This window comes from Achromobacter sp. (assembly GCF_032113835.1).
GTDB lineage: Bacteria > Pseudomonadota > Gammaproteobacteria > Burkholderiales > Burkholderiaceae_B > Achromobacter.
In genome coordinates, this window is record NZ_DAMCTG010000047.1 from 1 (window position 1) to 40,934 (window position 40,934).

Annotated in this window: 32 protein-coding genes, 1 tRNA gene and 1 pseudogene; 19 read left to right on the plus strand and 15 right to left on the minus strand. The window is 65.9% G+C overall.

What is annotated here, in order from left to right; all coding sequences use genetic code 11:
- The 6 genes from RT697_RS16710 to RT697_RS16735 form a co-directional block, all read right to left on the minus strand.
- On the minus strand, positions 1–4,417 hold a 4,417-nt coding region (locus RT697_RS16710), incomplete at its 3' end, for a retention module-containing protein (protein ID WP_313700339.1).
- 84 nt (positions 4,418–4,501) lie between these two features.
- A complete protein-coding gene (locus RT697_RS16715) occupies positions 4,502–5,158 on the minus strand; it encodes a response regulator transcription factor (RefSeq protein WP_313700341.1) in 657 nt (218 codons plus the stop codon).
- 19 nt (positions 5,159–5,177) lie between these two features.
- Positions 5,178–6,599, minus strand: coding sequence for an HlyD family type I secretion periplasmic adaptor subunit (locus tag RT697_RS16720; RefSeq protein WP_313700343.1), 1,422 nt, complete (start codon positions 6,597–6,599; stop codon positions 5,178–5,180).
- Between the two features lie 7 nt (positions 6,600–6,606).
- Positions 6,607–8,772, minus strand: a complete 2,166-nt coding sequence (locus RT697_RS16725) for a type I secretion system permease/ATPase (RefSeq protein WP_409517449.1) — start codon at positions 8,770–8,772, stop codon at positions 6,607–6,609.
- The gene (locus RT697_RS16730) at positions 8,756–8,968 is read right to left on the minus strand and encodes a hypothetical protein (protein WP_105238190.1); all 213 of its coding nucleotides are present in this window, start codon (positions 8,966–8,968) and stop codon (positions 8,756–8,758) included. The genes RT697_RS16725 and RT697_RS16730 overlap by 17 nt, the downstream gene beginning before the upstream one ends.
- Before the next feature lie 24 nt (positions 8,969–8,992).
- Complete coding sequence (locus RT697_RS16735) at positions 8,993–10,498, minus strand: TolC family outer membrane protein (RefSeq protein ID WP_175184984.1); 1,506 nt, start codon at positions 10,496–10,498, stop codon at positions 8,993–8,995.
- A gap of 528 nt (positions 10,499–11,026) precedes the next feature.
- Between RT697_RS16735 and leuC the strand changes: the two genes are divergently transcribed.
- The 11 genes from leuC (at position 11,027) to RT697_RS16790 (ending at position 22,093) form a co-directional block, all read left to right on the plus strand.
- On the plus strand, positions 11,027–12,430 hold the full coding sequence (gene leuC / locus RT697_RS16740) for a 3-isopropylmalate dehydratase large subunit (protein ID WP_313700347.1): 1,404 nt from the start codon (positions 11,027–11,029) through the stop codon (positions 12,428–12,430).
- A gap of 23 nt (positions 12,431–12,453) precedes the next feature.
- Positions 12,454–13,104 carry a 3-isopropylmalate dehydratase small subunit gene (leuD, locus tag RT697_RS16745; protein ID WP_218343324.1) on the plus strand — a complete coding sequence of 217 codons (651 nt, stop codon included), beginning with the start codon at positions 12,454–12,456 and terminating at the stop codon, positions 13,102–13,104.
- Between the two features lie 29 nt (positions 13,105–13,133).
- Positions 13,134–14,210 carry a 3-isopropylmalate dehydrogenase gene (gene leuB, locus RT697_RS16750; RefSeq protein WP_056569572.1) on the plus strand — a complete coding sequence of 359 codons (1,077 nt, stop codon included), beginning with the start codon at positions 13,134–13,136 and terminating at the stop codon, positions 14,208–14,210.
- Between the two features lie 145 nt (positions 14,211–14,355).
- Positions 14,356–15,486: an aspartate-semialdehyde dehydrogenase gene (asd, locus tag RT697_RS16755; protein ID WP_175184985.1), complete on the plus strand. Its 1,131-nt coding sequence runs from the start codon at positions 14,356–14,358 to the stop codon at positions 15,484–15,486.
- Positions 15,487–15,815: 329 nt separating this feature from the next.
- Entirely contained in the window at positions 15,816–17,849 is a 2,034-nt protein-coding gene (locus tag RT697_RS16760) for a FimV/HubP family polar landmark protein (RefSeq protein WP_313700349.1), read from the plus strand.
- A 3-nt stretch (positions 17,850–17,852) separates the two neighbouring features.
- Positions 17,853–18,662 (plus strand): tRNA pseudouridine(38-40) synthase TruA, encoded by an 810-nt coding sequence (truA, locus tag RT697_RS16765; protein WP_313700351.1) that lies wholly within the window; start codon positions 17,853–17,855, stop codon positions 18,660–18,662.
- A 52-nt stretch (positions 18,663–18,714) separates the two neighbouring features.
- The gene (locus RT697_RS16770) at positions 18,715–19,812 is read left to right on the plus strand and encodes an ABC transporter substrate-binding protein (protein ID WP_313700352.1); all 1,098 of its coding nucleotides are present in this window, start codon (positions 18,715–18,717) and stop codon (positions 19,810–19,812) included.
- A gap of 79 nt (positions 19,813–19,891) precedes the next feature.
- The gene (locus RT697_RS16775; protein WP_313700353.1) at positions 19,892–20,557 is read left to right on the plus strand and encodes a phosphoribosylanthranilate isomerase; all 666 of its coding nucleotides are present in this window, start codon (positions 19,892–19,894) and stop codon (positions 20,555–20,557) included.
- 166 nt (positions 20,558–20,723) lie between these two features.
- A tRNA-Val gene (locus tag RT697_RS16780) sits at positions 20,724–20,800 on the plus strand.
- Positions 20,801–20,955: 155 nt separating this feature from the next.
- On the plus strand, positions 20,956–21,669 hold the full coding sequence (locus RT697_RS16785; RefSeq protein WP_313700355.1) for a hypothetical protein: 714 nt from the start codon (positions 20,956–20,958) through the stop codon (positions 21,667–21,669).
- Between the two features lie 43 nt (positions 21,670–21,712).
- Positions 21,713–22,093 carry a YbaN family protein gene (locus RT697_RS16790; RefSeq protein WP_313700356.1) on the plus strand — a complete coding sequence of 127 codons (381 nt, stop codon included), beginning with the start codon at positions 21,713–21,715 and terminating at the stop codon, positions 22,091–22,093.
- Positions 22,094–22,112: 19 nt separating this feature from the next.
- Here RT697_RS16790 and RT697_RS16795 read toward each other — a convergent pair whose 3' ends face one another.
- The 4 genes from RT697_RS16795 to RT697_RS16810 form a co-directional block, all read right to left on the minus strand.
- The gene (locus tag RT697_RS16795; protein ID WP_313700358.1) at positions 22,113–23,894 is read right to left on the minus strand and encodes an IlvD/Edd family dehydratase; all 1,782 of its coding nucleotides are present in this window, start codon (positions 23,892–23,894) and stop codon (positions 22,113–22,115) included.
- A gap of 63 nt (positions 23,895–23,957) precedes the next feature.
- Positions 23,958–24,974 carry a TRAP transporter substrate-binding protein gene (locus RT697_RS16800; protein WP_313700360.1) on the minus strand — a complete coding sequence of 339 codons (1,017 nt, stop codon included), beginning with the start codon at positions 24,972–24,974 and terminating at the stop codon, positions 23,958–23,960.
- Between the two features lie 31 nt (positions 24,975–25,005).
- Entirely contained in the window at positions 25,006–26,286 is a 1,281-nt protein-coding gene (locus RT697_RS16805) for a TRAP transporter large permease subunit (protein WP_313700362.1), read from the minus strand.
- Between the two features lie 43 nt (positions 26,287–26,329).
- Entirely contained in the window at positions 26,330–26,887 is a 558-nt protein-coding gene (locus RT697_RS16810) for a TRAP transporter small permease (protein ID WP_313700364.1), read from the minus strand.
- A 130-nt stretch (positions 26,888–27,017) separates the two neighbouring features.
- On the opposite strand from RT697_RS16810, the gene RT697_RS16815 reads away from it, so the two are divergent.
- Positions 27,018–28,043 (plus strand): LacI family DNA-binding transcriptional regulator, encoded by a 1,026-nt coding sequence (locus RT697_RS16815; RefSeq protein ID WP_313700366.1) that lies wholly within the window; start codon positions 27,018–27,020, stop codon positions 28,041–28,043.
- Here RT697_RS16815 and RT697_RS16820 read toward each other — a convergent pair.
- Complete coding sequence (locus RT697_RS16820; RefSeq protein ID WP_313700368.1) at positions 28,040–28,648, minus strand: TetR/AcrR family transcriptional regulator; 609 nt, start codon at positions 28,646–28,648, stop codon at positions 28,040–28,042. The genes RT697_RS16815 and RT697_RS16820 overlap by 4 nt on opposite strands.
- A 140-nt stretch (positions 28,649–28,788) precedes the next feature.
- Between RT697_RS16820 and RT697_RS16825 the strand changes: the two genes are divergently transcribed.
- The 7 genes from RT697_RS16825 (at position 28,789) to RT697_RS16855 (ending at position 38,337) form a co-directional block, all read left to right on the plus strand.
- The gene (locus RT697_RS16825; protein ID WP_313700370.1) at positions 28,789–30,576 is read left to right on the plus strand and encodes an ABC transporter ATP-binding protein; all 1,788 of its coding nucleotides are present in this window, start codon (positions 28,789–28,791) and stop codon (positions 30,574–30,576) included.
- The gene (locus RT697_RS16830; RefSeq protein ID WP_313700371.1) at positions 30,570–32,324 is read left to right on the plus strand and encodes an ABC transporter ATP-binding protein; all 1,755 of its coding nucleotides are present in this window, start codon (positions 30,570–30,572) and stop codon (positions 32,322–32,324) included. Before RT697_RS16825 ends, RT697_RS16830 begins: the two co-directional genes overlap by 7 nt.
- Positions 32,324–33,265 carry an iron chelate uptake ABC transporter family permease subunit gene (locus tag RT697_RS16835; RefSeq protein WP_313700373.1) on the plus strand — a complete coding sequence of 314 codons (942 nt, stop codon included), beginning with the start codon at positions 32,324–32,326 and terminating at the stop codon, positions 33,263–33,265. Before RT697_RS16830 ends, RT697_RS16835 begins: the two co-directional genes overlap by 1 nt.
- Positions 33,262–34,212 (plus strand): iron chelate uptake ABC transporter family permease subunit, encoded by a 951-nt coding sequence (locus RT697_RS16840; RefSeq protein WP_313700375.1) that lies wholly within the window; start codon positions 33,262–33,264, stop codon positions 34,210–34,212. The genes RT697_RS16835 and RT697_RS16840 overlap by 4 nt, the downstream gene beginning before the upstream one ends.
- Complete coding sequence (locus RT697_RS16845) at positions 34,209–34,985, plus strand: ATP-binding cassette domain-containing protein (RefSeq protein ID WP_313700377.1); 777 nt, start codon at positions 34,209–34,211, stop codon at positions 34,983–34,985. The genes RT697_RS16840 and RT697_RS16845 overlap by 4 nt, the downstream gene beginning before the upstream one ends.
- Positions 34,982–36,022, plus strand: a complete 1,041-nt coding sequence (locus RT697_RS16850) for a siderophore ABC transporter substrate-binding protein (RefSeq protein ID WP_313700378.1) — start codon at positions 34,982–34,984, stop codon at positions 36,020–36,022. Before RT697_RS16845 ends, RT697_RS16850 begins: the two co-directional genes overlap by 4 nt.
- A gap of 98 nt (positions 36,023–36,120) precedes the next feature.
- Entirely contained in the window at positions 36,121–38,337 is a 2,217-nt protein-coding gene (locus RT697_RS16855) for a TonB-dependent siderophore receptor (RefSeq protein ID WP_313700379.1), read from the plus strand.
- On the opposite strand, the gene RT697_RS16860 is transcribed toward RT697_RS16855, so the two are convergent.
- From RT697_RS16860 to RT697_RS16875, 4 genes and pseudogenes are all read right to left on the minus strand, one after another.
- Positions 38,309–39,199 carry a DMT family transporter gene (locus RT697_RS16860; protein ID WP_313700380.1) on the minus strand — a complete coding sequence of 297 codons (891 nt, stop codon included), beginning with the start codon at positions 39,197–39,199 and terminating at the stop codon, positions 38,309–38,311. The two genes, RT697_RS16855 and RT697_RS16860, sit on opposite strands and share 29 nt — an antisense overlap.
- On the minus strand, positions 39,186–40,250 hold the full coding sequence (locus RT697_RS16865; RefSeq protein ID WP_313700382.1) for a histone deacetylase family protein: 1,065 nt from the start codon (positions 40,248–40,250) through the stop codon (positions 39,186–39,188). Before RT697_RS16865 ends, RT697_RS16860 begins: the two co-directional genes overlap by 14 nt.
- 47 nt (positions 40,251–40,297) lie before the next feature.
- Positions 40,298–40,588 (minus strand): cupin domain-containing protein, encoded by a 291-nt coding sequence (locus RT697_RS16870; RefSeq protein WP_313700384.1) that lies wholly within the window; start codon positions 40,586–40,588, stop codon positions 40,298–40,300.
- Positions 40,589–40,624: 36 nt separating this feature from the next.
- A pseudogene (locus RT697_RS16875) lies at positions 40,625–40,934 on the minus strand (ABC transporter ATP-binding protein); the annotation flags it as partial.

Here is a 40,934-nt window from a genome sequence, read left to right on the forward strand (position 1 = left end):
GAACCGAGTCGTCGCCCGCCGAGTGATCGTCGGCGCCGCCGGTTTCCTTGTACGAGTAGGAGATGACACCGGTCGCAGCGTTGTAACCCGTGACGGTCAGCACGCCCTTGTCGGTGGTGATGACGACCGGGTTCGCCGCGGAGGCGCCGGTCACGTCGCGGCCAGCCACGGTGACGGTGGAAATGCCAGCTTCCGCCGACACGCCAACCGAACCGGTAACCGTCGCGCCGGAGCCTTCCACCACGCTGTTGTGCGCGCTGGTGACGTTGCCGTCGGAGTCAACGGGGGTGACCACCGGAGGACCGTCGGTCTGACCCGTGACCGTGACGGTCAGGGTGGCGGTGCTGCTGGCGCCGTCCTTGTCTGTCACGGTGTAGGTGATCGACGTTTCCTTCGTTTCGCCGTTATTCAGCGCCTGGAAGTCGGGGCCAGGATTGAAGGTGTACGAACCGTCGGCGTTCAGCGTGAAGCTGCCGCCGTTGGAGCCGGCGATCGCCGTGCCCACGCCGGCCGCATGGCCATTGACTGCCGAGACGTGCAGTTCGTCGCCGTCGGCATCGCTGTCATTGGACAGCACACCGTCCTTGGCCGTGACGGTCAGCGACGAATCTTCGTCGGTCTTGCCGGCGTCGTCGGCGGCAGTCGGGGCCGGGTTCTTGACGTCCCATTCGAAGGTCTGGCTGACCTTGGCGCCCGACAGGTCAGTCGCGGTAATGACGACGGTATAGACGCCGTTGTTGCCGCCTTGCGAGGCCGAGGAGTCGATCTTGCCGGTGATCAGGCCCGTGACCGGATCCAGCTTCAGGCCAGGGGGCAGGCCATTGGCCGAGAAGGTCAGCTTGTCGCCGGCGTCGACGTCCTTGAACTGCTTGGAGATGTCCAGGTCGACCACGACGTCGCTGTCGTTGCTGGCCTGGTTGTCCAGGGTCACGCCCGGAGTCAGGATCGGGGTGTCGTTGGTGCCGGTGACGGTGACGGTCAGCGTGGCGGTGGAGGTGGCGCCGTCGGCGTCGGTCACGGTGTAGGTGATCGAGGTGGTGGCGGTGGCCTTGTCGCCCAGGTTCTGGAAGTCCGAACCGGGATTGAACGAGTACGAACCGTCGGCGTTCAGCGTGAAGCTGCCGCCGTCGGAGCCGGCAACCGCCGTGCCCACGCCGGCCGCCTGGCCGTTGACGGCCGAGACCTGCAGCTTGTCGCCGTCGGCATCGCTGTCATTGGACAGCACGCCGTCCTTGGCCGTGACGGTCAGCGACGAATCTTCGTCGGTCTTGCCGGCGTCGTCGGCGGCGGTCGGAGCCGGGTTCTTGACGTCCCATTCGAACGTCTGGCTGACCTTGGCGCCCGACAGGTCGGTCGCGGTAATGACGACGGTGTAGACGCCGTTGTTGCCGCCTTGCGAGGCCGAGGAGTCGATCTTGCCCGTGATCACGCCCGTGGCCGGATCCAGCTTCAAGCCGGGCGGCAGGCCGTTAGCCGAGTAGGACAGCTTGTCGCCGGCGTCGACGTCCTTGAACTGCTTGGAGATGTCCAGATCGACCACGACGTCGCTGTCGTTGCTGGCCTGGTTGTCCAGGGTCACGCCCGGAGTCAGGATCGGGGTGTCGTTGGTGCCGGTGACGGTGACGGTCAGCGTGGCGGTGGAGGTGGCGCCGTCGGCGTCGGTCACGGTGTAGGTGATCGAGGTGGTGGCGGTGGCCTTGTCGCCCAGGTTCTGGAAGTCCGAACCGGGATTGAACGAGTACGAACCGTCGGCGTTCAGCGTGAAGCTGCCGCCGTCGGAGCCGGCAACCGCCGTGCCCACGCCGGCCGCCTGGCCGTTGACGGCCGAGACCTGCAGCTTGTCGCCGTCGGCATCGGTGTCGTTGGACAGCACGCCGTTCTGGGCGGTGACGGTCAGCGACGTGTCTTCGTCGGTCGTGCCGGCGTCGTTGGCGGCGGTCGGAGCCGGGTTCTTGACGTCCCACTGGAAGGTCTGGCTGACTGCGGCGCCGTGCGAGTCGGTGGCCGTGATGATTACGGTGTAGACGCCGTTATTGCCGCCTTGCGAGGCCGAGGAGTCGATCTTGCCGGTGATGAGGCCGGTGTCCGGATCCAGCTTCAGGCCGGGGGGCAGGCCGTTAGCCGAGTAGGACAGCTTGTCGCCGGCGTCGACGTCCTTGAATTGCTTGGAGATGTCCAGGTCGACCACGACGTCGCTGTCGTTGCTGGCCTGGTTGTCCAGGGTCACGCCCGGAGTCAGGATCGGGGTGTCGTTGGTGCCGGTGACGGTGATGGTCAGCGTGGCGGTGGAGCTGGCGCCCTGGAAGTCCGAAACCGTGTAGGTGATCGAGGTCGTGGCCGTCTGGCCCGCGCCCAAGTACTGGAAAGCGGTGCCCGGATTGAACGTATAGGTGCCGTCGGCGTTCAGCGTGAACGAGCCGCCGTTCGAACCGGTCACTGCCGATCCCACGCCCGCGGCAACGCCATTGACTTCGGAAACGTGGAGCGGATCGCCGTCCGGATCGGTGTCGTTGCCCAGCACGCCTTCGGTGCGGTGTTCGACCACCAGGATGTTGTCTTCGGTCGTGGCGTTGGTGTCCGCCACGGCGGTCGGCTCGGGGTTGCCCACCTTCCAGAGGAAGGTCTGCGAGACCGAGGCGCCGGACTTGTCGGTGGCCGTGACGGTGATGAGGTACTCGCCCTTGACGCCCGTGTTGGTGTGGTCCGAGGCCCAGTTGGCGAACTTGCCGGTGAACGTGCCCGTGGTTTCGTCGAACGTCAGGCCGCCCGGGATGTGATCGACGGAGTACGTCAGCACATCGCCATTGTCGACATCTTTGAAGAAGCCGGACAGGTTGTACTCGACGGTGTCGCCGTCCATGTTGTTGCGGTTTTCCAGCGTCGTCACCGTGGGCGCGTCGTTGGTGCCGGTGATTTCGACCGTCAGCGTCGTGGTGCTGGAGCCGCCCTGGCCATCGGAAACCGTGTAGGTGATCGCGCTGGACGTGGTCTCGCCTGCCGCCAGGTTCTGGAACGCCGAACCCGGATTGAAGCTGTACGAACCGTCGGCGTTCAGCGTGAACGTGCCGCCGTTGGAGCCGGCCACGGCCGTGCCCACATTGGCCGCATTGCCGTTGACCTGCGAAACGGTCAGCGTGTCGCCGTCCGGATCGGTATCGTTGGACAGCACGCCGTTCTGCGCGTTGACGGTGAGCGACGTGTCTTCGTCGGTCGTGCCGCTATCGGCCAGCGCGGTCGGCGCCGGGTTGGTCACGTCCCACTGGAATTCCTGCGAGGTCGAGGCGCCGGACGGATCCGTCGCGGTCACGACCACGGTGTACACGCCGTTGTTGCCGCCTTGCGAGGCGGAATGATCGATCGTGCCGGTGATGATGCCGGTGTTCGGGTCGATGGTCAGGCCCGGGGGCAGGCCGGTGGCCGAGAAGGTCAGCTTGTCGCTGGTGTCCGTGTCGGAGAACCGGTCCGACACGTCATAGCGCACGTCGGTCTGGGCGTCGACGCCGGACTGGTTGGTCAGCGCGGACGACACCGGGCCATCATTGGTGCCGGTGATGGTCACGACGACGGTCGCCGTGGAGGTCGCACCGCTCGGGTCGGTGATGGTGTACGAAATGGTGCTGGTCGCGGTCTCGCCCGCGGCCAGGTAGTCGTACTGACCGCCCGGGGTGAAGACGTAGCTGCCGTCGGGCTGGACGACGAAGGTGCCGCCGGTGGAGCCCAGCACGGAGACGCCGCCCGGAATCATCGGACGGCCGTTGATCGAGGTGATCGCCAGGGGATCGCCGTCGGGATCGGAGTCGTTGGCGAGCAGGTTGCCGCGCACTTGCGCGCCCTGGTTGCCGGCGCCGGCGTCGTTCAGCGCGTTGGGCGCGTTGTTGGCGGGCGTCGTGGGCGTCGTGGGCGTGGCGGCGGCGTCGCCGTCAGCGCCGGTCAGTCCTGCGCCGGAAACGCGGGGCAGGGTGTCGTCGCCGCGCGCCGGATTCGGGTAGGCCAGGTCCAGCGGGCTGGTGGTTTCCAGGATGCGGGCCAGGCGGACGAAGCTGCTGCCGCCGGCTTCGCCGCCGCCGGCCACGACCGCGGCCGTGGGATCCAACTCATCGAACGGGTCGCGGCCGGCTTGCAGGGCGGCCAACAGACGGTCGGAATCGGTGCCCGAGGGCGGCGCGACCGCGGCTTCCGTCGGATCGGCCAGCGGGCCGGTCATGTCGCCGTTGACCGCGACTTCGCGGCCTTCGCCGATGACGATCGGCATGCCGTTTTCGACCTGAAGCGAAACCGTGGCGCCCGAGGCAGTGACGATGTCGCTGCCGGCGGGGACTTTGCTGCCTTGATGCAGTTCGGTCAGGGAACCGTCGCTATTGCGTATCCACGCGCGACCGGAGATTTCGTTGACGACTGCGGGAGAGGAGTTGGCCATGTTGGTTCCGTTTCAGGGAGTTATCCAAGATGGCCAGATACTACGGGTCGCCGCTGCCGGCGGATATTGTCCTTGAGGACAGGTTTACGCAGTGATTTTGCTGCGCGCGTCGGTGGGTGCGGAAATGCCGTGAACCAGCAGCGCAAGCTGCAGGCGGTCGGTCACGCCAAGCTTGTCGAAAACCGCTGACAGATGCGCCTTGACCGTGCGTTCGGTGATGCCCAGCGAATCGGCGATCTGGGCGTTGGCCTGGCCGCTGGCGGCGTAGCGCGCAACGGTGATTTCGCGCTCGGTCAGCCGGCCGCCGTCCCAGGCGTGGGCGTCCTGCGCACGCTCGGTGACGAGCTTGAGCAGGCGGGACACCAGTGAGCGTCCCATCCAGATGCCGCCGGAGGCGACGACTTCCAGCGCCTGCGCCATCGCGGCGGGTTGCGCATAGCTGTGGCAGTAGCCGTGGGCGCCGGCGCCCAGCGCCTGCGTGCCTTGCTCGTCGTTGGGGCTGGCGCTGGCGACCACGACATGCAGGCCGGCCAGCGTCGGTGTCCAGGCCGGATCGTGCCAGGAGGGGAGCTTGGGCACGTCGGCATCCAGCACCGCCAGCGTACGGCCTTGTTCTCGCCAGCGTTGCAGATCCGCCAGGCCTCGCCCGCGGGCAGCCATCCAGCGCGCCGGGTCAAGCGCGCGCCAGTGCTGCCAGAGCAGGTCGTCGTGCGTAATCAACAAGACGGGAATGGGTTTCATAAGGCCTTGAAGCTCTCCATTAACGTTCGGTGAAGGCGTTCGACTTCGCCCGCAGAATGGGCTTGAGCAGGTATTGGAGCACCGTGCGCTTGCCTGTCAGGATATGAACCTCCGCCACCATCCCGGGGATGATGGGCAACAGCTTGTCGCCAACCGTGCTGCGGTCGGTGCGCACGCGCACGACGTAGAACGAGTTGCCTTTTTCGTCGGTCACGGTGTCCGCGCCGATCTGTTCCACGCGGCCTTCCAGGCCCCCGTAGATCGCGAAGTCGTAGGCCGTGAACTTGACCTCGGCCTTCTGGTCCGCGTGCAGGAAACCGATGTCGCGCGGCTGGATGCGCACTTCGAGCAGCAGCGTGTCGTCCTTGGGGACGATCTCGATGATGTCCTTGCCGGGCTGCACCACGCCACCGACCGTGTTGTTGAACAGCGTCTTGACGGTGCCGCGCACCGGGGCGCGCACTTCGGCCAGCTTGACGCGGTCGACCAGCGCGGCCTTGCCTTCGCGCAGCGTGGCCAGCTTGGTGTTGGTTTCCGAGAGCTCGCTGCGCGCCTGGTTGCGGATGTTCAACTCGGCTTCCTGGATCTTGCTCTCGGCTTCCTTGATGGAGGCCTGGAAGCGGTCGATCTGCGCCTCGGCGCCTTTCTGCTCGCCGCAATAGCGAGCCACATCGCGTTGCAGACGCAGGAGGTCGACTTCGGACACCGCGCCGCTCTTGAGCAGCGGACGGGTCACCTGCAGCTCGCGCGAGGTCAGGCCGCAGCTTGCCGAGGCCTGGTCGCGCTTGGCGATGGTTTCGCGCAGGTCTTCCTGGCGTTGCTTGAGCTGTTCGCGGGCGACGTTGACGGTGGCGTTCAGCTCCGTGTTGCGTGCCTGGAAGGCGTTGCGTTCCATCTCGCCCAGGCCGGGCGCCTGCTTGAGCACTTCCTCGGGGGTGACGAAGGGCTCGCCCGTGGCCAGCGCCTTCAGGCGGGCAGACTTGGCCAGCAGCGACAGGTACTCCGCGTTGTTCTCGCCCAGCGACGAGGTAAAGCGCGTGGAATCGATCTTCAGCAGGATTTCGCCGGCCTCGACTTCCTGGCCGGGGCGCACCAGGATTTCCTGGACGATACCGCCGTCCAGGCTCTGGATGATCTGCACCTGACGGGACGGCACGACCTTGCCTTCGCCGCGGACCACTTCGTCGATGCTGCCAAAGCCGGCCCAGATGAGCAGGCCCATCGTGGCCAGCAGCGAGGTCCACAGCAGGATGCGCGAGCCGCGCGCCTGGGACTCGTGGATGACCCATTCGGCGTTGCCGATGTAGTCCGACCGCTGGGCGGGCTTGCCTTTCTCGGCGCCGTCCAGCAGGCGATCGAAGAAGAAGACGAAAAGGTTGCGCGGGGCGCGCAGCAGGTTGCCAAAGAAACCGTGCTTGGGGGCTCCAGGATTGTTCAGCATGGTCTTCTCAGCTTCCGCGTCCAACGCGTCCTTGACGCAGGGCTTCGACAACTTGTTCCTTCGGACCGTCGGCCACGATATGGCCGTTGTCGATCACGATCAGGCGGTCGACCAGTTCAAGGAGCGCGGTGCGGTGCGTCACCAGCAGGATCGTCTTGGTCGCGCTGGCTTCACCCAGGCGCTTGCGAAGCTGGGCTTCGCTCTGGTGGTCCATATTGCTGCTGGGCTCGTCCAGCAGCAGGATCGGCGGATCGTTGATCAGCGCGCGGGCCACGGCCACCGACTGGCGCTGGCCGCCGGAGAGCGATTCGCCGCGCTCGCCGATGATCATGTCGAAACCGTTGGGATGCAGGTTGGCAAATTCGGTCACGCCGGCCATGTTGGCCGCCGCCAGGATGCTGGCGTCGTCGGCGTAGGGCGCGCCCATCGCCAGGTTGTGCTTGAGGCTGCCGTAAAAGAGCAGGGGATCCTGGGGAACGTGACCGATGGCGCGGCGCACGTCGGCCGGGTCGATCTGGCGCACATCCACGCCGTCCAGCAGCACGGCGCCTTCGGTGGGCTGGTACAGGGCCAGCGCCAGCTTTTCGAGCGTCGTCTTGCCCGAGCCGATGCGGCCGATGATGCCGACCTTTTCGCCCGGCTTGAGCTTGAACGACACCTTCTTGAGCACCGGCTGCGTGCTGCCGGGATACGCGAAGGTCACGTCGCGGAATTCCAGGCCGCCGTGGAACACGGGGCGATGCAGGAACTCGGCTTCGGCCGGACGCTCGATCGGCATCTTCATGTAGTTGTCGATGGAACCGAGCGACGTGCGCGCGTTCTGGTACTGCATCAGCAGGCCCGCGACCTGGCCCAGCGGCGCGAGGCAGCGGCCGGCGATCATGGAGGCGGCAATGATGCCGCCCATCGACAGCGCCGATTCCTGGGCCAGATACACGCCGATGATCACGACGGAAATCGAGACAAGCTGCTGCACCGCCTGCACGAATCCGACCGTGGACGACGAGATCAGCTTGAGCTTGCCGCCCGTCTGCGCGATGAATTCGGTGGCGCGTTCCCAGTTGCGCTGGATCGCGCCCTGGGCGTTCAGCGTCTTGACGGCTTCCAGGCCGGTCAGCGCTTCGACCAGCGTGGCGTTGCGTTGCGACGAAGCCTGGAACGAAGCCATCGTCAGCGCTTCCATGCGCGCCTGCGCGGCCAGCGACACCAGCAGGATCAGCACGATCGCGACCAGCGGCGGCAGGATCATCCACGGCGAAATCCAGGCCAGGGCGGCCAGAAACAGCAGGATGAAGGGCAGGTCGACCAGCGTGGTGATGGTGGCCGAGGCGATGAAGTCGCGGATGGATTCGAACGAGCGCAGGTTGGCCGCGAAGGACCCGACCGAGACCGGGCGGCCTTCAAGGCGCAGGTCCAGCACGCGTTCCATGATCTGCGCGGACAGGCGCACGTCCACCCGTTTGCTGGCGCTGTCCACCACATGGGACCGCGCGGTGCTGAGGATCATGTTGAAGATCACCACCAGCGTGATGCCGATGGCCAGCACCCACAGCGTTTCGACGGCGTTGTTCGGCACCACGCGGTCGTACACGTTCATGGTGAAGAGCGGCATTGCCATGGCGAACACGTTGATCAGCAGCGCCGCGACGAGGGCGTCGCGGTACAGCCGGCGGTTCTCCATGATGGCCGCCCAGAACCAGTGGCGCTCGCGCACCTTGGCGACTTCCGGGGCGCGGGCGTCAAAGCGGAATTGCGGGCGGACGAAGCACACCAGCCCGCTGTACTGCTCGGCCAGTTCGGCCGGATCCATTTCGAAGGAGCTGCCGCCCAGTTCGGGATGGCTGACGACGAATTTGCCGCCGTCCTTCTTGAGCAGCAGGCACGCGCGCTCACCCTTGAGCAGCAGGATGGCCGGCAGGAGGTCCTGCGAGATGTCATCCAGCGTGCGCTTGACCACGCGTGCCGAAAGCTGCGCCCGCGCGGCCGCGCGAGGCAGCAGGGCGGGCGTGAGGCGGTGTTCTTCGAGGGGCAGGCCCGAGGACAAGGCTTGCGCGGTGGCCGTCACGCCATGCAGGCGGGTGATTTCCACCAGGCAATCGAGCAGCGGATCGTCGTGCGCGGCGCGGGCATCAGCGCGCCAATCCCGGGCGGCCTTCTCAGATAACTTGTCCATCTTCGTCATCCAACAGGTCGAGGTGTTCCGAGAGACGCGCACGCTGCTGCTTGCGCTGGGTGAGCTTTTGCTGGGCCTGGACAGGCAGGTCTGTCATCCGCAAGGTGCCGTTGGCGATCAACGCGTCAATTAAGTCTTCAAGGACGCGGACAAAGTCCGCGTCCAACTGCGAGAAATCACTGCCCTTGTTTGCCATTGGGCCTCCTTGCGGCTGCTCCGGTTAGGGCCGGGCGGCAGGCGCGTTCACCGGCACCAGCGTGGGGGGCAGGGTGCCTTCGTTGTAATGCACGCGCACGGGAGCCAGTCGGGCGGTATCCGGAACGGTCGAATTGCACAGCTTGATCACTTCGTCCGACACTTCCAGCTTGCCGTTTTCCTCGGGCATCTCATTGCGCGCGGGTTGCAGCGACAGCGCCGGCAGCAGGGTGTGGGACAGGGCCAGCCAGCGGTACTGCGCAAGACGCAGATCATAAATGGCATTGGTCAGCGCGCGGCGCGATTCGAACAGTTCGTTTTCCGTGTCCAGCAGGTCCAGCAGAGAGCGCTGGCCAATCTGGAACTGTTGCGCGTACGCATCACGAACCTTGGTCGTGGCCACTTCGTGGTCACGCAGGAAGGGCAGCTTCTGGCTCAGGCTGGTGATGTTGTTCCAGGCCACGGCCAGGTCCTGCTGCACGTTGCGGCAGGTGTAGTCGCGGATGTCGCGGGCGGCATAGGACTGGTTGGCGGTCTGGCGCACGCGGGCGGAGTCCGCGCCGCCGCGGTACAGGTTGTAACTCATCACGACCTGGACGCTGGAGCTCTGGATGTCGCGGCTCTGCGGGGTCGGATCATTTTGGTCGCGGCCCGTGTTGGCGACAAATTCAAACTTCGGCGAGAACGCGCCCTTGGACGACTGCACACCCGCCTGCGCGGCCTGCAGGCTTGCCTGCTTGGACAGGAAGCTGGGGTTGCGGCGCAGCGATTCATTGAAGTTGCCGGGGGCCTTGGGCAGCTTGTCGGCGATATCCGGGGCCGGCAGCATCGATTCCGGCGGGAAGGCGCCGGTCACGCGCTGGAAGCGCTGCTGCACGTCCAGCAGGTTGGCCGTCTCGGTCATCAGGTTGGTCTGGGCCAGCGACAGACGGCCGCCGGCCTGTTCCAGGTCGACACGCCGGCCGACGCCGGATTCCGTGCGCTCGCCGATCTGCTTGAGAGTGCTTTCGTGCAGCGAGTAGTTCTGGCGGGCCAGCAGCTCCATGTCGCGGTAGCGCTGCAGGTCGATATAGGCCTGCACGGCGGTGAACGCGGTGTTGTCGCTGGTGGCCAGCACGTCATAGAAGCGCGCCAGCTTGTCGAAACCGGCTTGCTTGACGTCGTTGGTGGTGCGGAAGCCATCAAAAATCAGCTGGCGCAGTTCGACGCTCCAGCCGGGGCGGTTCCAGCTCTGCGAGCCGACGCCGGGCACGTTGTTTCGCCATTCGCGGCCCAGGTAACCCTGTGCATTGATCTGCGGGAAGTAGGCGGCGCGGGCGACGGCCTGGCCTTCCAGGGACGCCTGGAAGTCGTGGTACTTGGCCTGGATTTCCGGATTGCTGAGCAGGGTCTGTTCAACGATCTGATTCAACGTCACTTGCGGTTGCCCGGCGGGTGCGGCAGCGACGGGCGTCGCGGACTGTGCAAAAACGGCGGGAGCAAATGCAAGGGCAAGGACCGAGGTCGTGCTTTTGAGCAAAAACGAAGCCATAGTGATTATTCGCGAGTCAAGTTGAGATTGAATGGCCGCCATGTTGTATGTAAATGTCAGTTTTGGCGAGTCAAGATTTGTTAAGTCTTGAGGATTGTTACTGGCGGTCCATAAGATGAATTTCGCGCAACATCTAGCTACCTCTTCGAATTTGCACGAACGTTGCCTAACCGAAATGTATTTATTTCTATTAATACGGATTATTACGTACTATTTCGAAGCAATCGTTTTCGGGGCGTTTGGCGATTATATCTATTTGAGAGTTCTGTATCTATTTTGTTTACCAATTTGTATCTGTCGCAAATATGGGAGCGTGTTTTACCGGTTATGCAACAAGTCGACACACCGAGCGCGTTCCCCCTTGGTAGTGGGGTCAGCATGGTAGTGGTGGTACTGGTATATAAGGTGTGCTTGTACTAGGTTTGGTGGCTGGGCATAATCCCTTTCATGCCGCAGCAGTTGGCGCGGCAGGGAAGCGTTTTCCCTGCGCGCGGCTCAAGCCGGATTGTCTATTTGCAGAGCGCATCCATGGCCCAAACCCTTTACGACAAACTCTGGGACGCCCACATCGTCCACCAGGAATCAGACGGCACCTGTCTGCTCTATATTGATCGCCACCTGTTGCACGAGGTCACCAGCCCGCAGGCGTTCGAGGGGCTGACGATCGCTGGCCGCAAGCCGTGGCGCACCGGCGCCAACCTCGCGGTAGCCGACCACAACGTGCCCACGATGAACCGCGCGCAGGGCATCGACGACCCGATCTCGCGTCTGCAGGTGGATACGCTGGATGCCAACTGCGGCAAGTACGGCATCACGGAATTCCGCATGAACGACCTGCGCCAGGGCATCGTGCACGTCATCGGACCGGAGCAGGGCGCGACCCTGCCGGGCATGACCGTGGTCTGTGGCGACTCGCACACCAGCACGCACGGCGCGCTGGGCGCGCTGGCCTTCGGCATCGGCACGTCCGAAGTCGAGCACGTGCTGGCCACGCAGACGCTGCTCATGAAGAAAGCCAAGAGCATGCTCATCAAGGTCGAAGGCGAACTGCCCTTCGGCTGTACGGCCAAGGACGTCGTGCTGCACGTCATCGGCATCATCGGCACGGCCGGCGGCACGGGTCACGCCATCGAGTTTGCGGGCAGCACGATCCGCGCGCTCTCCGTCGAAGGCCGCATGACCGTCTGCAACATGGCGATCGAAGCCGGCGCCCGTTCAGGCATGGTCGCCGTCGACGACAAGACCGTTGAATACTTCCGTGGCCGCCCGTTCGCGCCCACCGGCGTCGTGTGGGATCAGGCTGTCAAATATTGGCGCACCCTGCACACCGACGAAGGCGCCAAGTTCGACACCGTCGTCGAAGTCAACGCGCGCGACATCAAGCCTCAGGTCACCTGGGGCACGTCGCCCGAAATGGTGCTGCCGGTGGATTCCCGCGTGCCGGACCCCGATCGCGAAAAAGACGACGTGCGCCGCAGCGGCATGGAGCGCGCGCTGGAATACATGGGCTTAAAGCCCAACACCCCGCTGACCGACATCCGCGTGGATCGCGTGTTCATCGGTTCGTGCACGAACTCGCGCATCGAAGACCTGCGCGCCGCGGCGGTCGTGGCGCGCGGCAAGCGCGTGGCGTCCAATGTGCGCCAGGCGATGGTGGTGCCGGGCTCGGGCCTGGTCAAGCAGCAGGCCGAACGCGAAGGCTTGGACAAGATCTTCATCGAAGCCGGCTTTGAATGGCGCGAACCGGGCTGTTCGATGTGCCTGGCCATGAACGCCGACCGCCTCGAACCCGGCGAACGTTGCGCCTCGACCTCGAACCGCAACTTCGAGGGCCGGCAAGGGCAGGGCGGCCGCACGCACCTGGTCAGCCCGGCCATGGCCGCCGCCGCAGCCGTCGCCGGCCATTTCGTCGACGTCCGCACGTTCCGTTAAGCGTCAAGCACCGAGTAGACATCATGCAAGCATTTACCACTCACGAAGGCCTGGTGGCGCCGCTCGACCGCGAAAACGTCGATACGGACCTCATCATCCCCAAGCAGTTCCTCAAGTCCATCAAGCGCACGGGCTTTGGCCCCAATCTGTTTGACGAGCTGCGCTATCTGGATCACGGCGAGCCGGGCATGGACAACAGCAAACGTCCGCTCAATCCGGATTTCGTGCTGAACCAGCCGCGTTACCAAGGCGCCTCGGTGCTGCTGGCCCGCAAGAACTTCGGTTGCGGCTCCAGCCGCGAGCACGCGCCCTGGGCGCTGACGCAGTTCGGTTTCCGCGCCATCATCGCGCCGTCGTACGCCGATATCTTCTTCAACAACAGCTTCAAGAACGGCCTCTTGCCGATCGTGCTGTCCGAGCTGGAAGTCGCGCGTCTCTTCGACGAAGTGAAAGCCTTCCCGAACTACAAGCTGAACATCGATCTGGACCGCCAGGTCGTGATCGCCGCGGACGGCCGCGCCATGGGTTTCGACATCGAACCCTTCCGCAAGTATTGCCTCCTGAACGGCTTCGACGACATCGGTCTGACGCTGCGCCATTCGGACAAGATCCGCGCCTTCGAGGCCGAGCGCCTGGCCCGTCATCCGTGGCTCGAAAGCCGCCCCATTGCCTGATCAAACCATCGACACAGGATCGCTATTCAATGACCCACAACATCGCAGTCTTGCCCGGTGACGGCATCGGCCCGGAAATCGTCGAACAGGCCGTGCGCGTCCTGAAGGCGCTGGACGTGCCCTTCGACATCAAGCAGGCGCCCGTCGGCGGCGCGGCGTTCGATCAGTTCGAACACCCGCTGCCGCCCGCCACGCTGAACCTGGCCAAGGAATCGCACGCCGTGCTGTTCGGCGCGGTCGGCGACTGGAAGTACGACACGCTGCCGCGCGAATTCCGTCCGGAACAGGCCATTCTGGGCCTGCGCAAGGCGCTGGGCCTGTTCGCCAACCTGCGTCCGGCCATCCTGTATCCGGAACTGGCCAGCGCCTCGTCGCTCAAGCCGGAGATCGTGTCCGGTCTGGACATCCTGATCATCCGCGAACTCACCGGCGACATCTATTTCGGCACGCCGCGCGGCGTGCGTTCGTCGCCGGACGGCGCCTTCTCCGGCGAGCGCGAAGGCTACGACACCATGCGCTACGCCGAATCCGAAGTGCGCCGCATCGCGCGCATCGGCTTCGAATCGGCGCAGAAGCGCAACAAGAAGCTGTGCAGCGTCGACAAGGCCAACGTGCTCGAGACCTCGCAGTTCTGGCGCGACATCGTGATCGAAGTGGCGCGCGAGTACCCGGACGTGGAGCTGTCGCACATGTATGTCGACAACGCGGCCATGCAGCTGGTGCGCAACCCGCGTCAGTTCGACGTCATCGTCACCGGCAACCTGTTCGGCGACATCCTCTCCGATGAAGCGGCCATGCTGACGGGTTCGATCGGCATGCTGCCCTCGGCCTCGCTGAACGCCGGCGGCCAGGGCCTGTACGAGCCCAGCCATGGTTCGGCGCCGGACATCGCGGGGCAGGGAATCGCCAACCCGCTGGCGACAATCCTGTCGGCGGCCATGTTGCTGCGCTACTCGCTGAACCTCGCGCCGCAGGCGGACCGCATCGAAGCGGCCGTGCGCAGCGTGCTGGCCAGCGGCCTGCGCACCGCCGACATCTTCGAACCCGGCACGACGAAGGTCAGCACCGCCGGCATGGGCGACGCAGTCCTCAAGGCGCTGGCCTGATCGGGATGCGTGACGGGGCCGCCGCAAGGCGGCCCCGTTTTTTTCCAGCTGCAGTGCAACATCCCTGCGTGCATTCTGATAAATTGTTGAATTGCACGGAATTTCCCCCTCCTTATCTTGTCACCCCCTTTAAAGAGCGATTGAAATGAATCAAGCAGTAGGCCTTGTCGGCTGGCGCGGTATGGTCGGCTCGGTGCTCATGCAACGCATGCGCGACGAGAACGACTTCGCACTGATCGAACCGGTGTTTTTCTCCACCAGCAACGCTGGCGGCGCCGCGCCCACTTGGGCGACGGGCGCAGGTCCGCTGCAAGACGCCTACAACATTGACGCTCTGAAAAAACTGCCGATCATCGTGACGGCGCAAGGCGGCGACTACACGTCCGAGGTCTATCCCAAGCTGCGCGGCGCGGGCTGGAACGGCATCTGGATCGACGCGGCCAGCACCCTGCGCATGGCCGACGACGCCATCATCGTGCTGGACCCGGTCAACCGCCCGGTGATCGACGCGGCGCTCAAGCGCGGCGTGCGCAACTTCATCGGCGGCAACTGCACGGTCAGCTGCATGCTGATGGGTCTGGCCGGCCTGTTCAACAACGATCTGGTGGAATGGATGACCTCCATGACCTACCAGGCCGCGTCCGGCGGCGGCGCGCAACACATGCGTGAACTGCTGACCCAGTTCGGCGAGATCAACCAGTCGGTCAAGTCCCTGCTGGACGACCCGGCCTCCGCCATCCTGGAAATCGACCGCGGCGTGCTGGCCAAGCAGAAAGACGATGCGCTGCCCCACGAACACTTCGGCGTGCCGCTCGGCGGCAACCTGATTCCCTGGATCGACAAGGATCTGGGCAATGGGATGTCCAAGGAAGAGTGGAAGGGCGAAGTCGAAACCAACAAGATCCTGGGCCGCGGCGCCGCCTTCGGCACGGCGCCCACCCCGATCGACGGCCTGTGCGTGCGCATCGGCGCCATGCGCTGCCACAGCCAGGCGCTGACCATCAAGCTCAAGCGCGACGTGCCGCTGGACGAGATCGAAGCCCTCATCGCGCAAGGCACGCAGTGGGCCAAGGTTGTTCCCAACACCAAGGAAGCCACCGTTTCCGCGCTGACGCCCGTGGCCGTCACCGGCACGTTGGACATTCCGGTGGGCCGCCTGCGCAAGCTGTCGATGGGCTCGCAATACCTGGGCGCCTTCACGGTCGGCGACCAACTGCTGTGGGGCGCCGCCGAGCCGCTGCGCCGTATGCTGCGCATCGCGCTGAACGAAGCCTGATGCCGCGCCGGGCGGCTGTTTCAGCTGCCCGTTTCGCGCAATGATGCAGTCAGGGCACCTTCGGGTGCCCTTTGTTTTTTGGCGTGGGGCGGGATCGTGCGAATGGTCGAGGTGCACCATCGTGGCGCAGTGCGGCTTCGCGCCGTGCGCATGCGGCCGGCAAAAAGGCCCCGCGCGCGGCTGTCAGTCAACGAGCGCGCCTTGTTCAGGTTTGTGAAATGCGCGCCATCCATTACACTTTTCGGGTGAATTGAGGCTGTTTTTTGCGCTGCAAATGGCGCGAATGGGCTCAGGCCCGTAATTCGATTACAAGAACGGAATTCCAGCTTATGACCCAGCGTTCGCGCCAAGTGAAGCATGCCCGCCGTTTGAAAGCCCTGCAGTGGGCCATTGCGCTGGCGATCGGCTCAAGCGTCTGCGGGTCGGCGCTGGCAATGCGCGTCGGGCATTCGCGCGTCGTTTCCGTACCGGGCGCGCCGCTGCAGGCGACCGTGGGTCTGCAGGAATTGACGCCCGAAGAGATCAGCTCACTCAAGGTTTCCATTGCCGACGAAGCCGCTTGGCAGCGCGCGGGCGTCAAGCCGCCGGTGCCGCTTGCCAGCATGGTGGTCCGCGTCGAAGACGGGATGGATCCCACGCGCAAGAATCTGCGGGTGCGGTCCACGCAGGCGCCGGCGGGCGGGGCCGTGGATCTGCTGCTGGACATCAATTCCAGTTCGGGACAGCGGCAGGTGCAGGTCAGCATTCTGGTGCCGCTGCGCGGCACCAGCGCCGATGTCACGCCCGCCGCCGTGGGCGCCCCGGGCCGCGCGGGCGGCACGTCGGGCACGGTCACGGTGAAGTCGGGCGATTATCTGTTTGCCATCGCGCAGCGCAATGCGGTGCCGAACGCGTCGGTCTATCAGATGCTGGTCGCGCTGTGGCGCGCCAATCCGCAGGCCTTCATCCAGAACAACATGAATCTGGTGCGATCCGGCCAGACGCTCAAGATTCCGGACGCCGCCACGGTGCGCGCCATCGATCCGGCCGAAGCCCGCCGCATTTTCAACGAGCATGCCGAGGCGTACGCGAAGTATCGCGGCCGCGTGGGTGCGGCGGCAGGGGCGAATCCGTCGGTGGTCAAGGGCCAGGACGCCGCCTCCGGCACGGTCGCGCCGCCGGCTGACACGGGCGTCGCCACCGCCGCGCCGACGCAAGACCGGGTTCGGCTGTCAACCGGCCAGGCGCAGGACGGCGCGGCCGCGCAGGCCGAGGCGCAGGCGGATGCCAAGACGTCCGCCGATCGCGCGCTGGCTGACACGCAAGGGCGCGTGAATCAGCTTCAAGCCAATGTGGACGAGTTGACGAAGGCTGTTGCGCAGCAATCGGCTGCGGCCGGGGCAGGCGCGGCTGGTGCTTCGGGCGCTACCGGTGCAGCGGGTGCGCCAGGCGCGGCAGGTAGTTCGGGTGCCGGGGGCGCTTCGGGAGCAGCGGGTACTCCTGGTGCAGCGGGTGCTCCGGGCGCAGCGGGTACGCCGGGTGCAGCGGGCGCTACGGGTGCGGCGGGTACGCCGGGCGCAGCGGGTGCTACGGGTGCAGCAGGTGCTACCGGTGCAGCAGGTGCTACGAGTGCAGCAGGCACGCCGGGCGCAGCAGGAGCTTCCGGTGCGGCAGGCGCGTCGGGTGCCGCCGGCACATCGGGTGCAACAGGCACTGCGGGTGCCACCGGCACTTCGGGAGCAACAGGCACTTCGGGTACAGCAGGCACTCCAGGCGTAGCAAGCACACCTGGCGCAGCAGGCACCCCGGGCGCAGCGGGCACACCAGGCGCAGCGGGCACACCAGGCGCAGCGGGCACACCGGGCGCAGCAAGCACCCCGGGCGCAGCAGGCACCTCGGGCGCAGCAGGCACCTCGGGCGCAGCAGGCACCCCGGGTGCAGCAGGCGCCTCGGGCGCAGCAGGCACCTCGGGCGCAGCAGGCACTTCGGGCGCAGCAGGCACTTCGGGCGCAACAGGCACCCCGGGCGCAGCAAGCACTCCGAACGCAGCAAACACCCCCGGCGCCGCCGCCTCCACTCCCTCCGACGCCGACAAACCCGTCGGCACGCTTCCGGACAAAACTGTGCAGACTGGCATGCCCGGCTGGCTGGCCGACAATCTTCTCGTGATCGTTACCGCGGTGCTGGCGCTGGTCGCCTTCGCCATTGCCTGGCTGTTGCGCCGGGCCGGCGCGCGGCGTGAAGACGATGACGAGGACAGCTATACCTACAACGAGCCGGCGCTGGATACGGCAGCGCTGAACCGCAAGCTCGACACCATCAATCTCGACCTGGACGTACCGCCCACGGACGAACCGCGCCGTATCGGCGGTCCTCGGGTTTGAAGCATGTCTAGAGTTGCATTGGGGCTGGCGTATGACGGCTCCGCCTGGCAGGGTTGGCAGACACAGCCGCACCGGCAAACGGTGCAGGATTCGCTGGAATCCGCCCTGGCCAGTTTCTGTGGCGTCACCGAGCCGGTGCCCACGATCTGCGCCGGGCGCACCGACACCGGCGTGCATGGCGCGATGCAGGTGGTCCATCTGGACACCGCGCTGAATCGCGAGACCGAATCCTGGGTGCGTGGCGTCAATGCGTTTCTGCCGCCCAGCATTTCGGTGCAGTGGGCCGAGGAAGTGTCCGACGAATTCCACGCACGCTTTTCGGCGCGCGCTCGCACTTACGTTTATCTGCTCTGGCGCGGCCGGGTGCGGCCCGCTCTGTGGGCGGGGCGTGCCGGCTGGTGCTTTCAGCCGCTCGATGTGGACGCCATGCGCGCGGCCGCCAAAGCGCTGGTCGGCGAACATGATTTTTCCAGCTTCCGTTCCTCGCAATGCCAGGCCAAGCACCCGGTGCGGCATATGCACAGCCTCGAAATCGAAGAGCGCGGACCGTTCCTCGTCTTCACGCTGAAGGCAAATGCCTTTCTGCATCACATGGTGCGCAACATCATGGGCGCGCTGCTGCAAGTGGGGCAGGGCAGGGAATCGGTGGACTGGATGACGCAGCTTCTGGCGTGGCGCGACCGCAAACGCGGCGCGCCCACCTTTGCGCCGGACGGCCTGTACCTTGCCAGCATCGATTACCCCGAAGCCTTCGGGCTGCGCGAGCTCGATGGCGGTGTGTCGCTGCTGTCGCCCTTTACTCAATCCTATTAGGGAAGCCGCCGCGCAGCCGGCGGGATCCCGCGCCTTTCTGGAGGCATGCGCCATGCAACGCCGCGCGTTTCTGAAGCAGACCGCCCTGGGCGCCGCCGCCGGCAGCGCCGTGCTGGCCGCTCCCGCCATTGCGCAGGACGCGCCCAACCTCACATGGCGGCTGGCTTCGGATTTTTCGGCCGACGCGGCCACGCTGTTCGCGGGGGCTGCCGACGTTTCGCGCTACGTGGCCGAGGTCACGGAAGGGCGCTTCAACATCGAGGTCTTTCCTGCCGGCCAGTTGTTCCAGCCCGGCCAGGCGCTGGAGGCCGTGCAGCACCGCATCGTTGAATGCGGTCATGCGTCATCGGCCCGGTACTTTTCCACCGATCCCGCGCTTTGCTTTGATGGCGGCGTGCCATTTGGTTTGAACACGCGCCAGATGAACGCATGGATGCGCAAAGGCGAGGGCCTGGCGCTGACGCGCGAGGCCTTCGCCAAGTTCGGCATCCTGAATTTTCCCTGCGGCTACACCGGCGCGCAGATGGGCGGGTGGTTCCGCGGCGAGATCAAGACGCTTGATGACCTGCGCGGTCTGAAGGTGGCGGCCGATGGTTTTGCCGGCCACATTCTGTCGCGACTGGGCGCGACACCCGTCGATATTCCCGCGGGCGACCTGCATGCCGCGCTGGCGCAAGGCGTGGTGGATGGAGCGGCGACGATCGGCCCGTTCGACGATGAGCGGCTCGCGCTGTTCGAGGTCGCGCGCAACTATTACTTTCCGGGCTGGTGGGCCGGCACGCAGCAGTTGTCGCTGTACGTGAATCAGGATGCTTATGGCGAACTGCCCAAATCCTACCAGACCGCGCTGTCCTTGGCCTGCGCCGCGGCGAGCAACGAGATGATCGCCACGTTCGACGCCAACAATCCGGATGCGCTGCGCGAGTTGGTGTCGCGGGGCGCGCAATTGAAGGCGTATCCGCGCCCGGTGCTGCAAGCCGCGTACGAAGCCACGGTGGCGGCCTGCAATGAACTAAGCGCCAAAGACGCGACGTTCAAGAAGCTCTATGACAGCATGCTGGCTTTCCGCGGCAAGCAGGTCCCGTGGTTCCGCATGGCCGAGGGCAGCTTCGACAACATGGTGGCGACGCTGGGCGCGCCCGGGGCGTAGGGCCATTGACCGGGGCCGTTGCACCGCCGGATATACTGGTCCATCCAGTCGCCGCGGGGCGACGCATCCAGAAAATGCCATGCGTACACGCATAAAGATCTGCGGGCTGACCCGCGAAGAAGACATTGAAGCCGCCGTTTCGGCCGGCGTCGACGCGATCGGATTCGTCTTCTATCCCAAGAGCAAGCGCTGCCTCACGCCTGTTCGCGCCGCGCAATTGCGCCGCGGGGTGCCGGCGTTTGTCGACGTCGTCGCGCTTTTCGTGAATGCGCAAGAAGAAGAGGTGCGCACGGTGTTGGGCGAAGTCGGTCCGGACCTGCTGCAATTCCACGGCGACGAAACGCCGCTGGAATGCGCGCGCTACGGGCATCGCCACCTGCGGGCCTTCCGTGCCGGCGCGCCTGGCCTGGAGACGGCGGAAAACCTTGCAGCCACTTGCCGCGCATACGGCCAGGCCGCGGGATGGTTGTTCGACAGCTACAGCGCCGGCTATGGCGGCAGCGGACACGGTTTCGACTACGCGTTGCTGGATGACGTGCGTGCTGATCCCATGTCCCGTCCGTTGATCCTGTCCGGCGGATTGAATGCGGAAAATGTCGGCGCGGCCATCGAATCGGTGCGGCCTTGGGCGGTCGATGTGAGTAGTGGCGTCGAAGTCGAGCAAGGAATAAAAAGTTCTGATAGAATCTCGTTCTTCGTTGCTGCGGCACATGACGCAGACACGAAATTGAAGGAAAAGAAGTAGTGCTGTAGCGTATTTATTACGCGTATTTATTGCACATGTGGAAAGGGCAGTTTGGCAAAGCCGCGAGGCAATTGCTGAATACCCAGAAACGCAATAAACACCGCAAAAAATCTTCCAAGACGATTTGCACAGTTTAAAAAAGCACTATATAATTCTTCTTCTTTGCAGGCGGTTAGCTCAGCTGGTTAGAGCGCCACGTTGACATCGTGGAGGTCGTTGGTTCGATTCCAATACCGCCTACCAAATTCCTGCAAAGGTGTGTTCGATAGAGCTAGTCGGACACAGACCTGAAAAGCCGCGTAAGTCTTATGACTTCGCGGCTTTTTGCTTTTCCGGGTGCGTTCTTGCATTAATACCCACGCAGGTATATTTCTTCTTTTCCCATTCAAAGCCCGTCCATGCACTGCACGTTGAAGGCGTTCATTCTGGTTCAGTTGCTGTGGTTGCCAGGCTGCGCAATCAAGGCGCCGTCGCCGGTTCAAACGGGCAGCGATGAGGCGCCGATGTATGCCGGCGCAGATCGCCGCGCCTCCGCAGTGTTGCGCGCGGGCGATGAACAACAGGTTGCAGAGGCCGTAAAAGCGTTTGGATCGCCATCGGCGGCGGCGCAGGCGCGGGTTGAAGAGGGTTATCGCTATTTTCGCGAAGACCACCGCGGACAAGCCATGCGGCGCTTCAATCAGGCCTGGCTGCTCAATCCCGATAACCCCGAGGTGTATGCGGGTTTCGCGGTGGTTCTGGAAAGCCAGCGCAAGGTCTGCCTGGCGATGAGCATGATGGACCGCGCGATCAGCCTGAATCCGCCGGCGTTTCGCGGCATTTATGCGGATGCGGGCCGGATCGCGGCGCGTTGCGCGGCAGAAGACAAGACGCTGCCGCCCGAGGCGCGCATCGCAGCCACCACGCGTTCCGATGAGTGGTATCGCAAGGGCGAGGCCGTCGAACCCGACAAGGGCTATCTGTATGCGTCATGGGCCGCTGCCTATTACTGGCGCGGCCAGTATGGCGAGGCGTGGGCCATGGTTCACCGATCGCGTGATGCGGGCGGCAACCCCGATGCGGAATTCGTCAGGATGCTGCGCGCGCGGATGCCCGAGCCCGCCGCATCCTGAGCCCGTTCCCCGTGCGGCCATTTGCGATATCCTGCACACCATCATGATGAGAGCACTTTGGTTATGCCTGGGCTGCCTGATGCTGGCGTTGGGCGTCATCGGCGCCTTTTTGCCGGTGATGCCGACGACGATCTTCCTGATCCTGGCGGTGGGGTGCTTTTCGCGCTCGTCGCCCCGGCTCGAGAAATGGCTGCTGGACAGTCCGACGTACGGTCCGTCGCTGCGCGCCTGGCGTGAACAGGGCGCGGTGTCGCGCAAGGGCAAGACGTACGCCAGCCTGGGCATGGCAGCAGGCTACGTGCTGTTCTACTGGAGCGCGAATCCCTCGCCGTTGCTGGCCATTGGCGTGGGCATCTTCTTTCTGGCCAGCGCGGCCTACGTGCTCAGCCGGCCCGGCCCGGCCAACACGCCTCCTCGCAAATAGCCCGCACCTCCCGCATACCTCAATGCGAATGCCGCGGATCCCCGCGCGTCTCCACCACCTTCAAATACAGCGTCGCCGCTTCCAGGCACCCGCCCGTGGACAGTTGTCCCACGGTCTGCCGGTACAGCTCCTGCCAGGGCGTCTGTGACGGCGGCGCTTCGTACGCCGGCTCCAGGCGCCGCCGTTCCAGTTCCGATTCATCGACCAGCAAGATGACCGACCGCTGGTTCAGGTCCACGCGGATCCGGTCCCCCGTGCGCAGCAGCGCCAGCCCGCCGCCCACCGCAGCTTCCGGCGACATGTTCAGGATGGAGGGACTGGCGGACGTGCCACTCTGGCGGCCGTCGCCCAGGCAGGGCAATGAGTCGATGCCGCGCTTGATGAGATGCGACGGCGGCGCCATGTTCACGACCTCCGCGCTGCCGGGGTATCCCACGGTGCCTGCGCCGCGGATCACCAGAATGCAGTGTTCATCGATGTTGAGGGCCGGATCTTCGATGCGGGCGTGATAGTCCTCGGGGCCTTCGAACACGATGGCGCGCGCGTCGAATGCGTTTTCCGAGCCTGGCTCCGACAGGTACGCGCGGCGGAATGCCTCGCCCACGACCGACATCTTGATGATGGCGCTGTCAAAGAAGTTGCCGGACAGCACGATGAAGCCGGCGCGGTGCTTGAGCGGCGTATCGCAGCTGCGGATGACGTCGGCGTTGTGAGTCTTGGACGCCGCGGCGATGTCGCCGATGGTCTTGCCCGACACGGTCTCACAGTCAGGATGCAGACGGCCCGCGGCCAGCAGCTCGTGCAGCACGGCCGGCACGCCGCCCGCGCGGTGAAAGCCTTCGCCCAGGTGCTCGCCGGCCGGCACGCAATTGACCAGCAACGGCACGTCTTCGCCGAGCCGCTGCCAGTCGTCCAGGCTCAGGTCGACGCCCATGTGGCGCGCAATCGCGATCAAGTGGGGCGGGCAGTTGCTGGACGCGCCGAGCGCCGAGGCGACGACGATGGCGTTCTCGAACGCCTGCCGCGTCATGATGTGCGACGGCCTCAGGTCCTCGCGCACCATGTCGCAGATGCGCATGCCGGTGGCATAGGCCATCTGGCCGCGCTCGCGATACGGTGCGGGAATGCTGGCACAGGTGGGCAGCGACATGCCCAGCGCTTCGGCCAGTGAATTCATGGACAGGGCGGTGCCCATGGTGTTGCAGTGGCCGATCGACGGCGACGAAGCCGTGGCCAGTGTCATGAAGCCTTCGTAGTCCAGCTTGCCCGCGGCCATCAGGTTGCGTGCGTGCCAGATGACGGTGCCCGATCCCACGCGCTGCCCCTCATGCCAGCCATCCAGCATGGGACCGCCGGACAGCACGATGGCCGGGATGTCCACGGTGGCCGCGGCCATCAGGCACGCGGGCGTGGTCTTGTCGCATCCGGTGGTCAGCACCACGCCGTCCAGCGGGTAGCCATGCAGGATCTCAACCAAACCCAGATACGCCAGATTGCGATCCAGCGCCGCGGTGGGCCGCCGGCCCTGTTCGGCCAGCGGATGCACCGGAAACTCCATCGGGATGCCGCCCGCGTCCCGGATGCCCGCCTTGATGCGTTCGGCCAGCGCCAGATGGTGCCGGTTGCAGGGCGCCAGATCGCTGCCGGTCTGCGCGATGCCGATGATCGGCCGCCCCGACTGCAGTTCCTGGCGCGTCAGGCCGTAATTGAGATAGCGCTCGACGTAGATCGCCGTCATGTCGGCGTGCGAAGGATCGTCAAACCATTTCTGGCTGCGCAGTCGGCGGGGTGTCTGGGACATGGCTGTCTCGCTTCGGTTGCTTACTGGCCCGGACCAAAAGCGGATCCGGGCCACCAGGAAACGCTAGTTGCGCGCCTTCTGGATTTCGTCGTTCAGTTGCTTGACCAGTTCGGGGCCGAGCTCCTGCGTGTACTTGTCGACCACGGGCTGCACCTTCTGGCGCATGCGGGCAACTTCTTCCGGCGTGACGGTGTTGATCTTCATGCCGTTCTTTTCTAGCGTGCCCATGGCCTTGGTGGAATCGGCGCGGCTGTCCTGCCGTTCAAAGTCGCGTGACGACGCGGCGGCCTGGCGGATCAGCTTCTGCTCGTCGGGCGACAGCGTGTCCCACCACTTCTTGGACGCCAGCACCACCCACGGCGTGTAGACGTGGCGCGTGATGGTCAGGTAGGGCTGCACCTCGTAGAACTTGCTGCTCTGGATCGTGGTGATGGGATTTTCCTGGCCGTCCACCGTGCGCGTTTCGAGCGCGGTGAACAGTTCCGAGAACGGCATCGGCACCGCGTTGGCGCCCAGCGTGTTGAAGACGCCCAGCGCGATCTGGTTCTGCATGACGCGCAGCTTGATGCCCTGCAGGTCCTCGGCGCGCGTGATCGGGCGCTTGGAGTTGGTCATGTTGCGAAAGCCGTTTTCCCAGTAAACCAGGCCGACGATGCCCTTGGCTTCCAGCTTCTTCAGCAGGTCTTGCCCGAGCGGGCCGTCCAGCACTGCGTCGGCTTCCTTTTCGCTATTGAAAAGGAACGGCAGGTCGAACACGCCGAATTCCTTCACCATGCCCGCCAGCGGCGCGGTGGACCCCACCATCATTTCTTGCGCGCCGCCCACCAACGCGCTCTGCATCTGCTCGTCCGAGCCCAGGTTGGCCGAGCCGAAGGTCCGCATCTTGAGCTTGCCGCCGCTGATCTTCTCCAGTTCCTGCGCCAGATGGCGGGCCGCGCGGCCCTGCACGCTTTCCTCGTTCAGCCCGTAGCCGAAGCGGATGAGGCGCGGCTTGACGTCCGCGGCCGCGGCCACTCCGGCGACAGTGCAGGACAGCACCGTCGCCAGGACAAGAATGCGGGTCTTGAATTGCTTGATCATGGTGTTTCTCCTCGGGGGTTTTCAAGTGCCGCTAGTGCATCCAGCGTGCGGGTACGGTGATCAGTTCAGGGAAGATCACCAGCAGGACCAGCAGCAGCGTGTAGGCCACGACGTAGCGCCACACCCCTCTGCAGATGGTTTCCATATTGATGCGGGCCACGCCGCACACCACGTTGAGCACCGTGCCCACCGGGGGCGTCAGCAGGCCGACGCTGCCGACCATGACGAACATGACGCCGAAGTAGACGGGGTCGATGCCCGCCTTGATGACGACGGGCATGAGCACCGGGGCGAGGATCAGGATGGTCGGCGTCAGATCCATCACCGTGCCCACCAGCGTCAGCAGGATCAGCAGGGCGAACATGAGCAGCTTGGGCTGATCCATGACCGGCTCCAGCAGCGCAATCAGGTCCTGCGGCAGGTCCGCCAGCGTGATCATGTAGGACGAGACCATGGCGGCCGCCACCAGGAACATGACCACGGCGGTGGTGCGCGCGGCATTGACGAAGAGCGGCCCCAGGTCGCGCCAGCCGATTTCGCGGTAGACGAACAGGCTGACCAGCAGCGCATATACGGCGGCGACGACAGCGGCCTCGGTGGGCGTGAAGATGCCGCCCCGCAGGCCGCCGATGATGATGACCGGCAGGAACAGCGCCCACAGCGAGCCGCGCAGCGCCTTCAGGCGATTGCTCCAGGGCTCGCGCGGCGCGGGTTTGATGCTGCCGTGCTTGCGCGCCACCCAGGCCCATACGGCCACCAGCGTGAGCCCCATCATGAGGCCCGGCGCGATGCCGGCGAAGAACAGCTTGGTGATCGACACATTGGTGGCGACGCCGAAGATGATGAACGAGATCGACGGCGGAATGATGGGCGCGATGATGCCGCCCGCGGCGATCAGGCCCGACGCCTGGCCGGCTTCGTAGCCCTTTTCGCGCAGCATCGGGATCAGCAGCGATCCCAGCGCCGCAGCGTCAGCCACGGCCGAGCCCGACAGCGACGCCAGCAGCACGCTGGCGAAAATGGCCACATAACCCAGGCCGCCCTGGATGTGGCCCACGAACGTGTTGGCCAGATGCACGATGCGGCGCGAAATGCCGCCGGCGTTCATCAGTTCGCCGGCCAGCATGAATAGTGGCACGGCCATCAGCGTGAAGCTGTTGGCGCCGGACAGCATGTTCTGGGCGAGGAGCTGGGTGTCGTAGAAGTCCAGCTGGAACATCATGACGATCGCGCTGATGATGAGCGCGAAGGCGATCGGCATGCCCAGGGCGATCAGCCCCAGCAGCACGACTAGGAAGACGGTCAGGATCATTGCGGATATCCGGGCTGATGATTGGAGGCGGGGAGGGGCGGTTTCAGACCGCCGGGTCTTCCGGACTGGACTCCGCCGGCAGCGGACCGCCCGCAATCACGCGGACCAGGTCGATGAGGGTCAGGATGCCCATCGCCACGGCGGCATAGAGTCCCGCCGCGTTGAACACGGCCAGCGGCATGCCGGTGACCGGCAGCACGGTGTCCAGGCCGATCACGGTCTGGACCCAGCCGCCTTCGGCCATCAGCCACAGCACCCACAGGATCATCAGTTGGCAGGCAATGTGCGACACCCGGCGTGCGCCCGGGCCGAAGCGTTCGACCATCATGGTGACCCCGATGTGCTGGTGTTCGCGCAGCGCGATCACCGAGCCCAGGAAGATCATCCAGACAAAGGCAAGGCGCGATACCTCGTCGGACACGTTGATGCCGGAGTTGAAGAGATAGCGCAGCGCCACGTTGCCGAACAGCAGCACGACCATCAAGATCAGACAGGCCACCATCAGCCAGGTCTGCAGCACAAAACACCAGTCCGCGGCGCGGGCCAGCGGCGACCGGCCGGGACGCGATGGCCCTGGCCGCCCCAGTGGGGAAGCTTGCATGTTTGTCTCCTCTCCGTTTTTCCGGAGTTTTCTAATCATTTGATGCGGATCATGTTAGCGCTAACATTTTTGCTTTGGCAAGCCTCTTTTTTTCCGTCAGACTACGCGCTTGCATTCACCGCGAGGGTCCATGTCCATCCGCAAACCCCGAAGCTCGCGCGCCGGCCGCGTCACCATGCAGGACGTTGCGCGGCGCGTCGGCGTCAGCGCCATCACGGTCTCGCGGGCGCTGCGCACGCCGGACAAGGTGGGGGAAGACCTGCGCCAGCACATCGCGCGGGTATGCCAGGAACTTGGCTACGTGCCCAACCACGCCGCCAGCGCCCTCGCGTCGGCGCGGTCGCAGACCATCGTGGTGCTGATCCCGTCGCTGAGCAACGTGGTCTTCGTGGACATCATCACGGGCATCAAGGAAGTCCTGGACCAGCACGGCTATCACATGCTGATCGGCGTCACGGGCTACTCGCCGGACGAGGAAGAGGCGCTGCTGCGCAAGTACCTGCAGCACTCGCCCGACGGGCTGGTCCTGACAGGCATCGACCACAATCCGGGCGTCTGGGAACTGCTGCGCGCGCAGGCGATTCCCACGGTGCACACGATCGAGACGCTGGATGGCGACGACGACATGAGTGTCGGTTTCTCGCAATTCGACTCGGGCTACGCCGCCGGCCGCCATCTGGTGGAACGCGGCTATCGCCGCATCGGCATCATTGGCGCCCAGTTGGACCCGCGGTCGCTGCGCCGTTGCGAGGGATGCCGGCAGGCGCTGCGCGATGCGGGCCTGTATGACGCGGCGCTGGAAATCATGACGCCCGAGAAATCGTCGATCAGCCTGGGCGCCGCGTTGATGCAGGACCTGCACGCGCGCCACCCGGATTGCGATGCCGTGTTCTTCTGCAACGACGACCTGGCGCAGGGCGCGGTGTTCCAATGCGGCCGGGATGGGCTGCGGGTGCCGGACCAGATGGCGATCGTCGGCTTCCATGATCTGGCGGGCACGGCGTGGACCACGCCGCCGCTGTCCACCATCGCCACGCCGCGCTACCAGATTGGGTTGTCAGCCGCGCAACTGCTCATGCAGCATCTGGCGGGCGAACCCGTGCCCGAGCGGCACGTGGATCTGGGTTTCGAACTGGTCCAGCGCGAAACCAGCTAGGCGCCGTCCAGCATCGCCATCAATCCGATGATGAGCGCCTGCATCCCCTGATCCAGCTCCACTTCCATCTCGGATTCTTCCGCCGTCCGAGCGGCGTCGACGACCGGCTCCAGCCCGGCAACCGAATACACCGTGTCCGCCACCGCAAGGCCGTGAAACGCCACGGTCGCCAACAGGATGCGCGACTGCTCCTTTGAGATGCCATAGGCGTCGGCGATATGACGCTGATGCCCGTCGATCTTCGCCAGCATCGACGGCGTCGCGGCCAGCCGCCGGATGACGTAGGGCGTCACGCCCGGATGCGCCTTGACGAACTCGCGCACGGACGTCGCGAACACCGTCAGGTAAGCCTTGAGATCGCCGCGATCGTTGCTACAGGCCTGCGGAATCTGCCACCGCTTGAAGATTTCCTCGGCGACCAGGCGCTTGAGCTCTTCAAGGCTGGGCACGTGCTTGTACAGCGCCATGTGACTGACGCCCAGCGCCGCGGCGACGCCGACGAACGTGATGTTGGGCAAGCCCACGGCGATGCCGGCATCGGCGATACGTTCCCGGGTGATGGTGGGAGGGCGTCCCCGCGTGGGGCGGCGCTCTGGCGGCTGCATGTCTGATCCCTGTTTGTCGCGTGGACTATCCCGCACTTTAACCCGTCCCGCAATTATTTAGTTTATTGACATGCAACTAATTCAAGGATTTAGTTTATAGTGATGCAAATAATTATCAACTTCGTCCTGGTACTTCGTTCATGAGCACTTCCGGAGCCGCGCCGGCCCACCCTCGACAGCCCGGCCCGCTCAGTCTGGTGTTGACCCCGATCCGCGGGCAACTCATCGCCGCAGCCGCGCTTGCCGCGTTGGGCGCCATGCTCACGCTGGCGCCGCTGGCCGCCATCGCGCACATTGCGCGCCTCGTCCTGGAAGGTCCCGCATCAACGGCTCCCGAGCTGTGGTGGACCGTTGCCGCCGCCGTCGTGTGCCTGTTCACCGGCATGGCATTGGTATCGGCCGCCGAGCTGACCGCCCACCTGGCCGACAACCGGATCACGCATCACCTGCGCCTGGCCGGCGCGCGGCGGTTGGCCCAAGTGCCGCTGGGCTGGTTCACGGACCAGGCGTCGGGCGAGGTCAAGCAGGCGTTGCAGGACGACATCGCGACCCTGCACAGCCTTACCGCGCATTTCTTCACGGCGACGGGGCGCGCCGCGGGCGCCATCCTGGCGTCGGCCGCTTACCTGTTCGCGCAGGATTGGCGCCTTGCCATCGCGGCGCTGCTGCCGTTTCCGGGCTTCTTTCTTTTCCTGCGCCGGGCCATGAAGGCCGGCGGCGCGAACATGCCGGTGTTCATCGAACGCCTTGGCCGCCTTAACGGCGCGACCGTCGAATTCGTCAACGGCATTCCGGTCGTCAAGGCGTTTGGCGACGCCGGCAAGGCGCATCGCGGCTACCGGGACGCGGTGGACGGCTTTGCCGCCGCGTTCGCCGAGTTCACCCGGCCGCTGGTCGCGGCGATGGCGCGGGCGCACGCGCTGATCGCGCCGGTCACGGTCCTGGGCGTGGTGCTGGGCGCGGGCGCGCTGTTCGTGGCGTTGGGCTGGATTGCGCCTGTGGACGTGCTGCCCTTTGCGTTGGTGGCGCCGGGCATCTGCGCGCCGATGCTCCTGCTGCACACGCTGCTGCACGATCTGGGCAGCGCCAAGGGAGCGGCGCAGCGCGTGCTGACTCTCATGAATACGCCCGTGCTGGAGGCGCCGGCGGCCGGCCACGGCCAGATTCCGCAAGGGCATGAAGTGCGGTTCGAGGATGTCAGCTACCGCTACGGCGATGGCCACGAGGCTGTGTCGGGCATCACTTTCACATTGGCGCCCGGCACGGTGACCGCCATCGTCGGCCCGTCCGGCGCCGGCAAGTCCACGCTCGCCCGCCTGCTGGTGCGGTTCTTCGATCCGGCGCAAGGGCGCATCATGCTCGGCGGCGCGGACCTGCGCCAAATCGAGAGCGCGCAGCTCTACCGGCGCATCGGCTTCGTGCTGCAGGAGGTGCGGCTGATCCACGCCAGCGTGCGCGACAACATCGCGCTGGGCCGGCCGGGCGCCACCCAGCAGGAAATCGAAGCTGCCGCGCGGGCCGCCAACATTCACGAGCGCATCCTGGCCTTGCCGCGCGGCTATGACGCCGTGATCGGCGAAGACGCGCAGCTCTCGGGCGGGGAACGCCAACGCGTGAGCATCGCGCGCGCCGTCCTGCTCGATCCGCCCGTGCTGGTGCTGGACGAAGCCACCGCGGCGGCCGATGCCGGCAACGAGGCGGCGGTGCAGGAAGCGCTGTCGCGCTTTGCTCAGGGACGCACACTGCTGGTGATCGCGCACCGGCTGGACACGGTGGTTCATGCCGACCACATCCTGGTGCTGGAAGACGGGGTCATCACAGAACAGGGGCGGCACGACGCGTTGCTGGCGCAAGGCGGGTGCTATGCGCGGCTCTGGGCGCAGGGCGGTCACGCGATCGCCACGGCGCAAGAGGAGCCGGCATGGTGAAGACCTTTGTGCGCCTGCTTGGCAAGGATGTCCCGGTGCTGCGCCGCTATGCGTGGCTGGCCGTCGCCTATGGGCTGGTTTGCGGGCTGACCATTGCCGCGACGGCTCCGCTTCTTACCCATCTGCTGGCCGGCGATGCGCGTCAGGCTGCCCCGTGGCTGGCCGCGCTGCTTGCCGGAGTGGCGTGCTGCGGGGCGCTGCGCCTGCCGGTCGAACGGGCCGGTGTCCGCGTGGGCGTCGCCATCCTGCAGGCTGGCCGCCACCGGCTGGGCGACCATGTGGCGCGCCTGCCTGTCGGCTGGTTCACGCCGCAGAACACCGCGCGTCTCAGCCACGTCGTCACGCAGGGCATGATGACCGTGGCCCAATTGCCCGCGCACGTCTTCACGCCGCTTATCGCGGGCGTGGCGGCGCCCGTCGTGCTGGTGATTGCCCTGTTTGCGCAGCATTGGCTGCTGGGGCTGATCGCATTGGCGGCGCTGCCGCTGCTGGCGGGCGTGCTGGCGCTTACCGCGCGGCTGGCGCGGCGTGCCGACACGGCCTTCCACGAGCGCTTTGCCGAAACCAGCCAGCGTGTGGTGGAGTTCGCGCAGGCGCAGTCGGTGCTGCGCGCATTCAGCGCGGAAGGCGGCGGCATGCGGCACTTCGAGCAATCCCTCGAGGCGCAGCGCCAATCGGGAACGCGCCTGATCTGGCTGTCGGCGGCGGCAGCCGTGCTCAATGTCTGGGCGGTGCAGGCTGTCTTTGCCGCCTTGCTGATCGCGGCGGCCCTGTGGCTCAACGGACTGCTGGGCACCGGCGCCGCGGCCGGCGAAGTGGTGGCTGCGCTTGTCGCGATGCTGCTGGCGGTGCGCTACATCGACGGGTTGCTCGAGGTCGCCGGCTATGGCGAAGTCCTGCGCGGCGCGCGTGCCCAGCTGGACGCGATCGATGCGCTCTTTGCCGTGGCGCCGTTGCCGGAGCCTGTCGCACCGCAAATACCACGCGACGCGTCCATCGAATTGCGCGACGTGCGCTTTCGCTACGCGCACGACCAGCCCGACGTGCTGCACGGCGTGAACCTGCGCATCGAGCCGGGCAGCATGGTCGCCCTGATCGGCGCGTCGGGGTCCGGCAAGACCACCCTGGCGCGGTTGATCGCGCGATTCTTTGACGTGACGCAAGGCAGCGTGCAGGTCGGCGGCATCGGCGTGCGGCAGATCGCCAGCGCGCAACTGGCCGGCCACATTAGCCAGATCTTCCAGGACACCTATCTCTTTACCGGCACCATTGCCGACAACATCCGCGCCGGCCGGCCGGGCAGTCAGGATGACGACATCCTGCAGGCTGCACGCGAAGCGGGCGTGGACGAGATCGTCGCACGCCTGCCCCAAGGCATGGACACGCCGGTAGGCGAGGGCGGCGCGCGGCTGTCGGGCGGCGAGCGCCAGCGCATCGCCATCGCCCGCGCGCTGATCAGCGATGCGCCCATCCTGCTGGTGGACGAGGCCACCGCGGCGTTGGACGCAGGCAATCAGGCCGTCATCGCCGGCACGCTGGCACGCCTGCGCGGCAAGCGGACGCTGGTGGTCATTGCGCATCAGTTGTCGACGGTGGCGATGGCCGATGAAATCGCCGTTGTGGAAGACGGCCGGATCGTCGAGGCGGGCGCGCCGGCGGCGCTGCGCGCGAGCGGCGGGCGCTATGCGCAATTCCTGGCGCAGCGCCAGGCCGCCAAGGGCTGGCGCATCGCGGGAGACCGCGTCTGATGCGTGCGGGGCTTTCGGTGCTGTTCGTCGTGCTGTGCGGCGCGTCCCTGCTGATCGGGGCGCGGCAGTTGGCATGGACGCAGCTGTTCACGCTGTCGGGCGACGCGTGGCTGACGCTGACCGCCAGCCGCCTGCCGCGTCTGGCCGCGCTGGTGCTGACGGGCGTCGGCCTGTCGGTGTGCGGCGTGATCCTGCAGCACATCGTGCGCAACAAGTTCGTCGAACCCGCCACTTGCGGCGGGCTGGACGCCGCCAAGCTGGGCATCCTGGTTGCGCTGACGGTGGCGCCGTCGATGGGTCCCGGCGGCCGGATGGCGTTTGCCCTGGCGTTCTGCTTTGCCGCCAGCCTCGCTTTCGTCCTGGTCGTGCGCCGCATCCGATTCAAGAACACGGTGCTGGTGCCGGTGATGGGGCTGATGTCCGGCGGCGTGCTGAGCGCGCTGGCCGAATTCCATGCCTACCGCAACAACATCCTGCAAAGCATGCAGGGCTGGCTGCTGGGCGACTTCTCCAAGATCGTGCAGGGCAACTACGAGATCATCTATCTCATCCTGCCGATCGTCGTGCTGACTTACCTGTACGCGCACCGCTTCACGGTGGCCGGCATGGGTGAGGACATGGCCGCAAGCCTGGGACTGAACTATCCGGCCACCGTCGCGCTGGGCCTGATGCTGGTGGCGGTCACGGTGTCGGCGACGGTCATCACGGTTGGGGCGATTCCATTCGTCGGTTTGGTCGTGCCCAATCTGGTCGCGCTCCACTACGGCGACAACCTGAGCCGCACGCTGCCCGTCGTCGCGCTGGGCGGCGCGTCGCTGCTGCTGGTCTGCGACATCCTGGGACGCGTGCTGATTTATCCGTTCGAAGTGCCTATCGGCCTGACGGCGGGGGGCGTGGGCGGCGTCCTGTTCCTGGCGCTGATTATCTGGAAGCACCGATGAGACGCGCCGCTTCCCGAAACGTCGTGTGGCTGGCGGTCATCGTGCTGGCCGTGGCGTTCGTTTTCTTCCGGTCGGGCCTCGATTTCGACTACGTCATTCCCAAGCGCCTCGCGCGGCTGGCGGCCATGGTGATCGGCGGCGTCTGCATCGCGTGGTCGTCGATCGTGTTCCAGACCCTGACCGGCAACCGGATCCTCACGCCCGCCATCATGGGCTACGAGGCCGTGTACCTGCTGCTGCAGTCCGTGATGATCCTGGCGCTGGGTACGCAAAGCCTGGTGCTGCTGGGGCCGAACGGCAACTTCCTGGTCTCAGTCCTGGTGATGCTGGCGTATTCGTGGATTCTTCATCGCTGGCTGTTCCGCCACGGCAGGCAGAACGTGTATTTCCTGCTGCTGGTGGGACTGGTGCTGACCATGGTGATCGGCACCTTCACGCAGTTCGTGCAACTGAAGACCAGTCCGGGCGAGTTCTCGATCCTGCTCGGCTTTACCCAGGCCTCGTTCGGCAAGGCCGAGCCGGCGCAATTGCTGGCATCCGCCGTCGTCGTCGCCGCCATATGCCTGGCCGGACGCGGGCAACTGCCGACGCTGGACGTCCTGTCGCTGGGGCGGGACCAGGCCATGTCGCTGGGCGTGGATCATCCGCGCGCCGTGCAACTGCACCTGGCCTTGATCGCAGTGCTGGTCGCCGTTTCGACCAGCCTGCTGGGACCCACGGCGTTCATGGGCATCTTCGTGGCCAACACCGCGTATGCGTTGGCGCGCACACGCCGGCACCGCATCACGTTGCCCACCGGCTGCGCAATCGCCGTCGGCATGTTCATCCTGGCCCAGCTCGCGGTCGAGCACGTCTTCAACTACAAGACCACCGTCGGCATCCTGGTCAATCTGGTCTGCGGCGGCTGGTTTCTCGCGCTGATGGCGCGCACGCGGGGCACGGCATGATCACGACCAGAAATCTCTCCAAAAGCCACGGCGCGAAGGCCGTCCTGCGCGACGTCAGCCTGCAGTTCCCCGAGGGCCGGCTGACGTCGCTGATCGGACCGAACGGGGCGGGCAAGACCACGCTCCTGATGATGATGGCGCGCTTGCTGGAGCCGACGCAGGGCGGCGTTTTCATCGGCGACCGCAGCGTGGCGGACATGCGCCGCGCCGATTACGCGCGCCGCGTCGCCACGCTGCGCCAATCGCCCGACTTCAACCTGCGGCTCACGGTGGAAGACCTGGTGGCCTTCGGCCGCTTTCCCTACAGCCGCGGCGCGCTGACGCCGCGGGACCAGCAGGCAATCGACGAAGCCATCGCGTTCCTGTCGCTGGAGCCGCTGAGGCGCGCCTACCTGGACGAGTTGAGCGGCGGCCAGCGTCAGATGGCGTTCATGGCCATGACCATCGCGCAGCAGACCGATTGCCTGCTGCTGGACGAGCCGCTGAACAACCTGGACATCCGGCATGCCGTGCAGATCATGCGCGCGCTGCGCCGCCTGTGCGACGACCTCGGACGCACGGTGATCCTGGTCGTGCACGACATCAACTTCGCGGCCAGCTATTCGGACCACGTCGTCGCGCTGAAGGGCGGGGCGGTGCAGTGCGCGGGCGCGGTGCACGAGGTCATGACCGAAGACCGGCTGCGCGAACTGTACGGGCTGGACTTCGAGATCACGCAGGGTGATCGCGGCCGCCTGTGCAACTACTTCAACCCTCCTGGAGAACTGAAATGATCCTGTCGCACTGGCCGAGGGCGCTGCTGCTTGCCGCCGCGATGGCCTCAACGGCGGCGCTGCACGGCTGCGGACAAGCCACGGACGCGCCCAAGGCCGCCGCGGCACCGGCCGCCGCGGCATCGGCCGCCGCAGCAACGGCCGTCTCTCCCGCGGATGCGCCATCGCAGAATGCCTATGCCCCCATCACCGTCAAGCACAAGCTGGGCGAAACCGTGATCGGCCGGCTGCCGCAGCGCGTGGTGGCCCTGGACATGAACGAAGTCGATTTCCTGGACGAGCTGGGCGTTCCCGTCGTGGGCATGCCCAAGGACTTCGTGCCGCACTTCCTGGCCCGCTACCGCGACGCGCCCGACGTGCAGGACATGGGCGCCATCGTCCAGCCGAATCTGGAGCGCGTGCACGCGGCCAAGCCGGATCTCATCCTGATCACCTCGCTGCAGGCGAACCACTACAAGGAACTGAGCCAGATCGCGCCCACCATCCACTTCGACGTGGACTACCGCGACAGCCAGGCCGACCACATCGAGATCGTGAAGGACCATCTGCTGACGTTGGGGCGCATCTTCGGCAAGGAGGACCTTGCCCGCCGGAAGGCGGCCGATCTGGACGCCAAGGTTGAAGCGGCCCGCGCGCTCATCCGCGATCGCCCGGAAACGGCGCTCGTCGTGCTGCACAACAACGGCGCCTTCAGCTCGTTCGGCGTGCACTCCCGCTACGGCTTCATCTTCAAGGCGCTGGGCGTGAAGCCGGCGAGCCCATCGGCCGATGGCGGCCTGCATGGCCAGCCGATCTCCAGCGAATTCATCCAGCAGGCGAACCCCGGCATCGTCTACGTGGTCGACCGCACGGCCGTGATGGAACGCCGGCCGGTCCTGAACGCCGAGACGTTGGGTAATCCGCTGCTGCGCCAGACGGCCGCATGGCAAGACGGCCGCGTGGTCTTTGCCGACGCCGAGGCCTGGTACGTCACCGCCGCCAGCGTGAAGTCCCTGCATCTCATGATCGACGAAGTCATGAGGCCTTACCGGAACTGAGATCCCAAGACGCCCCGCGTGTCATTGCCGATTCAAACGTAAATGATTCCCAGTCGCCCGTTGCCGGGCGATCCCAGCTCAACTGAACGGAGCATTCCATGAGCAAACGTCGCCATAGCGGCCGCGTCGCACGTCCTTCGCCGCTAGCCGGGCAGGCAAAGCCCGCCTTTTCCTTGAACCCTCTCATCGCCGCCGTGTTCGGCCTCACGCTGGGCGCCGCGGTTGCGACGCCGGTATGGGCGCAACAGGAGGCGGGTGTGAAGACCCTGCCCACGGTGACGGTCACGGGCCAGGCCGACGCGCAGGAGGCGCCGGCCACGCCCTACGCCGGTGGCCAGGTGACGTACGGCGGCCGTGTGGGCTTCCTGGGCGACAAGGATTTCATGGACACGCCGTTTTCCGTCATCAACTACACGGAAAAGTACATCGAGGATCTGCAGGCCAAGGACATCACCGACGTCATCGCCCGCACCGACCCGTCGGTGTTCAGCAACGGCGTGTCGGGCGCGTGGAGCGAGAACTACTCGATCCGCGGCTTCTCGTCCGCCACCACCGACATGACGTTCAACGGTCTGGCCGGCATGGCGCCTTACTACCGGACGTCGCCCGAGATGTTCGAGCGGATCGAGGTCTTGAAGGGCCCGTCGGCCCTGCTCAACGGCATGCCCCCCGGCGGTTCGGTCGGCGGCACGGTCAACCTGGTGTCCAAGCGCGCCGGCGCCGAGCCCCTGACGCGCCTGACCGCCACCTACATGTCGGATGCGCAATTCGGCGGGCACCTGGACATGGGGCGGCGCTTCGGCGAGAACCAGCAGTTCGGCATCCGCTTCAACGGCATGTACCGCAACGGCAACGGCCCGGTCGACGACCAGAAGAAGCGCGCGCAGCTGGCGTCGCTGGGCCTGGACTGGCGCGGCGAGCGGGTCCGCATCTCCGCCGATCTGTACGACACCGATGAGCGCATCGACGGCGTGACGCGCGGCATCAACCTGGCGCCCGGCATCGGCGTGCCCAAGCCGCCCAAACCCGAAACCCTGTTGAATCCGGACTGGGCCTATGTGAAGAACCAGGATCGCGGCGCCATGATCCGCGGCGAATTCGACGTGACCGACAAACTGATGGCGTACGCGGCCATCGGCACCAGCCGTTCCGAATACACCTACAGCGGCGCCATGTCGGCGCAGGTGTTCAACGATGCCGGCGACTTCCGCACGTCGATGGGGCAGCTCAACATGGAGGTGGACAAGACCTCCGGCGACGCGGGCCTGCGCGGCAAGCTGCAGACCGGCGCGATCAAGCACCAGTGGGTGCTGAACGCCACGTACTACTCCGATGACCAGCACGACTACGGCCGCCGCTCGGTGCCCGGCGCAGACTGGGTCACCAACATCTACAACCCCGTCTGGGGGCCGGCGCCCGCCGGCGTGTTTCCGCCGATCATGCACAGCAAAACGCGCATGATCAGCTATGGCCTGGCCGACACCTTGTCCTTTGCCGAGGACCGGGTGCAACTGACGCTGGGCGCGCGCCGCCAGGAGGTCCGCACGGACAGCTTCAGCGTTGCCACCGGCGCGCGCACCAGCCGCTATGACGCCCACGCCACGACGCCCGCCGCCGCGCTGCTCGTCAAGGCCACGGACAACATCTCGGTGTACGCCAACTACATCGAGGGCCTGTCCAAGGGACAGTCCGCGCCTGCCACCGCGGCCAATGCCGGCGAGCTCTTTGCGCCCTTCAAGACCAAGCAGAAGGAGATCGGCCTGAAGGTCGATCTGGGCGACTTCACCCACACGCTGGCGCTGTTTGAAATCGAGCGCCCCAGCAGCTACACCGATCCGGTCACGAACGTGTTCTCGTTCGGCGGCGAGCAGCGCAACCAGGGCGTGGAATGGGGTTTCTTCGGCGAACCGATGCGCGGCGTGCGCCTGATCGGCGGCGTCGCCTATATCGATCCCAAGGTGACGAAAGCCGCCGTCGCGGCCAACGAGGGCAAGCAAGCCACCGGCATCCCCCGGCTGCAGGGCAAGCTTGGGGTGGAATGGGACGTGCCGGCCGTGCAGGGCCTGACGTTGACCGCCAACGCGACCTCGGTGTCCAAGCAGTACATCAGCGCGGATAACTCGTTGTCGGTGGGCGGGCGCACCACGTACGACATCGGCGCGCGCTACGCCACGAAGGTGGCGGACCGCCAGGTGGTGCTGCGCGCCGCCATCAACAACCTGACGAACAAGGCCTATTGGGGCATGCCGCAGCTCTCCAGCCTGGCGCTGGGCGCGCCGCGCACGTTCATGTTGTCGGCGTCGATGGACTTCTAAGGGGGCGCAGCGCCAGAAACACCCCGGCCGCCATGATGAGCCCCATGCCCGCCAGCGCCAGCGCGTCTGGCGGGCGCTGGAACCAGAACGTGCTGAAGCCCAGCGCCAGCAGCAGCTGGAAGTAGTTCAGGGGCGCCAGTGTCGCGGCCGGGACGCGCTGGAAGGCCGCGATCAGCAGAATCTGCGCCAGTCCGCTGCACGCGCCCAGCGCAAGAATGATGGCGGTGTCCGCCGGGCCGGGCCAGGGATCGGGCAGGAAGAAGGGCGCCGGCAGCGCCGTCACGATCAGGCAGATGAAGGCGGTGTACGCATACTGCACCGGCCCCGGCACCTTGTTCGACAGCTTGCGCGTCAGCACCTGGAAGATCGCGTAGCTGACGGCCGACACGGCCATCAGCATCGTGCCCAGCAGAGGCAGGTCGCCGCCGGGCCGCACGATCAGCAGCATGCCGCCAAAGCCCGCAGCCACGGCGCCCCATTGCGCCGCACGGACGCGTTCGCCCAGCATCCAGGGCGACAGCGCCACCATGATGAGCGGGGCCGTGAAGTAGATGGCGGTGGCCTCGGACAGCGGCATCCAGATCAGCGCGGTCATGAAGCACGTGGCCACCGTGGCCAGCATGACGCCGCGCAGCACCAGCAGCGGCTTCTCCGGCGCGTCGCGCAGGCGCAGGCCGCGGCCGTGACGCCACAGCATCCCCATCGCCAGCGTCACCACCGCCAGGTAACGCATCACGTTCAGGAAGGGGGCGGGGTAACGCTCCAGCAACTGCTTGGCGCCCGCGTCGAAGGTGGCAAACGCCACCAGCGCGGCAAAGAACAGCAGGACGCCGGTCTGGCGCGCGCCTTCACGTGCCGCCACGGCCAAAACCCTCAAGGAAGGCGTCCAGCGCCGGTCCGATCGCTTCGACCATGTAGCCGCCTTCCTGCACCACCACCGTCGGCACGCCCAGACTGGCGACGCGCGCGCCGATGTCGCGGTAGGCATCGATGTCCAGCCTGAGCACGCTGATCGGGTCGTCCTTGTAGGTGTCGAAGCCCAGCGGTAAAACCAGCGCTTGCGGCGCATAGCCCGCCAGGGCGTCCAGCGCGATATCCAGCGCCTGCAGGAATTCCGCGTTGCCGCAGCCGTGCGCCAGCGGCAGGTTCAGATTGAATCCCTCGCCCGCGCCATGCCCGCGTTCGTGCGCGTAGCCGGTGTAGAAGGGGTAATACCCCGCCGGGTCGGCATGAAGCGACACGGTCATCACATCCGGCCGCTGATAGAAGATGTTCTGCGTGCCGTCGCCGTGATGCGCGTCCACGTCCAGCACCGCGACCCTGGACCACGTCTGCAGCAGCCGGCTGGCCGCAGCGGCGCTGCTGTTCAGGTAGCAGAAGCCGCCCGCACGATCGCGATGGGCGTGATGGCCGGACGGCCGGCATAGCGCATACGCCACGCCGCCGCCGCCCGCCACATGGTCCGCCGCCGCCAGTGCGCTGTGCGTGGACCGCAGCGCCGAGCGCCAGGTCTGCGGCCCGATGGGGCAGGACAGATCGCTCAGGTAGTACCCGGTCTGCGCCACGATGGACGGCGAGGGGCAAGGGCCGCGCCCGGCGGCGTCGATACGGCCGTTGTAGTACGGCGAAAGATTCGGCAGGACCTCCGGCCCGGGATCGACGCCCGGCGCCTTCAAGGCCTGCCAGCGCACAAAGGCCGTTTCCAGATAATCCAGATAATCCGCGCTGTGGACGTGCTCGAGCGGCTTGCGGCCATAGTCGGCCGGCGCTTCGACCTTGATGCCGCGGGCCGCCAGCGCCTGTTGCAGGCTCTCGGCGCGCGACGGCAGGTCGGTCGGGGCGCTGATGCGGCCCAGCCGCATGAATTGACGGGGCGAATGCAGCAACTGTTCTTCTGAAAAAAACGCCTTCATGGATATCCTCGCTCAGACCGTCCCGGTCAGTGCCAAATGCGCGGGGCTCATGCCCGCTTCAGTTCGATCTCGACGAACACGAATTCCGTGTCGCTGGGATTAATGACGTTGTGCTCGACGCCGACCGGCCGGTAGTACGCCACGCCGGTGGTGAGCTGGCTGGTGACCTGGCCGTTGGGCGTGTCCAGCAGCAGCGGACCGGTCGTCTGCGGCACCACCACGTAGTTCATGCCATGCCGGTGCCAGCCCGTCTCGCCGCCTGGCGGAAAGCGCCATTCGGTGACGGTGACCTGCTCGTTGTCGATCTGCACGGTGGGGATGGCGGGCGGGCGTTGCATAGGAGGTTCTCCTGAATGGCGATGTCGGGGTAGCGGTCAGGCGGCCTGCGCCTTGGTCGGGTCCCAATGCTGGCCCGGCACCGCGGCGATCAGCTGGCGCGTGTAAGCATGCTGCGGGTTGTCGAAGATCTGGGCGGGCGAGCCGTACTCGACCACCTTGCCGCGATGCATGACCAGCACCGAATTGCAGATCTGCGCGGCCACGCGCAGGTCGTGGGTGATGAACACCAGCGCAATCTTCAGCCGCTGTTGCAGGTCGTGCAGCAGTTGCAGCACCTGCGCCTGCACCGAGACGTCCAGCGCCGACACCGATTCGTCGGCCACCAGCACCTTGGGTTCCAGCGCC

Excerpts from the sequence above, each read along its gene's own strand:
- RT697_RS16845 (WP_313700377.1), top strand. The coding sequence starts at position 34,209 with ATGATCACGACCAGAAATCTCTCCAAAAGCCACGGCGCGAAGGCCGTC.
- RT697_RS16850 (WP_313700378.1), top strand. The coding sequence starts at position 34,982 with ATGATCCTGTCGCACTGGCCGAGGGCGCTGCTGCTTGCCGCCGCGATG.
- RT697_RS16785 (WP_313700355.1), top strand. The coding sequence starts at position 20,956 with ATGCACTGCACGTTGAAGGCGTTCATTCTGGTTCAGTTGCTGTGGTTG.
- RT697_RS16730 (WP_105238190.1), bottom strand. The coding sequence starts at position 8,968 with ATGGCAAACAAGGGCAGTGATTTCTCGCAGTTGGACGCGGACTTTGTC.
- RT697_RS16855 (WP_313700379.1), top strand. The coding sequence starts at position 36,121 with ATGAGCAAACGTCGCCATAGCGGCCGCGTCGCACGTCCTTCGCCGCTA.
- RT697_RS16810 (WP_313700364.1), bottom strand. The coding sequence starts at position 26,887 with ATGCAAGCTTCCCCACTGGGGCGGCCAGGGCCATCGCGTCCCGGCCGG.
- RT697_RS16725 (WP_409517449.1), bottom strand. The coding sequence starts at position 8,772 with ATGGACAAGTTATCTGAGAAGGCCGCCCGGGATTGGCGCGCTGATGCC.
- RT697_RS16770 (WP_313700352.1), top strand. The coding sequence starts at position 18,715 with ATGCAACGCCGCGCGTTTCTGAAGCAGACCGCCCTGGGCGCCGCCGCC.
- truA (WP_313700351.1), top strand. The coding sequence starts at position 17,853 with ATGTCTAGAGTTGCATTGGGGCTGGCGTATGACGGCTCCGCCTGGCAG.
- asd (WP_175184985.1), top strand. The coding sequence starts at position 14,356 with ATGAATCAAGCAGTAGGCCTTGTCGGCTGGCGCGGTATGGTCGGCTCG.
- RT697_RS16790 (WP_313700356.1), top strand. The coding sequence starts at position 21,713 with ATGATGAGAGCACTTTGGTTATGCCTGGGCTGCCTGATGCTGGCGTTG.
- RT697_RS16760 (WP_313700349.1), top strand. The coding sequence starts at position 15,816 with ATGACCCAGCGTTCGCGCCAAGTGAAGCATGCCCGCCGTTTGAAAGCC.
- RT697_RS16775 (WP_313700353.1), top strand. The coding sequence starts at position 19,892 with ATGCGTACACGCATAAAGATCTGCGGGCTGACCCGCGAAGAAGACATT.
- RT697_RS16815 (WP_313700366.1), top strand. The coding sequence starts at position 27,018 with ATGTCCATCCGCAAACCCCGAAGCTCGCGCGCCGGCCGCGTCACCATG.
- RT697_RS16805 (WP_313700362.1), bottom strand. The coding sequence starts at position 26,286 with ATGATCCTGACCGTCTTCCTAGTCGTGCTGCTGGGGCTGATCGCCCTG.
- RT697_RS16865 (WP_313700382.1), bottom strand. The coding sequence starts at position 40,250 with ATGAAGGCGTTTTTTTCAGAAGAACAGTTGCTGCATTCGCCCCGTCAA.
- RT697_RS16715 (WP_313700341.1), bottom strand. The coding sequence starts at position 5,158 with ATGAAACCCATTCCCGTCTTGTTGATTACGCACGACGACCTGCTCTGG.
- RT697_RS16800 (WP_313700360.1), bottom strand. The coding sequence starts at position 24,974 with ATGATCAAGCAATTCAAGACCCGCATTCTTGTCCTGGCGACGGTGCTG.
- leuB (WP_056569572.1), top strand. The coding sequence starts at position 13,134 with ATGACCCACAACATCGCAGTCTTGCCCGGTGACGGCATCGGCCCGGAA.
- RT697_RS16840 (WP_313700375.1), top strand. The coding sequence starts at position 33,262 with ATGAGACGCGCCGCTTCCCGAAACGTCGTGTGGCTGGCGGTCATCGTG.
- RT697_RS16825 (WP_313700370.1), top strand. The coding sequence starts at position 28,789 with ATGAGCACTTCCGGAGCCGCGCCGGCCCACCCTCGACAGCCCGGCCCG.
- RT697_RS16820 (WP_313700368.1), bottom strand. The coding sequence starts at position 28,648 with ATGCAGCCGCCAGAGCGCCGCCCCACGCGGGGACGCCCTCCCACCATC.
- leuC (WP_313700347.1), top strand. The coding sequence starts at position 11,027 with ATGGCCCAAACCCTTTACGACAAACTCTGGGACGCCCACATCGTCCAC.
- RT697_RS16795 (WP_313700358.1), bottom strand. The coding sequence starts at position 23,894 with ATGTCCCAGACACCCCGCCGACTGCGCAGCCAGAAATGGTTTGACGAT.
- RT697_RS16720 (WP_313700343.1), bottom strand. The coding sequence starts at position 6,599 with ATGCTGAACAATCCTGGAGCCCCCAAGCACGGTTTCTTTGGCAACCTG.
- RT697_RS16830 (WP_313700371.1), top strand. The coding sequence starts at position 30,570 with ATGGTGAAGACCTTTGTGCGCCTGCTTGGCAAGGATGTCCCGGTGCTG.
- RT697_RS16835 (WP_313700373.1), top strand. The coding sequence starts at position 32,324 with ATGCGTGCGGGGCTTTCGGTGCTGTTCGTCGTGCTGTGCGGCGCGTCC.
- RT697_RS16735 (WP_175184984.1), bottom strand. The coding sequence starts at position 10,498 with ATGGCTTCGTTTTTGCTCAAAAGCACGACCTCGGTCCTTGCCCTTGCA.
- RT697_RS16870 (WP_313700384.1), bottom strand. The coding sequence starts at position 40,588 with ATGCAACGCCCGCCCGCCATCCCCACCGTGCAGATCGACAACGAGCAG.
- leuD (WP_218343324.1), top strand. The coding sequence starts at position 12,454 with ATGCAAGCATTTACCACTCACGAAGGCCTGGTGGCGCCGCTCGACCGC.